At 41.5% G+C, this 57,671-nt stretch carries 57 protein-coding genes and 1 pseudogene (1 of these 58 running past the window's edge); 52 read left to right on the top strand and 6 right to left on the bottom strand.

What is annotated here, in order from left to right; all coding sequences use genetic code 11:
• The 6 genes from WMO43_RS12225 to WMO43_RS12200 all read left to right on the top strand — a co-directional run.
• Positions 1-1,076, top strand: partial view of an AI-2E family transporter gene (locus WMO43_RS12225; protein ID WP_353531400.1) — the 3' portion only. Its footprint begins 262 nt before the window's first position; 1,076 of the gene's 1,338 nt are visible here — the last part of the coding sequence; its start codon lies off the left edge, out of view; the stop codon is at positions 1,074-1,076.
• Between the two features lie 132 nt (positions 1,077-1,208).
• Positions 1,209-3,572, top strand: a complete 2,364-nt coding sequence (locus WMO43_RS12220) for a tetratricopeptide repeat protein (RefSeq protein ID WP_353531399.1) — start codon at positions 1,209-1,211, stop codon at positions 3,570-3,572.
• A gap of 29 nt (positions 3,573-3,601) precedes the next feature.
• Positions 3,602-5,503, top strand: a complete 1,902-nt coding sequence (gene glgB, locus WMO43_RS12215; protein ID WP_353531420.1) for a 1,4-alpha-glucan branching protein GlgB — start codon at positions 3,602-3,604, stop codon at positions 5,501-5,503.
• A 111-nt stretch (positions 5,504-5,614) separates the two neighbouring features.
• Positions 5,615-8,485 carry a DUF6240 domain-containing protein gene (locus WMO43_RS12210; RefSeq protein WP_353531398.1) on the top strand — a complete coding sequence of 957 codons (2,871 nt, stop codon included), beginning with the start codon at positions 5,615-5,617 and terminating at the stop codon, positions 8,483-8,485.
• Positions 8,486-8,628: 143 nt separating this feature from the next.
• Positions 8,629-10,110 carry a flagellin N-terminal helical domain-containing protein gene (locus WMO43_RS12205; protein WP_177963581.1) on the top strand — a complete coding sequence of 494 codons (1,482 nt, stop codon included), beginning with the start codon at positions 8,629-8,631 and terminating at the stop codon, positions 10,108-10,110.
• A gap of 14 nt (positions 10,111-10,124) precedes the next feature.
• Positions 10,125-10,601: a flagellar export chaperone FliS gene (locus WMO43_RS12200; RefSeq protein WP_177963582.1), complete on the top strand. Its 477-nt coding sequence runs from the start codon at positions 10,125-10,127 to the stop codon at positions 10,599-10,601.
• A 10-nt stretch (positions 10,602-10,611) separates the two neighbouring features.
• On the opposite strand, the gene WMO43_RS12195 is transcribed toward WMO43_RS12200, so the two are convergent.
• Positions 10,612-10,830, bottom strand: a complete 219-nt coding sequence (locus WMO43_RS12195; RefSeq protein WP_177963583.1) for a YaaL family protein — start codon at positions 10,828-10,830, stop codon at positions 10,612-10,614.
• A gap of 565 nt (positions 10,831-11,395) precedes the next feature.
• Here WMO43_RS12195 and WMO43_RS12190 point away from each other — a divergent pair.
• Genes WMO43_RS12190 through murG form a run of 12 tightly spaced genes read left to right on the top strand, consistent with a single transcriptional unit; the run spans position 11,396 to position 21,502 of the window.
• Positions 11,396-11,803 carry a prepilin peptidase gene (locus tag WMO43_RS12190; RefSeq protein ID WP_353531397.1) on the top strand — a complete coding sequence of 136 codons (408 nt, stop codon included), beginning with the start codon at positions 11,396-11,398 and terminating at the stop codon, positions 11,801-11,803.
• Positions 11,800-12,807 carry a P-loop NTPase family protein gene (locus WMO43_RS12185; protein WP_353531396.1) on the top strand — a complete coding sequence of 336 codons (1,008 nt, stop codon included), beginning with the start codon at positions 11,800-11,802 and terminating at the stop codon, positions 12,805-12,807. The genes WMO43_RS12190 and WMO43_RS12185 overlap by 4 nt, the downstream gene beginning before the upstream one ends.
• Positions 12,797-14,038: a TadA family conjugal transfer-associated ATPase gene (locus WMO43_RS12180; protein WP_353531395.1), complete on the top strand. Its 1,242-nt coding sequence runs from the start codon at positions 12,797-12,799 to the stop codon at positions 14,036-14,038. Before WMO43_RS12185 ends, WMO43_RS12180 begins: the two co-directional genes overlap by 11 nt.
• Entirely contained in the window at positions 13,990-14,697 is a 708-nt protein-coding gene (locus WMO43_RS12175; RefSeq protein WP_177962209.1) for a type II secretion system F family protein, read from the top strand. The genes WMO43_RS12180 and WMO43_RS12175 overlap by 49 nt, the downstream gene beginning before the upstream one ends.
• Positions 14,687-15,886, top strand: coding sequence for a type II secretion system F family protein (locus tag WMO43_RS12170; RefSeq protein WP_177962210.1), 1,200 nt, complete (start codon positions 14,687-14,689; stop codon positions 15,884-15,886). Before WMO43_RS12175 ends, WMO43_RS12170 begins: the two co-directional genes overlap by 11 nt.
• A gap of 30 nt (positions 15,887-15,916) precedes the next feature.
• Positions 15,917-16,087 (top strand): Flp1 family type IVb pilin, encoded by a 171-nt coding sequence (locus tag WMO43_RS12165; protein WP_177962211.1) that lies wholly within the window; start codon positions 15,917-15,919, stop codon positions 16,085-16,087.
• A complete protein-coding gene (locus WMO43_RS12160) occupies positions 16,071-17,609 on the top strand; it encodes a DUF5702 domain-containing protein (protein ID WP_177962212.1) in 1,539 nt (512 codons plus the stop codon). Before WMO43_RS12165 ends, WMO43_RS12160 begins: the two co-directional genes overlap by 17 nt.
• Positions 17,610-17,635: 26 nt before the next feature.
• The gene (locus WMO43_RS12155; protein WP_353531394.1) at positions 17,636-18,493 is read left to right on the top strand and encodes a TadE/TadG family type IV pilus assembly protein; all 858 of its coding nucleotides are present in this window, start codon (positions 17,636-17,638) and stop codon (positions 18,491-18,493) included.
• Between the two features lie 42 nt (positions 18,494-18,535).
• Positions 18,536-18,961, top strand: a complete 426-nt coding sequence (locus WMO43_RS12150; protein WP_353531393.1) for a prepilin peptidase — start codon at positions 18,536-18,538, stop codon at positions 18,959-18,961.
• The gene (locus WMO43_RS12145) at positions 18,958-19,176 is read left to right on the top strand and encodes a hypothetical protein (RefSeq protein ID WP_353531392.1); all 219 of its coding nucleotides are present in this window, start codon (positions 18,958-18,960) and stop codon (positions 19,174-19,176) included. The genes WMO43_RS12150 and WMO43_RS12145 overlap by 4 nt, the downstream gene beginning before the upstream one ends.
• Positions 19,167-20,396, top strand: a complete 1,230-nt coding sequence (locus WMO43_RS12140) for a DUF6382 domain-containing protein (RefSeq protein WP_353531391.1) — start codon at positions 19,167-19,169, stop codon at positions 20,394-20,396. Before WMO43_RS12145 ends, WMO43_RS12140 begins: the two co-directional genes overlap by 10 nt.
• 38 nt (positions 20,397-20,434) lie before the next feature.
• Positions 20,435-21,502, top strand: coding sequence for an undecaprenyldiphospho-muramoylpentapeptide beta-N-acetylglucosaminyltransferase (gene murG, locus WMO43_RS12135; protein WP_353531390.1), 1,068 nt, complete (start codon positions 20,435-20,437; stop codon positions 21,500-21,502).
• Between the two features lie 92 nt (positions 21,503-21,594).
• On the opposite strand, the gene WMO43_RS12130 is transcribed toward murG, so the two are convergent.
• Entirely contained in the window at positions 21,595-22,011 is a 417-nt protein-coding gene (locus WMO43_RS12130; RefSeq protein ID WP_294665614.1) for an HIT family protein, read from the bottom strand.
• Between the two features lie 17 nt (positions 22,012-22,028).
• Positions 22,029-23,021, bottom strand: a complete 993-nt coding sequence (locus WMO43_RS12125) for an SCP2 sterol-binding domain-containing protein (protein ID WP_294665612.1) — start codon at positions 23,019-23,021, stop codon at positions 22,029-22,031.
• Positions 23,022-23,135: 114 nt separating this feature from the next.
• Between WMO43_RS12125 and WMO43_RS12120 the strand changes: the two genes are divergently transcribed.
• From WMO43_RS12120 to WMO43_RS12030, 20 genes and pseudogenes are all read left to right on the top strand, one after another.
• Positions 23,136-24,290, top strand: a complete 1,155-nt coding sequence (locus WMO43_RS12120; RefSeq protein ID WP_353531388.1) for a hypothetical protein — start codon at positions 23,136-23,138, stop codon at positions 24,288-24,290.
• A gap of 103 nt (positions 24,291-24,393) precedes the next feature.
• Positions 24,394-24,696 (top strand): hypothetical protein, encoded by a 303-nt coding sequence (locus WMO43_RS12115; protein ID WP_294665606.1) that lies wholly within the window; start codon positions 24,394-24,396, stop codon positions 24,694-24,696.
• A gap of 55 nt (positions 24,697-24,751) precedes the next feature.
• Positions 24,752-26,098 carry a glucose-6-phosphate isomerase gene (locus WMO43_RS12110; protein ID WP_177962784.1) on the top strand — a complete coding sequence of 449 codons (1,347 nt, stop codon included), beginning with the start codon at positions 24,752-24,754 and terminating at the stop codon, positions 26,096-26,098.
• Between the two features lie 138 nt (positions 26,099-26,236).
• Positions 26,237-27,379: a cell wall hydrolase gene (locus tag WMO43_RS12105; protein WP_353531386.1), complete on the top strand. Its 1,143-nt coding sequence runs from the start codon at positions 26,237-26,239 to the stop codon at positions 27,377-27,379.
• 125 nt (positions 27,380-27,504) lie between these two features.
• Positions 27,505-28,437, top strand: coding sequence for an SPFH domain-containing protein (locus WMO43_RS12100; protein WP_353531385.1), 933 nt, complete (start codon positions 27,505-27,507; stop codon positions 28,435-28,437).
• A 109-nt stretch (positions 28,438-28,546) separates the two neighbouring features.
• Positions 28,547-29,536: an ornithine carbamoyltransferase gene (argF, locus tag WMO43_RS12095; RefSeq protein WP_353531384.1), complete on the top strand. Its 990-nt coding sequence runs from the start codon at positions 28,547-28,549 to the stop codon at positions 29,534-29,536.
• Between the two features lie 2 nt (positions 29,537-29,538).
• The gene (locus WMO43_RS12090; protein WP_353531383.1) at positions 29,539-30,516 is read left to right on the top strand and encodes a biotin--[acetyl-CoA-carboxylase] ligase; all 978 of its coding nucleotides are present in this window, start codon (positions 29,539-29,541) and stop codon (positions 30,514-30,516) included.
• 12 nt (positions 30,517-30,528) lie between these two features.
• Complete coding sequence (locus WMO43_RS12085; RefSeq protein WP_177962789.1) at positions 30,529-30,867, top strand: DUF6145 family protein; 339 nt, start codon at positions 30,529-30,531, stop codon at positions 30,865-30,867.
• Between the two features lies 1 nt (position 30,868).
• Positions 30,869-31,645 (top strand): type III pantothenate kinase, encoded by a 777-nt coding sequence (locus tag WMO43_RS12080; protein ID WP_177962790.1) that lies wholly within the window; start codon positions 30,869-30,871, stop codon positions 31,643-31,645.
• A 42-nt stretch (positions 31,646-31,687) separates the two neighbouring features.
• Complete coding sequence (gene dusB, locus WMO43_RS12075) at positions 31,688-32,656, top strand: tRNA dihydrouridine synthase DusB (protein ID WP_353531382.1); 969 nt, start codon at positions 31,688-31,690, stop codon at positions 32,654-32,656.
• 117 nt (positions 32,657-32,773) lie between these two features.
• Positions 32,774-33,253, top strand: a complete 480-nt coding sequence (gene greA, locus WMO43_RS12070) for a transcription elongation factor GreA (RefSeq protein WP_177962792.1) — start codon at positions 32,774-32,776, stop codon at positions 33,251-33,253.
• An 11-nt stretch (positions 33,254-33,264) separates the two neighbouring features.
• Positions 33,265-34,743, top strand: a pseudogene (gene lysS / locus WMO43_RS12065) (lysine--tRNA ligase); the annotation flags it as partial.
• A 286-nt stretch (positions 34,744-35,029) separates the two neighbouring features.
• Entirely contained in the window at positions 35,030-35,473 is a 444-nt protein-coding gene (locus WMO43_RS12060; protein WP_353531381.1) for a DUF6075 family protein, read from the top strand.
• Positions 35,474-35,526: 53 nt separating this feature from the next.
• Positions 35,527-35,895, top strand: coding sequence for a DUF6017 domain-containing protein (locus WMO43_RS12055; protein ID WP_353531380.1), 369 nt, complete (start codon positions 35,527-35,529; stop codon positions 35,893-35,895).
• 57 nt (positions 35,896-35,952) lie between these two features.
• Entirely contained in the window at positions 35,953-36,402 is a 450-nt protein-coding gene (locus WMO43_RS12050; protein WP_353531379.1) for a hypothetical protein, read from the top strand.
• Positions 36,403-36,538: 136 nt separating this feature from the next.
• Positions 36,539-37,474, top strand: a complete 936-nt coding sequence (locus WMO43_RS12045; RefSeq protein ID WP_353531378.1) for a DUF6788 family protein — start codon at positions 36,539-36,541, stop codon at positions 37,472-37,474.
• Between the two features lie 140 nt (positions 37,475-37,614).
• Positions 37,615-37,755, top strand: coding sequence for an AlkZ-related protein (locus tag WMO43_RS14210; RefSeq protein WP_434784186.1), 141 nt, complete (start codon positions 37,615-37,617; stop codon positions 37,753-37,755).
• A 32-nt stretch (positions 37,756-37,787) separates the two neighbouring features.
• A complete protein-coding gene (locus WMO43_RS12040; protein ID WP_353531376.1) occupies positions 37,788-38,537 on the top strand; it encodes a hypothetical protein in 750 nt (249 codons plus the stop codon).
• Positions 38,538-38,549: 12 nt separating this feature from the next.
• Positions 38,550-38,771, top strand: coding sequence for a hypothetical protein (locus WMO43_RS12035; RefSeq protein WP_353531374.1), 222 nt, complete (start codon positions 38,550-38,552; stop codon positions 38,769-38,771).
• 53 nt (positions 38,772-38,824) lie between these two features.
• Positions 38,825-39,325, top strand: a complete 501-nt coding sequence (locus WMO43_RS12030) for a hypothetical protein (RefSeq protein WP_353531373.1) — start codon at positions 38,825-38,827, stop codon at positions 39,323-39,325.
• 188 nt (positions 39,326-39,513) lie between these two features.
• Here the strand turns inward: WMO43_RS12030 and WMO43_RS12025 are convergent, their stop codons facing one another.
• Positions 39,514-40,977 carry a relaxase/mobilization nuclease domain-containing protein gene (locus WMO43_RS12025; RefSeq protein ID WP_353531372.1) on the bottom strand — a complete coding sequence of 488 codons (1,464 nt, stop codon included), beginning with the start codon at positions 40,975-40,977 and terminating at the stop codon, positions 39,514-39,516.
• Positions 40,978-41,268: 291 nt separating this feature from the next.
• Here WMO43_RS12025 and WMO43_RS12020 point away from each other — a divergent pair, with 291 nt between their 5' ends.
• From WMO43_RS12020 to WMO43_RS11995, 6 genes are all read left to right on the top strand, one after another.
• On the top strand, positions 41,269-42,315 hold the full coding sequence (locus WMO43_RS12020) for a Fic family protein (RefSeq protein WP_353531371.1): 1,047 nt from the start codon (positions 41,269-41,271) through the stop codon (positions 42,313-42,315).
• A gap of 296 nt (positions 42,316-42,611) precedes the next feature.
• Complete coding sequence (locus WMO43_RS12015) at positions 42,612-43,112, top strand: hypothetical protein (protein ID WP_353531370.1); 501 nt, start codon at positions 42,612-42,614, stop codon at positions 43,110-43,112.
• 126 nt (positions 43,113-43,238) lie between these two features.
• On the top strand, positions 43,239-44,036 hold the full coding sequence (locus WMO43_RS12010) for a DUF4097 family beta strand repeat-containing protein (protein WP_353531369.1): 798 nt from the start codon (positions 43,239-43,241) through the stop codon (positions 44,034-44,036).
• Positions 44,037-44,065: 29 nt separating this feature from the next.
• Positions 44,066-44,896, top strand: a complete 831-nt coding sequence (locus WMO43_RS12005) for an ABC transporter permease (RefSeq protein ID WP_353531368.1) — start codon at positions 44,066-44,068, stop codon at positions 44,894-44,896.
• Positions 44,897-44,938: 42 nt separating this feature from the next.
• Positions 44,939-45,349, top strand: coding sequence for a hypothetical protein (locus WMO43_RS12000; protein WP_177962619.1), 411 nt, complete (start codon positions 44,939-44,941; stop codon positions 45,347-45,349).
• A 15-nt stretch (positions 45,350-45,364) separates the two neighbouring features.
• Positions 45,365-45,541: a chorismate--pyruvate lyase gene (locus WMO43_RS11995; RefSeq protein WP_177962620.1), complete on the top strand. Its 177-nt coding sequence runs from the start codon at positions 45,365-45,367 to the stop codon at positions 45,539-45,541.
• A gap of 75 nt (positions 45,542-45,616) precedes the next feature.
• On the opposite strand, the gene WMO43_RS11990 is transcribed toward WMO43_RS11995, so the two are convergent.
• Both WMO43_RS11990 and WMO43_RS11985 read right to left on the bottom strand, forming a co-directional pair.
• Complete coding sequence (locus WMO43_RS11990) at positions 45,617-47,458, bottom strand: methyl-accepting chemotaxis protein (RefSeq protein ID WP_353531366.1); 1,842 nt, start codon at positions 47,456-47,458, stop codon at positions 45,617-45,619.
• 14 nt (positions 47,459-47,472) lie between these two features.
• Positions 47,473-47,631: a hypothetical protein gene (locus tag WMO43_RS11985; protein ID WP_353531365.1), complete on the bottom strand. Its 159-nt coding sequence runs from the start codon at positions 47,629-47,631 to the stop codon at positions 47,473-47,475.
• Positions 47,632-47,848: 217 nt separating this feature from the next.
• On the opposite strand from WMO43_RS11985, the gene metF reads away from it, so the two are divergent.
• From metF to WMO43_RS11945, 8 genes are all read left to right on the top strand, one after another.
• A complete protein-coding gene (gene metF, locus WMO43_RS11980) occupies positions 47,849-48,718 on the top strand; it encodes a methylenetetrahydrofolate reductase [NAD(P)H] (RefSeq protein WP_353531364.1) in 870 nt (289 codons plus the stop codon).
• A complete protein-coding gene (locus WMO43_RS11975; RefSeq protein WP_353531362.1) occupies positions 48,711-49,352 on the top strand; it encodes a vitamin B12 dependent-methionine synthase activation domain-containing protein in 642 nt (213 codons plus the stop codon). The genes metF and WMO43_RS11975 overlap by 8 nt, the downstream gene beginning before the upstream one ends.
• A 9-nt stretch (positions 49,353-49,361) precedes the next feature.
• A complete protein-coding gene (locus WMO43_RS11970) occupies positions 49,362-51,734 on the top strand; it encodes a homocysteine S-methyltransferase family protein (RefSeq protein ID WP_353531361.1) in 2,373 nt (790 codons plus the stop codon).
• A 62-nt stretch (positions 51,735-51,796) separates the two neighbouring features.
• On the top strand, positions 51,797-52,819 hold the full coding sequence (locus WMO43_RS11965) for a helix-turn-helix transcriptional regulator (protein WP_353531360.1): 1,023 nt from the start codon (positions 51,797-51,799) through the stop codon (positions 52,817-52,819).
• Between the two features lie 32 nt (positions 52,820-52,851).
• The gene (locus tag WMO43_RS11960) at positions 52,852-53,523 is read left to right on the top strand and encodes a response regulator transcription factor (RefSeq protein WP_353531359.1); all 672 of its coding nucleotides are present in this window, start codon (positions 52,852-52,854) and stop codon (positions 53,521-53,523) included.
• Complete coding sequence (locus WMO43_RS11955; protein WP_353531358.1) at positions 53,520-54,509, top strand: sensor histidine kinase; 990 nt, start codon at positions 53,520-53,522, stop codon at positions 54,507-54,509. The genes WMO43_RS11960 and WMO43_RS11955 overlap by 4 nt, the downstream gene beginning before the upstream one ends.
• Positions 54,510-54,631: 122 nt before the next feature.
• Positions 54,632-55,399: an ABC transporter ATP-binding protein gene (locus WMO43_RS11950; RefSeq protein WP_353531357.1), complete on the top strand. Its 768-nt coding sequence runs from the start codon at positions 54,632-54,634 to the stop codon at positions 55,397-55,399.
• Positions 55,392-57,398, top strand: a complete 2,007-nt coding sequence (locus tag WMO43_RS11945) for an FtsX-like permease family protein (RefSeq protein ID WP_353531356.1) — start codon at positions 55,392-55,394, stop codon at positions 57,396-57,398. The genes WMO43_RS11950 and WMO43_RS11945 overlap by 8 nt, the downstream gene beginning before the upstream one ends.
• Positions 57,399-57,671: the final 273 nt, after the last annotated feature.

Below are 57,671 nucleotides of genomic sequence, written 5' to 3'. Positions count from 1 at the left end.
TCGAGCCAAAGATACAGAAAAAAGACAAGGCAAAAAAATTATGCCGAAGTCTTGCGACATTTGGCGCATTAGCAGTTTTCATTATGATCATTGCAATTTTGCTGATACTCTTAATACCACAGCTTGCAGAGAGTATTCAGGGCTTAGTGGTCACATTGCCGGGTGAGGTGCAGGAGTTGATAGACAAGGTCAATGGAATTTTGAAGAACGATTCAGAAATCGCAGACATGTTTGAGAATACGCTGCTGCATGCAACGGATTATCTGCGTAACTGGGCAATGAACGATCTGTTACCAAAGAGCAACCAGTATCTGACCTCTATTACTTCAGGACTGATCAGTATTTTTAAAGTTCTGTTAAATATTGTAGTCGGATTGATCGTATCAGTATATCTGCTGTTCAGTAAAGAGACTTTTGTCGGACAGTTTAAAAAGCTGACCTATGCACTGTTTAAACCGAAACGGGCAAACATTATCATAGAGACAGCTAGAAAGAGCAACGAGATCTTTGGCGGATTTATCAGCGGAAAGATATTGGATTCTACCATTATCGGAATTATCTGCTATATCGTTCTTTTGATCATGAAGATGCCATATGCCGTATTGGTCAGTGTGATCGTCGGTGTTACGAATGTGATTCCGTTCTTTGGACCGTTTATCGGTGCAGTACCGGGATTTATCATTATCGTACTTGCCAATCCGTTGCAGGGACTTTATTTCCTGATCGTTATTTTTATCCTGCAGCAGGTAGATGGAAATATCATCGGACCAACGATCTTAGGAGATTCCACAGGACTTTCTCCGTTCTGGGTAGTCTTTGCGATCATGGTCGGAGGCGGATTGTTCGGATTTGCGGGAATGCTCCTTGGAGTTCCGGTCTTTGCCGTAATTTATTACATTATACAGAGGGTCATCTATCACTTCCTGCGTAAGAAAAAGCTGCCGGAAGCGACAGAGCAGTATATCGAGCTGGACAAAGTAGATACCCGTACGAATGAACTCTGCTATTTTCAAAAAGAAGAAATTGATGTAAAAAAAGAAGATCAAACAGAGGAAAATACAGAGAATAAAAACTAAGGAAAAGCCGTATTCGACAGGATTTGCCGAATACGGCTTTAAAATAATAAATTTTGACACACAGGGTATCCTATGGTACACTAAAATGGATAAAAATCTGTCTATTATAGGCATATTCAGAGGTGACACAAGTTGGATAAATATGAATATAAATTAAAACTCGATCAGATGAAAAGTGCTTTTGCAGAGGGAAATTATCACATGGCAGAAGAACTTGCAGATTCCATTAACTGGAAACGTGTTCGCAATGCAAATTCCCTGATAAAAGCAGGAGAAGTCTATGAGACGGCAGAAAGATATGATGATGCAAAAGAAATGTTTCTGCTTGCATATGAACGTTCTCCGATTGGAAGAACGATCGTATACCGTCTTGCAGAACTGGCAATCCATGTAGGCAATTACGATGAAGCAATGGAGTATTATGAGGAGTTTGTAGAGATGGCTCCGAATGATAGTCTCAAATTTGTGTTAAAATATAAGATATACAAAGCAAAGGGAGAATCCCTTGCAGAGCAGATACAGATTCTTGAGGATTTAAAGGAACAGGAATATATTGAAGAGTGGGCATATGAGCTGGCATACCTCTATCATCAGGCAGGAATGAGCGAGAAATGTGTGGAAGCATGTGATGAACTGATTCTATGGTTTGGTGATGGTGCATATGTTGAAAAAGCGCTCGAATTAAAGATGCTCTATCAACCGTTGACCAAGCAGCAGGAAGAGAAATACCGCCAGTTCCGCCAGAAACGGGACGGAGTGGTTGAGGTGCGTCCGAATGATATGCTCAATTCCGGTGAGATCGTATCCGAAGTTGTGAAGATCCCGCAGGTTACGATGAATGCGAGCCGTTTTAATACGGTAAATCTTCAGAATGAATTGGCAAAAAATATGCAGCAGATCATGGATGCGACGGAAAAAGAAGAGGTCAACGATTCCATGGATGCCATTAAGAAAATGGTGGAGGAGATTCCTTATTTACAGCTTCCGCATGAGAGTGAGGAGCAGAAGGAAGAAAAATACGGACATATTGAGACGGATGAAGAGATCGACGGTTCTTTAAAGATTAATTTTAAAGAGATGTTGGCAGAGGATTCGGACGGACAGATCAGTCTGTACGTTCCAAAGGATCCGATGGTAGAAAGACAGATTACCGGTCAGATGAGCATCCAGGAAGTGCTGGAAGAATGGGAAAAGACAAAGCGTGCGGCAGAGGCAGCATTGCAGGAAGCAGAGCAGCGCCGGTTAGAATCTGCAAAAGCCAGAGCACTTCAGGAAGCAGAAGAGATCATGGAGCGTTTAGTCGATGTCATTCCTCAGTTGAATGCAGGTCTGTCGCCAAAAGAATTATTGGAACAGGAGTATATGCAGAATATGCCGGAAAAAGACGAAAAAGCAGCCAGATTATTTCAGAATGTCAATGACATTCTTACAAGAGAGATCGAGAAATTATCCAAAGAGAATAACAGCATTGATCAGATGATAGAAGAGAATAAACCAGCAGAGGAATCTTTTGGACAGGAGATGGAAAATGAAATGTCAGAAGAGTTATCAGAGGAGATTCCACAGGAACTGCCGCAGGTTTCCACAGATATCGGAGATTTATTAGTAGAAGAACCGATACCGGAGGAAATTGAAGCAGCAAAAGAACTGATGCCGGAAGAGCCGGCAAAACAGGAAGAACTTCCGCCTATCCAGATACCGGAAGATGTGATTGAGGATGAAGATGTAACGATGCATCTGACAAAGGCACAAAAAGAGATCTTTTCTTATTTTGTTCCGATCCAGGGAATGGAGCAGCAGCTCTGTCAGGTGTTGACCGGAGTGAAACGGAGACTTGGAAGAAGTACGAACTCTACAGAGGGAAATATCATGATCCAGGGAGGACCGGGCAGTGGTAAGACCGTACTTGCAACGGATCTGATCAAAGTCATTCAGGAGGAAACCGGACTGATCGGAGGAAAGATCGGTAAGATCGAAGCCGCTTCTTTAAATCAAAAGGATATTCCGGAATTGATGAAAAAAGTCCGCGGAGGCTGTCTGATCATTGAAAAAGCCGGAGAGATTACGCGTGAGACGGCAGTGAAGATGTCTCTTCAGATGTCACAGGACACCGCAGGAATGTTAGTTATTTTAGAGGATACCAAAGAAGGAATCCGTAAGGCACTTGGACGCGATGAAGAATTTGCAAGGAAGTTTACCGAAAAAGTCAATATACCGATCTTTTCCATTGATGAACTGGTAGAATTTGCAAAATCCTATGCACAGGAGTTAGAGTACGAAATTGATGAAATGGGAGTGTTAGCACTCTATAACCGCATCAGCAGTATTGAAAAACTCGATGAAGCAACAACGCTGTTTGAAGTAAAAGACATTGTGGATGAAGCAGTGGCAAAATCCGAAAAGGGCGGATTCAAAAAAGCGTTCAGCGTATTTGCATCCAAACGTCATGGACAAGGCGATAGAAAAGTACTGCAAGAAAAAGATTTTGAGGAATAGTGAAAGAGGTAAAGACTATGGGGAAAGCTATGGGTAACTTTACAGAACTGGATGCGTACCTCTTTGGACAGGGAACGCATTACGACATCTATAAGAAGTTAGGAGCACATCTGTCTGTAGACGGAAAGAAAAAAGGTGTGCGGTTTGCTGTCTGGGCACCAAATGCAAAGAGAGTATTTGTCATTGGAGAATTCAATGGCTGGGATGAGACAGCGAACGAGATGGAGCGTGTAGAACCGGAGAGTATCGGTGTGTTCGAGACGTTCGTTCCGAATATCGGAACGGGCGTTCTCTACAAATATCTGATAGAGACCGCGGACGGTACCCTGCTGTATAAGGCAGATCCTTATGCAAACGAGGCAGAGCTTCGTCCGGGAACCGCCTCAAAAGTAGCAGATATCGAGCATTTTAAATGGACAGACAGCAAGTGGATGAAAGACCGTGCCGCATGTAAGGATCCATATGAAAAACCGATGGCGATCTATGAAGTACATCCGGGTTCCTGGATGCGTCATCCGGGAAGAGAGGATGAGGGATTTTATACATATCGTCAGCTTGCACATGCGTTAGCGGACTATGTAAAAGAGATGGGATATACGCATGTAGAATTGATGGGAATTTTGGAATATCCGTTTGACGGCTCCTGGGGCTATCAGGTAACCGGCTACTATGCACCAACTTCCCGTTATGGTACACCGGAGGATTTTGCATATTTTGTGGACTATCTGCATAAAAAAGGCATTGGTATTATCTTAGACTGGGTTCCGGCACATTTTCCAAAAGACGCGCATGGGCTGGCAGACTTCGATGGAACACCAATCTATGAGTATGCTGACCCGCGGATGGGAGAACATCCGGATTGGGGAACAAAGATTTTTGACTATGGAAAAAGCGAAGTTAAGAATTTCCTGATCGGAAGTGCACTGCTTTGGATCGAGCACTACCATATTGACGGACTGCGTGTGGACGCGGTAGCTTCCATGCTCTATTTAGATTACGGAAAAAATGACGGAGAATGGATACCGAATAAATACGGCGAGAACAAGAATTTAGAAGCGATCGAATTTTTCCGCCATATCAACACACTGATCTTAGGCAGAAATCCGGGAACCGTGATGATTGCGGAGGAATCTACGGCATGGCCGCAGGTAACCGGCAAGGCGCAGTACGGCGGACTGAATTTTACTTACAAATGGAATATGGGCTGGATGCATGACTTTTTGGATTATATGAAGCTCGACCCGTATTTTAGAAAAGATAACCATCACAAGATGACCTTTGCAATGAGTTACAATGGAAGTGAGCATTATATTTTAGTGCTCTCACATGATGAAGTAGTGCATTTAAAATGCTCTATGATCAACAAGATGCCGGGTGAAGAAGCAGATAAGTTTGCTAATTTAAAAGCAGGCTATGCATTTATGATGGGCCATCCGGGTAAGAAACTCCTATTCATGGGACAGGATATCGGGCAATACCGTGAGTGGAGTGAGGAACGGGAATTAGACTGGTATGTATTAGAAAATCCACATAACAAAGGGTTGCAGGAATTTGTCAAAGAACTTCTTCATATTTACCGTAAGTATCCGTGTATGTATGAGTTAGACGGTGGCGGAGAAGGCTTTGAGTGGATCAATGCGGACGATGCAGAAAAAAGCATTTATACATTTTTAAGAAAAGGAAAAGACGCAAAGAAACGTCTGCTCTTTGTCTTTAATTTTACTCCGGTGGCAAGGGATGATTTCCGTGTCGGTGTACCGGAATTAAAGGATTACAAGCTGATCCTGACAAGTGAGGAAGAGCGTTTTGCGGGCAGCGGCAATGTACCGGCAAAGAAAACCTACAAAGCAGAGAAACGGCCATGGGATAACAGGGAATATTCGATAAGATATCCGCTGCCTCCATATGGTGTCGCAGTATTTGAATATTAGAGGATTCAGAAAAGAGGCATTTGTGAGAATGTCTCTTTTTTGCATTAAGTTTTTGGTCAAATATCCGAAATATATAGCAGAGAATACAAACAGAAGAAACCGGAGGCATCTATGAGAGTCGACTTAGGCAATCTGACAGAGATTACGAAAAAAAGTGCAGCAGTCCAGAATAAAGGGACGCAGGCTGTTTTAAATGAAAATATCACAACAAAAGAGACGGATAAGACAGGACATTCCTATACCGTTAAGAGTGTAACATATGAGACTCTGCTTGCAGAAGATAAAAAGAGTGCAGAGGATATCGCAATGCAGGCGGACGCGGTTGACCCACAGGCAATGCATGATGAGATGGCAGTGCTTGCGAATACGACTACAGAAGAAGACTATGAAAAAATGGAAGAAGACGGATATTCCGTAAATGATACAGAGATACCGGAAATTGTCACCGAAATGGACAAGATCAAGATCCAGCTTGCAAAAGCGGGCGTGGACATCCGTATTTTCGGAGACGATGTGAGCGTCGAGAAAATTGCGGAAGTCTTAGGAAGAGCCGGAGTCGGACAGATTGAGGCAGCATTGCGTATTGCAGATCTTCCGGCAACGGAGCAGAACGTCAGTGAGACGGAAGAAGCACTGGAAATGGCAGAGAATCTAGAGCCGCTTTCGGATGGTGCAAAAAAATACATATTAGACAACGGACTGGATGCTACGATCGACAATCTCTATAAGGCAGAATACAGTGCCGGTGGAACAGGAGAGTCCTATTCCGTGCCGTCCACCGAAGAAAATACAGATTTTTCACAATTGGATAAACAAATTCAAAAAATGCTTCAAGACACCGGATTTGAGATTACGGATGAAAATATCGAGGACAGCCGGTGGCTTTTAGAAAATGAGATCCCTTTAACAGCCGAGAATTTAGAAAGTTATCAGAGCTTAAAAGATTTACGGCTTCCACAGGATAACGAGGTGGTCTTAAAGGCGATTACGGATGCGATCGCACAGGGAAAACGTCCGAAGGATGCCGTTCTTGCGATCACCAGACAGCGTCAGTTAGAAGAAGTGCGTTTAGAAATGAGTGCAAAAGCAAATTATGCACTTGCCGGAAAAGATTTTTCGATTGATACGGATGCGATCGCAGAGACGATCGAGGCTTTAAAAAAAGCGGAAGAAGCATATTACGAGAAATTTTTATCACAGGGAGGCGTTGAACCGACAGAAGAAAATATCAAAATTTACCGGGATATTGAGCAGGTATTTGAAGAGTTAAAAGGCGTTCCGGCATATACACTCGGTGTAGAGGAAGGAAGCATTGAGACACCGCAGGAGCTGCATAAAGCAGGAAAAGTATTGCAGGATACCTTTGAAAAGGCGAATGAATCCTATGAAACACTGATGACAGCCCCAAGGAAGGACATGGGAGATTCGATACAGAAAGCGTTCCGCAATGTCGATGATATTTTAACAGACCTTGGTATGGAAACAAATCCTGCAAACCAGAGAGCAGTCCGTATCCTTGCATATAATCAGATGGAGATTACAAAAGAAGCGGTATTACAGATGAAGGCTGTGGATGAAAAGGTACAGCAGACATTTGAAAACATGAAGCCGCAGGTGGTCCGTGAAATGATAAAGAGCGGCATTAATCCACTGGACATGAATCTGGAAGAGTTGAACCGTACAGCGGTAGAAATTAAGGAACAGCTTGGCATCGACAATGAAGATGTGCGTTTTAGCAAATATTTATATAAATTAGAGCAGAACAGCGAAATTGCCGAAGAAGAGCGGAGTGCCTATATCGGAATCTACCGTCTGATCGCCCGTGTGGAACAGACAGACGGAGCGGCGATCGGCATGCTGGCACAACAGGGAGCGGAATTTACGATGAGAAATCTGTTAACGGCTGTCCGCAGCAGTAAAAAAGAAGGCAGGGAATATGCGGTAGATGATTCTTTCGGAGGACTTGAGGAGCTTGAGACAAGCGGAATCTCCGTAACAGAACAGATCGAAGCCGGATATCAGAATGATTGTATCAAAGATATCATGCGGGAGTTAAGTCCTGAGAAATTAGCAAAGATCCCGGATTGGGAGAACATGACACCGGAGCAGTTCAAACAGGAATTAGAGCAGCTTCCGGAGGATGTAAATCTGCAAAAATCCTATACAGAGCAGGAAATGGCAGAGTACCGGAACAGTGCCGTGGCATCGGAAGAAGTCTATAAGATGTTAGAGCAGTATGATCTGCCAAAGACGGTCAGTACGATCTTAGCGGCACAGGAAATGATCGGAAACCGGAACGGAATGTTCAGAAAGCTGTTTGCAAAAGCGGCAGACACCGAAGATGTGACGCTTGCAGATATTGAGCAGCAGGTCTTAGAGGAATTTGCGGAAGCCGTGAAATCTCCAAAGGATATGGCAAAGGCACAGAAGGTACTTGCTGAGACAGCAGAAAATGTAATGAAGTCCATGAAAAATGAATCCAACGTTACCAGTCTGGATTTAAAAGAGATGCGTATGGTGCAGACGCAGATCGAGTTAGGTACCAAAATGTCCAAAGAGGAGACTTACCAGATCCCGGTATTAGTCGGTGATTCCGTTACAGGCGTGTCATTGAAGATTGTCCGTGGCAAGGAAGAAAAAGGAAGAGTGGACATTTTATTTGAGGGAGACGCTCTTGGAAAGACCGCAGCCCAGATTTCTGTCAAAGACGATAAGATCGAAGGCTATATTGTATCGGACAGTCAGGCAACGTTAAGTGCCATGCGTGAACAGGAGGAAGCCTTAAGCGGTATGTTAAAGACCGAAGAAGAGCAGGAAGTAGAGATCCGTTATGTTCATGCAAAAGATGTGGATTTAGAAAAATTTTCCGCAAAAACCACAGAGACTTTCGATGAGGAACAAAGTCAGACCCAGACAAAGACACTGTATCATATGGCGGAGAGTTTTCTTAAGACATTACGGAGTCTTGAGATTTCACAGTAATTTTACAAAAAAGGCATACAGAAAATAAAGGTTTTACCGATATATAAAGTAACGGGAGGAAATCCCACAGATGACAGGATGGAGAGCAGCGCACGGAAGCGGAAAAGACAACGAGAAAGAAGAAGAAAAGAGAGGAAACAAGTATGAAGATCAATCACAATATGTCAGCAGTTATCACAAATCATCAGCTGTTGAATAATGAAAATTCACTGTCCGTTTCTATGGAGAAACTCTCTTCAGGACTTAGAATTAATCATGCAAAGGACGATGCGGCAGGAATGGCGATTTCTACAAAGATGCGCGCACAGATCCAGGGTCTGAATCAGGCATCCCGGAATGCATCCGATGGAAACAGTATTTTACAGACCGCAGACGGAGCTTTAAATGAAGTAACGAGCATGATCCAGCGTATGCGTGAGTTAGCTGTTCAGGCGGCAAATGAAACCAATACAGACGATGACAAAGACTCCATTCAGGATGAGATCGAATCCTTAAAAAAAGAAATTGACCGTGTATCCACCGATACAGAGTTTAATACAAAGACATTATTTAACGGAAGTCTCGATACCAGAGTGTATGGGGATCATGTTTCAAGAATTTCCGTATCAGATGCCGTAGCAGCAGGAAAATACAATTTTACGATCGATGAGGCTGCAACACAGGCAGTTTACAATGATCCGCTGGGTGCAGCAGTAACAACACCAAGCTATGTCGATGATAATGGAGATACGGCAGCAGATCTGGATGCAATTCCGGACGATGCGGCAGGTGTTGTCGTGATCAATGGCCGTGAGATTAAGATTGAAGCAGGAGATACGGCAACCGAAGTATATGGAAAACTGCGTGAAGGAGCAGAGCTTGGAGAGTGCAGTATCAATCCATTGATCCAGGCAGGCGGTATTTATGTGAAGAAGGATGCCGATTACACATTTGGCGACCCGTTACAGCTTACTTCTGATTTTTATGGAAGCGGTTCACAGGTAAAAATCTCCTGTGATAATGAGAAACTGGCGCAGTTCTTAGGCTTACCGATGAGCAATGCAGATAATATCCCAACCGGAAAGGATGCAAAACTTACGATCGATGCAACCTCTGCATTTGGAAATCACTGTACTTATACAACCGATGGAAATAAGATCACGATCACAAACAGATCCGGCTTTGAGATCAGCTTTTTAGCAGAAGAAGGTTATTCAGATACAACACCGATCCAGTTAGATGTAACAAACATCGGAACACTGACACTGCAGATCGGAGCAAACGAGCATCAGACCATGGATGTACGGATTCCGGAGATTTCTACAGACAGCCTGTATATTGACAATCTGGATGTTACAACCGTTAATGGTGCAGACCGTGCGATCATGCAGTTAGATGATGCATTAGAAAAAGTAAGTTCCGCACGTTCTAAGATCGGTGCATATCAGAACCGTTTAGACCATGCGATCAACAGCTTAGAGCAGGAAGGTCAGGATATGACAGCTGCACTTTCCCGAATCGAAGACGTAGATATGGCGGGCGAGATGACGGAATATACAAAGGATAACGTGCTTACACAGGCAGCAACCAGTGTACTTGCACAGGCAAATGATATCCCGCAGCAGGTACTTCAGCTCTTACAGTAAGCAGGTGAGAAAGTATGGAAAAAGAAAAGATCACAGAGTTTACCAGAAGGATCAGTCAGTGCAACCGAAGCGGGCTGACACTGATCACATATGAAATATGTTTTGTTCACTGTGTAGATGCGAAAAAGGCATATGCACAGAAAGAGCATGAGGTTTTCAAAAAAGAGGTACAGAAAGCCTCCGAGTGTGTAAACCGGTTGATGGAAACTTTGAATTTTGAATATGAGATCGCAAAAGAATTATACCCGGTTTACCGTTTTTGCCGTGATGAACTGGCAATGGCACTGGTGAAAAACGATATCAGCAGGGTAGAGAATGCAGAGAAGATCTTAAAAAATCTCTACGGAGCATTTGAAGAAGTCTCAAAAGAGGATTATTCCCGTCCGTTGATGGAAAACAGTGAGAAAGTCATAGCAGGAATGACCTATCAGAAGAATAATTTAACGGAAAACTATGAAATTGGAAATGAGAGCAGAGGATTCTTGGCATAGAATCCTCTGTTTATGCATTTTCAAATTGTTTTACACAGCCTAAAAGGAATTTGTAACGAAGCTGGACAGCGTTCAACTCATAGATAGAACTGTCGATCAAATCCGGGTCCACAGCATGTTCAAAATTTGCGTAAGCAATATCGAGTTCCTTTTTTGTCTTTCGCAGATCATCTAAAAGTAACATATAATGTGGGTCTTTGTTGCCCGCATCCTTCGTCAGTAGGAACATTCTATCACATCCTTCTGGAATATACATTCCTTTTTAGATTAGGGTGTCAAAAGGCGGTTTCCAGTTTTTTGATTGGCAACTTGCACAAAGCCGAGTCTGTTTTGTTCCGTTGTACGAAAATAAGAAAATCTAAGTCTGCCTGAGTTCGGTTACGATGGAGTGACGTGTACGTCTTAAATACCCCATCCATGGGGCTTAAGACTTTTGCTGCCGTCCATGGCAGCAAAACACTATACATGAACAGCCAGACTAAGATTTACTAATTTTCTCCCAAAGTCACAAAAGCAGTCTCAGTTTTGTGCAAGTTGCCAGCCACTAAGTTGTGAGCCGCCCTTTGACACCCTAATCCTTTTTATAAAGTATAATCAAGAAAAATCCAAAATATACAATATTTAGAAATTCTTTTTTTGACATCAAAAATGTTGAAAAACAAAGGGTTCACAGAATTTTTGTGGAAAATGGCAAAAAATATTTGTAAAAACTATACAATGGACAGTCTGTATGGAATAGGCTAAAATGCAACTACACAAAGGAGGGATGGCTTAGGAAAGTAAAATATATTATATTGCTGGGGATTTTAATTCTGGCAGTATGCTCCGATGTCCGTACTGAAAAGATCAGAAATAAGCTGATTTTAGCAGGACTGGCGACAGGATTTCTGATTCAAATCTATGAAAAGGGAATTTCGTTCATTCCCTTATGGTTCATTCAAATATCAATACCGATATTCTTATTTTATCCGATATTTCGCATAGGCGCTTTAGGTGCCGGCGATATCAAACTTTTTTCCGTAATAGCAGGATTTTTGACATTAAAAACGTGGTGGGTCTGCGTGGAAGCTGCCTTTCTTGTAGGAGCAGCAATGGGACTGTTCAAATTACTATTCAAAAACTATGTGAAGGATGCACATACGATTCATTTTTCTGTGCCGATTCTGGCAGGATATCTCTATTATCTGGGGGTGGTGAGATGAAAAAACAAAAGATCGCAATCTGTGATCAGGATGTAGAATACACAAGACAGCTTGTAAATTATATTGCAGCGAAAGAAAAAGACAGCTTTGAGGTGACTGGATTTTCTGATGAAAGTCTTTACCGGAAAAATGACGAAAACTTTGATCTGTTGCTGTATGAGGAGACCTTTTTTCAAAACAAAGAAGAAGCAGGCAGGGCCAAAAAAGCCATCTGCTTAAGCAATGGAGAAATTTCCACGGAACAGGAAAATATGCGGGTGCTCTTTAAGTACCAGCCGGCAGACCGGATACTGCGGGAAATACATGCCGGGATTGGAAAAGTGGCAGGGAGCATGGATACAAAGAGTATCTGGAGAGGTGAGAAGCAGATATTTGCCGTGTATTCTCCCTGGAATCATCGGCTTCGGACACCATTTGCACTGACAGCGGCAGAACAGTTGTCGGCAGGAAAAAAATTATTGTATTTGAATTTTAGCGTGTGCAGTGGGTTTTGCAAAAGCATGGGCTTAGAGCCGGATATGGATATGGGAGATTTATTTTATCTGTTAAGGGAAGGCGAGGAAGAACTCTTGGCAAAATTAAAGAGTAGTATTTATCCACTGGGAAGCTATCAGGTCATTCCACCGCCGGCAAATCCGGAGCATTACATGGAGTGGAAAAAGGGCGAGGTAAGGCATTTCTTAGAACTTCTTTTAGAAAAGACAGAGTTTGAAGTCTTACTTTTGGATCTGGGATGTGTGATGAGCGGATTTTTTGAAGTGCTGGATCTGTGTCAGAAAATCTGGATATTAAAGGAAAATCGGACAAGTAAAGATCCCGGAATAGAAGAATTAAAAGAACTTTTGGAAAAGTTTAAGGAAGGTTTAACAGGAAGAATGGAAGAAGTATTCCTGCCGGGAGGACAGGCGTGGCGGGAAGACGGAACGATACAGGTAGAGGAATTCTACATGGGTGAAGTAGGAAACTGTGTACGCCATTTATTAGGAGGAGAATATGCATCTTGATAACATGGAACAGATACAAAAACGTGTACTGGAAGATATGGATTTAAGTGAAGAGAATGATGATGCCCGGTTAAAGAAAAAGATAGAAGAAAAAGTCTGGGAATATGGAAAAGAGCATCTGATCTCGTTAGAAGAAGAACAGAGATATGTACAGGAAATCTTCTGTTCCCTTAGAAAACTGGATATCCTTGAGGAATTATTGCAGGATGATTCCGTAACGGAAATCATGGTCAATGGGTATCAGAAGATTTTTTATGAAAAAGCAGGGCGTTTATATGCCTGGGAAAAAAAGTTTACAGGAAGAGAAAAACTAGAGGATGTCATACAGAAGATGGTGGCAAAGAATAACCGGGTTGTAAATGAAGCAATGCCAATTGCGGATGCCCGCTTAGAAGATGGTTCCAGAATCCATATCGTATTAGAACCGACTGCAATAGACGGCTCCTGTATTACCATCCGAAAGTTTCCGAAAGAGCCGATGACGATGGAACGGCTGATAGAATTGCAGACACTCAGTAAAGAGGCAGCCCAATTCTTAGAGATGCTGGTAAAAGCGGGATATAACATTTTTATCTCCGGCGGTACAGGTTCCGGAAAGACAACGTTTTTAAATGCACTTTCCGGCTGTATCCCATCGGGGGAGCGTATCATTACGATTGAGGATTCCGCAGAGCTGCAGCTTCATGGAATAGAGAATCTGATACGTTTAGAGACGCGGTGTGCCAATGTAAAAGGGATGGAAGAGATTACGATCCGGGATCTGATCCGGGCAGCATTGCGAATGCGCCCCGACCGTATTATCGTCGGAGAATGTCGTGGGGCAGAAGCTTTAGATATGCTGCAGGCAATGAATACCGGACATGACGGAAGCCTCAGCACCGGACATGCAAATTCCTGTGAAGATATGCTACACCGTTTAGAAACTATGGTATTGATGGGAATGGAATTGCCGCTAACGGCGATCCGGGGGCAGATTGCATCCGGTGTGGATATTTTAGTCCATGTGGGGCGGATGCGGGATGGTTCAAGAAAACTCCTAAACATTATGGAAGTTGGAGCATATACGGATGGCAGGATAGAGTTATCTCCATTGTGGGAGTTTCAGGAAAAGGGTGAAAAAGGAGGAAAAGTTATTGGGGAATGGAAAAGCAGGGAGAAATTAAAGAATACACGAAAATTAGAGTGGGCAGGTATCGGGAAATCCTCATCGCAGCCGGCATTACGGCTCTGATCGCAAGATTATTCTACCAGAGTGTGAAGGCACTGTTACTGTTCTTTCCGGTATGTTATTTCTATCGAAGGTACAGTGCAAAAAAGGAGCAGGAGAAGAGAAAACGCCAGTTATTGCAGGAATTTAGGGACTGTATGGAAATGATCGAAGGAAATCTGCTTGCCGGATATGCATTAGAAAATGCATTTTTAGTTGCCGGAAAAGAGATGAAAGAACTACATGGGGAGGGGGGACTGATGCAGACAGAATTAGAAATCATCAATCGTAAGGTTTGTATGAACCAGCCGTTAGAAGTCGTATTTGAAGAATTTGCGAAAAAAAGCGGTATAGAAGAAATTGAGAATTTTTCAGAGGTGCTCTCTTTTGCAAAGCGTGGCGGCGGTAATCTGGTGGGGATCATACAGAATACCGTAAGAAATATCAGCAGTAAAATCCGGATTGAAGAAGAGATACAGACGATGATCGCACAGAAGAAATTAGAGCAAAAAGTAATGAATGTTATGCCAGTGTTTTTACTGTTCTATCTGGATATCACCTCTCCGGGCTACCTGGATGTACTATATCACAATATATTAGGAGTTATCTTTATGACAATCTGTCTGCTGGGCTATCTGGCATCTATCCTGCTCTCAGAAAGGATGGGAAGGATTGAAGTCTGAAAAAGGAACGGAAAAAACAAAGATAAAAAAGATTTTAGCAGCAGTCCTCCTTCTGATCGTATTTGTGATGGTCAGACAACAGACAGCGGGATCTTTAGAACATGGCTCTTTGCAAAGAAAAGAACCCGGAGAAGGAAGCAGTCAGAAATCGTTAGAGGCTATTGTTGACGGTGAATCCTATGATATAAATGTCGAGATTGCGGAACGCCGGTTTACCAAAAAAGAAGTGAAAAAAGAGTTAAAAAAGGCGAAAAAGGAAATTGATGCAACTTTCTTAGGAGATAACAAATCCCTGAATTCCGTAAAAAAGCCGGTGGTAATGAAAGATTCTTACCGAAACGGGAATGTAGAAGCAGAGTGGAGACTGGATTCGTATGATGTCATCAATACAGAAGGAGAGTTCGTAAAGAAAGAACTGCCAAAAAAAGGGGTATTATTAGAGGCCTGTGTGTTATTAAGCTGTGGAGAAGAAACAGAAGAGTACAGTTTTGGATTTCATGTATTTTCGCCGGACCTGAGTGTCAAAGAACAGATTGAAACAGCCTTAGAAAAGCAAAATCAGAAAAATAAAACAAAAAAGAATTTTATTCTTCCGAAAAAACTCGGAAAAAAAGAAATTCAATGGAAAGAACAGAATCCACATACAGTAGGAATTTTGTTGTTACTTGGAGTGGTTACAGGCGTACTCCTAAAATTCCGGGGACTGGAGGAAGAGCGAAAGAAAAAGAAAAAACGGGAAGAAGAACTGCTATTATCCTATCCCCAGTTAGTAACTACATTAGCGTTATTGATCGGAGCAGGAATGCCGGTATCCAAGGCATGGGGGAGAATGGCAGGACGTTATAAGAAGAATGGCACAGTAAAAAATGCAGCATATGAGGAGATCTGTTACACCTGGAATGAGATACAGGATGGTGTCGGAGAAAGAAAAGCATATGAGAACTTTGGGAACCGTTGTGCACTCTGGCAATACAAAAGACTGGCATCCCTATTAACACAAAATCTGCGAAAAGGAAGCTCGGAGCTTACGGAATTGTTATCGAAAGAGTCAGAGCTGGCAATGGAACAGCGGAGGAATCTGGCAAAACGGTTAGGAGAAGAAGCAGGAACAAAATTATTATTACCGATGATGCTGATGCTCTGCATGATCGTGGCACTTATCATTGTTCCGGCATTGATAAAGTTTTAGGAAGATTTACAGAAGTAAAGGAGGATATCTATGAAAAAAGGATTGAAAGACTTATTTTTAGAAGAGGATGGAATTGGTACGGTAGAGATGATCTTAATCTTAGTCGTGTTAATTGCCCTGGTAACAATTTTCAAGAGTCAGCTTACGACGCTTGTTGGTGAGCTGTTTACATCACTTTCGGAAAATGCAAAAGGTATATAGCAAGAAGGCAAGTATCACGGTATTTCTTACCCTGTTATTATTGCTGAGTGCATCCTTTTTCTTTGCATTGTTAGAAACGGCACGGCTTAAGGGACTTGGTACAAAAGCGGATATTGTCAGTGATGCTGCCTTAGAATCTGTCTTTGCAGAATACCAGAAAGAAATCTATGAGAATTATGGGCTGTTAATGTTAGATTGTGCGTATGGCAGTGGGAATTTTGCCATAGAAAATGTGGAAAAGCGTTTACAGGAAAAAAATCTTAATAATTTGAAGCAGTCAGAAAAAGAACTCTACGGGATCAATCTGACAGAGTGTAAAATTCCCGGATATCAGCTGCTAACAGATAACGGAGGAAATGTATTTCGCCATCTTGCAGCCCGGACAGCAAAAAGAGAAGCACTGGTACAGGAAGTGGATGATTTTGCAGAGGAGATACAGCAAAAAGAAACCTTAGAGCAGGAAAATGGAACGGTAGAAGAACGTTTAGAAGAGGCAAACAAAACAATAGAGGAAGTGGAACAGGCGAAACAGGCAGAAAATACAGAAAGTGCAGAAAAGCCGGAACAAAAAGAAAGTACAAAAAATACAGGAAATACAGAGGAAAAAGAGAAAGTGTGGGATATTTCCGCTCAGAAACCACAAGAAGAGGTAAAAAACCCCATTGAGGATGCAAATCAGTGGAAAAAGAGTGCTGTTTTATCACTGGTGATAAGGGATGAGAGCCAGCTGTCTAACAAAGCAATAGCATTAGAACATACATTAGAGCATCGACAGAAAGAAACCGGAAATCTTCCGGTACAAGGAGCAATATTAGAAGAATTGTGGTTTGTAAAGTATTTAGAAACCCATATGGGCTCTTACCGACAGATTTCATCCAATCATGCATTAGACTATGAGTGGGAATATATTTTAAATGGAGAGTCTTCGGACCGTGATAATCTAAAGGAAACCGTGAAAAGTTTAATAATGATTAGAGAAATAGCAAATATGGGATATCTGATACAGGATCAGCAGAAGTGTATCGAGGCAGAAGAGCTGGCAGTCGCATTGATGGGCTGGAGTATGAATCCGCCAGTTGTGGATGCTACCAAATGGGGAATCTTAGCTGCATGGGCATATTCTGAAAGTATACTGGATGTACGGGCATTGTTAGAAGGCAGAAGAATTGCGTGGATAAAAAATGCAGAACAGTGGACAACCGGTATCAATCAGACAGGGGAAGCAGTAGATGGATTTGCGATGGCAAAGGACTGTGAGAATGGATGGGATTATTTGAAATACCTGCAATTTTTAATCTGTATGAAAAAAGATAGTGCAGTAAATTACCGTTCCATGGATATCATTGAGGTAAATACAAACGCAATGTATGGAAAGAGCATACAGATGGATCATATGATGACCGGATGTGAGAGCAGGGTAAGTTACGAAGCAGAGCCGTTATTCTGGAATATGATCACGATCCAAAGGCTTGGAATGGAGACTTTCCAGATAGACAGGTGCAATCAATATACATATTTTTAGAAAAAATGGATAGGAGGTGCGTGGATATGTCTCTGTTTATAAAAATTAAATGTAAATATTATTTATTTGGAAAAGTAGTGAATAAAGCTCTCTCAAGAAGAAAAAGAAATAGAAAAATCCTCTGTTTGACAGAGACATATCCACGCACTTTCTATCGTGCATCCCTGACGGTGGAAGCAGCCGTCGCACTTCCGTTGTTTATTGGCTTTATGGTTTTTCTGCTGTTTTATTTTCGGATCATGCAGACAGAGATCACTATGGAGCAGGCAATGATGTATACAGCAAGGGTAGAAGCAGCATGTGTGAGTGAAAGCTCCGATACTGTACATCCGGCAAAGGTACAGTTGCATTTTTTAAAAAGTGCAAAAGAAGAAAACGTACCATTTGAATATATTGATGGGGGAAAAGCGGGGATTTCTTTTAGCAAATCCAATTATGAAGGAAGTGAACTGATACTGCACGCCAGTTACCGGATGACAATACCGGTAGGATTCTTTGGAACGTTGAGATATCCGGCGGAACAGGAGGTATCCGCAAGGAAGTGGACAGGGTATATTCCGCAGGAGGATGATGCAGGAAAAGAGAAGCTTGTCTATGTAACAAAGACCGGAAAGGCCTATCATGGCAGCAGGGATTGTGCCTATCTGGATCTGAGTATCCGTACAGTGTCATTAGAGGAAGTAGAAAGTTCAAGAAATAAAAATGGAAGCAAATATGTGCGGTGTGGAAGTTGTTGCAAAAAGAAGAGTGGAAAAACCTGTTACATTACAGATTACGGAACCTGTTATCATGTGAGTTTGGAATGTCGGGGATTAAAGCGAACGGTGTATGTAATTTCCATGGACAAGGTTGGTAAACGTCATCCATGTAAGAAATGTACATAAAAATTCATGTAAAAATAAAAGTATAGGAAATAGTCAGGAGAAATGTTAAAGAAAAGTATAATTTTTATGATGTTACTGCTGTTTTCAATAGAGGATGTCAGGAAAAAGAGGATTGATATTCTGCCGTTATTGGCATTTTCGGTAATAGGAGCAATATATCAGACAGTGACAAGGGCTTTGACCATACCGGAAATCTGTGGAGGTATGCTGTTGGGAGTGGGATTGCTCGGAATTGCTGAGATGACAGGTGAATCATTAGGTTATGGTGATGGGCTGCTCTTTCTGGTTACCGGTATTTATCTGGGAGGATGGGATAATTGCTCCCTGTTGATGACAAGCCTTGTACTGGCGTTTGTTTTTGCCATAATACAAATATTAGTGCGGAAAAAAAGTGCAAAATCAGAAATTCCGTTTGTACCATTTGTATTATCCGCCTATGTGTTATATTTGGGAGGACAGATCATATGAAAAAATCTTTAAAAGCGAGCTATACGGTAGAAGCATCCATGCTTATGCCATTGGTACTGTTTTTTATCTTTCAGGGATTTGCACTCGGGATCTCCTTATGTCAGGAAGTTCAAAAGGCATCGGTTTACTCTGCACGATTACAGGAATTATCGGGTGCAGATATTTTTAAAAGAAGCGAAATGTTAGAAGAAGCAGGGGAAAATATATGGAAATAGAGTATAGAAGAACGTGGAACCGGAGTTTTATGCTGGTGACAGGTTATGTGGAAGAAGAGAGCTATGAATTAAGAATGTTAAAACACAATGCAGTCATGGGATTGCTGCCGGTGCAGGATGTACAGGAAACAGGAGAAATCCGGTTTTGTTACGATATTACAGGAAAAAAGTCGCTGGAGTGTTATCTTGAAAATAATGCGTTAAATCTTGTGATGATCAAAAAGATTCTTGAAAACCTTATACATCTGTGCCGGGAAATGGAGCATTATCTGCTCAAAGAAGAGAAAATCCTGTTAAAAGAAGATATGATCTTTATGGATAGCAGAGAAGAACAGTTTTATTTCTGTTACTATCCGAATAAAGAAGGAGAACTCAGGGAAGAGTTTGCAAATTTGATCGAGAATATGCTGCCGCAATTAGACCATGAAAATCGTGAGGATACAGAAAAAGTATATGCAATATATGAAAAAACCCGTGAAGAGAACTACAGTCTGTTAAAGCTGCAGGAATTATTTTTTGCGACAGAAGAGGAAAACGACTGGGAAATGTGGCAGGAATACAAAGAAGTGAAAAACGAAACAGCAGGGATAGAGCCGGTAGCTGTAAATCCTCAAAATCCGAAAAAAAGCGATAAAATAATGTCATTAAAAAAATTAATATTACAGGTTTTAGAAAAAGGAATATCCGCACTACATCTGGACAAATTAAATAGAAAGAAAAAGGAACTTTCCATGCCTGCAATTCCGGTTCCTTTTATTAAGAAGAAACAAAAGGAATCTTCGCCGGAACGTAATAAGATCCATTTATCAGAGCATAGAAAAATAGGTGCGTCAGAAAAAGATCCGGCATATCCAATGGAACAGGATAGAACATATCTATCGGGGCAGAGAGAAGAAGCCGTAACCGGTGCCAGACTGATCTACCTTGGCGGAGGAGAAGAGCGGGATTTTGTAGTAGATAAAGATATTTTTCTGATCGGAACGGATGCATCAGCAGTCGATGGAGTACTGAAATCAAGAGCAGCAGGAGAAATACAGGCGAAAATTACAAGAGCAGAAAATACTTATTATATAGAAGATATGAATTCGGCAAATGGAACACTTGTAAATGGTGAAATCCTGATCTATAAAGAGGTTCGTAGATTAGAAGAAGGTGACAGGATTACCTTTGCAGATATATCGTATAGATTCTTGACTTTTTGCAATAACAGTATAATATAAATAAAGTAGAAAACAGATAGTAGCGAGAGGAAACGAGAATGAAGAAAATTGTACTGACGGGCGGAGGAACAGCGGGACATGTAACACCAAATATCGCACTTCTTCCGGGTTTGCAAAAATTAGGTTATCAGATAGATTACATTGGTTCTTATGAAGGGATCGAGAAGAGATTGATCGAATCCTATCATATTCCATATCATGGAATATCTTCCGGTAAACTCAGAAGATATTTTGATGTAAAGAACTTTACAGATCCGTTTAAAGTTCTAAAGGGTTATCATCAGGCAGTCAGACTGTTGGGAAAATTGAAACCGGATATCGTCTTTTCTAAAGGCGGATTTGTCTCTGTTCCGGTAGTATTAGCGGCAAAACACCGCAGAATACCGGTAATTATCCATGAATCAGACATTACACCGGGACTTGCGAACAAACTGGCGATACCATCGGCAACAAAAGTGTGCTGTAATTTCCCGGAGACACTGCAATATCTGCCAAAAGGAAAAGCAATTTTAACAGGTTCTCCGATCCGCAGCGAATTGTTACAGGGCAGTAAGGAAAAGGCACTGGAATTCTGTGGATTTGAAAAAGGAAAACCGGTCATGCTGGTGATTGGTGGCAGCATCGGTTCCGTATTTATCAATCAGGTGGTACGCGAAGCACTGCCACAGTTATTAAAGGAATATCAGGTGATCCATCTGTGTGGAAAAGGCAATTTAGACAACAGCTTGGCACAGACAAAAGGTTATGCACAGTATGAATATATCAAAGATGAGTTAAAAGATTTATTTGCACTTGCAGATATCGTAGTATCAAGAGCAGGAGCAAATGCGATCTGCGAACTTTTGGCATTACATAAGCCAAATATCCTGATCCCGCTGTCAGCAGCAGCAAGCCGCGGAGACCAGATCTTAAATGCCCGCTCCTTTGAAAAACAGGGATTCAGCTATGTAATAGAGGAAGAGACACTGACGGTGGATATTCTGCTTGAGGCAATCCGGAAAGTCTATGCCGACAGGGAAGATTACCGACAGGCGATGGAGAAGAGCAATCAGATGGATTCTGTCGAGACGATCTTACAACTTATCGAGAGTGAAGCCGGTAAATAATAAAAAATGTGAAAAGTCTCTTTTGTGATAATCAAAAGAAACTTTTCACACAATATCATCTATTATATAATTCAAAAAATTCGCAAATCTACTTAATCTTTTATGATCTGGTCGCGGATCGCGTCCATTTCTTCATCACTGAAAGAAACAGAAGTAAATTTTAACATATTATTGTCCGCATCCTTATAGCGTGGAATCAGATGCATATGAAAATGAAACATTGTCTGTCCGGCAGTTTCCCCATTATTCTGTAACAGGTTAAAACCGTCGCAGTTCAACGCAACTGTCATCTTCGTTGCAAGTTTTTTTGCAGTTTTCATGACTTTTGCGGCAATATCTTCATCAATATCGTAGATATTTGTGCAGTGCTCCTTTGGAATGATCAAAGAATGTCCTTTAGAAGTCGGATTCAGATCCATAATAGCGATCAGGTCACTATCTTCATAGATTTTTCTTGAAGGAATCTCGCCTGCAGCTATTTTACAAAAAATACAATCATCTTTTTTCATGTTTATCACTCCTTGTATTACTCAAAAATAAAAATATGGTCTAACATACGCAGTGTTTTAAAATTACCTTTAGCAGTCATCTCTCCGGTCATGAATGCACGCTGGAAGGTCATCTGTCCGGAAATGATCCGCTCCATCACGGAAGCAGTCATTTTTGCATAGATATCAATTGCTTCCTGCTGTCCATAATAGCAGTTTAAGGAATCTCCGGAAACCTCAATGACGAGTGGTTTCTTTTGTCCCTCGATCATAAAGAGATAATTAGCGGAAAAATCATTCTGCGGTACAAAATGAGATTCAAGATCCAGAATATAGGATGGACCTTCCTCTGAGTCGGACTGATCCAGTAAATCCTTAAACATGCTGGCAAGCTCCTGGATATCTTCCTTCTGCTGTTTCACATAGGAATCATCGGAAACATACTTAGAAAGCTGTTCGCTCTCTTGTGGAGTCAGTTCTAAAGCCTGTGTACGCAGAACGGATTGTTTTACAGCCTGATTACTGGTAGGAAGTCCTTTCTGTTTCTGGGAAATCGTACGATAAAGATTTTCAGCTTTTTTTTCGATGATCAGAGAATAATCTTTGTTCATTTCAAAAGCGACCATATCTTCGACATATCCGCAGAATCCGTTACAAGGAAGACCACCGAGCATCTCCCATGCATTTTCTAAGGAAGTCATGCCCTCGCGTTCTCCATAAGTGGTTGACATAACGACGGGCTGCATATAGAGAGACTGAATCTTTTCCTTATCACCATAGAGCCAGCAGGCATCTAGGAACTGATACATAAATCCACCGATACCCAGCCATTCTACAGTAGTTGCAAGGATAATACCATCCGCATCTTTCATTGTCTGTGGAAGAGTAGAGATACTATTTTTATATTCAAAAATATTGTAGCGCTCCACAGTGACACGCAGCTCCGTAAAAACGTTCTGCATCTTTTTTAAAACATACAGAGTCGGGTCATCTAAAAGTCCGCGTCCTCCGTAGTAAATATTAATTTTCATGAAACACCTCTTTCCGGCATAAATATGACGGTTACTGCTCTTATCTTATCATAAGAACGCTAAAATAGAAATATTTTTCTTGTAAAAACGCATAGAGAAACTTACAATATTCTTATGGAAGCGAGATATTTTAGATATCAATACGAAAATACACAAGATGGAATTCTTCAGTCAGGATGTATCTGGGACAGAAGAGTAGATAAGAAAACGACATATCTCTATGCAGCAGGCGAATATGCGGGCATTCCCAGGATAGCGAGGGATCAGGAGAAAAAATGGGGGAGAAAAGCGCCGGAGACAATCTTAGACATCTTTGTTCTCGGTGCATATACCGTTCCATATATCTGCCGTCTGTTAGAAATATTGCAGGAGCAGGGTGTAAGAACCGTAGTCCTTCCTTATATACCGCCGATGATCCGGATGAATATGATGACATATCTCGAAAAAAACGGAACGACAGACAGGGAATTACAAAGATTCTTAGGTGCACCATATTCCTATTTAAAGGAACAGGGAGTAGAAAATATTTATCTGCTCTATGGCAATGGTCAGATGTTACCAAGAGAACAGGATAATTTGTTAGAGGGGCATTATTTTGAAAGAGTAGACAGGCGGATACAGGAAATGGTCACGGAAATGGAAGGAGTATTCATTCCGGTCTATTATGCGGGATATATCGTAGAAAACCAGTGGCTGTATTATTTTGGTACTTATGGCGTGGAAATGCAGATGAATACCGGGGTGAAATTAGAATTAGACACCATCACGATGTTTACAGGGCCGCAGTATGCAAGAAACAGGGAAATGGAATGTATGTTCACCACCAAAGTTTTTACCAGGGAACAGCATTGTAACATCCAGATAAAAGAAGAGTATGAGACCTGTGCGCTCAAATGCCTTTACCGGAATGATTATGATATGCTAAAAAAGCATATGGATTCCAAGCACGAGATGCTCCGGGTCGGACTGCTGAACCTTGGGAATGTCAACCTGAATACCAGCCTAAAAAATGTGATCGCGAGGTATGGTTCCGTGGTAGAACAGGTGCGTGGGATCTCTGTTCCAAACAGCGGAAAAGAGGCATTTTGGAATGAAAAGCTGCTATCGGTATTTACGGGTACGGATTTAGAATATTACATATGTGCCTGTGATAAGAATACCGGTGACAAAGTCATCCGGGATATTGCAATGTCCAGTGCATATAACCGTTTTATCAATGTAAATGAAGAGTTTGCGTACTGTTTTTCCGGATATCTGGTGGAAAAGTAGGAAAAATGGCGAAACTTGCGATGAAAAGTGGGGTTTGTCCTCTTTTCATTGCAGGTTTCTTTTCTTATAATGAAGAAAGAAAAAATAAGAAAAGAGGTAAATTATGCAGGAAGCGATTCTTACAAATGTGATCCATTTCGCACCGATCGGGATCTTGGCATTATTGCTGATCATGGTTCTGATCCTGGTTGCAAATTTACGACAGACAAAAAAAATCAATAAAAAACTGACAGATACGCTGCAAAAAGCAGACGATTATTTCCAATACATATTAGAGGAAGAAGAAGCAGAAGAAGAGGAGGAAATCCCGGAGATCCGACCGGTAGAAAGAAAGCACGAAAAAAGCACGAAAAAAGCCGAAGATGCAGTGCTTTTACAGGACGTTTTGACGGAATATTTCTCTTGAAAATAAAGGGACTGTTTGCTAGAATTTAAGTATATTATACAAAGGAGTGTTGGCAATGGGAAAAATAACATTTGATTACTCAAAAACAGCCGGTTTTATCAGCGAAGAAGAGATCGGTTATATGAGCAGACTCACGGAACAGGCAAAGGATGTATTGGTATCTAAAAACGGAGCGGGAAACGACTTCTTAGGCTGGATCGATCTTCCGGTAGACTATGACAAAGAAGAGTTTTCACGGATTGAGAAGGCGGCAGAAAAGATCAAAAAAGATTCCGACGTATTGATCGTGATCGGTATCGGCGGTTCTTACTTAGGTGCAAGAGCAGCCATTGAATTTTTAAGACATGGATTTTATAACAGTCTTCCGAAAGAAAAACGCGGAACACCGGAAATTTACTATGTCGGAAACAGCATCAGCTCTACATACTTACAGGGTGTCATTGATGTCATCGGTGACAGAGATTTCTCTGTAAATGTTATTTCCAAATCGGGAACAACCACAGAGCCGGCAATTGCTTTCCGTATTTTCAAAAAAATGTTAGAGGACAAATACGGACAGGAGGAAGCAGCAAAGCGAATTTATGCAACAACCGACAAGGCAAGAGGAGCATTAAAAGACCTCGCAACCAAAGAGGGTTATGAGAGTTTTGTAGTGCCGGATGATGTCGGCGGACGTTTCTCCGTACTGACCGCAGTAGGACTTCTTCCGATCGCAGTCAGCGGTGCAGATATCAAGGCATTGATGGATGGTGCGGCAAGCGGAAGAGAACTGGCATTAAATGAAAAATTTGAAGATAATGAAGCAATGAAATATGCGGCAATCCGCAACATTCTGCTCAGAAAAGGAAAATCCGTGGAAGTGCTTGCAAATTATGAGCCTGCATTACACTACATTGGTGAGTGGTGGAAACAGTTATACGGTGAATCCGAAGGAAAAGACCAGAAGGGAATTTTCCCGGCAGCAGTTGATTTTACAACCGATCTGCACTCCATGGGACAGTTCATCCAGGACGGTGCAAGAATTATGTTTGAGACCGTCATGAATGTCGAAGAAGCCCGTGAGACGATCACCATTGAAAAAGAGGCAGAGGACTTAGACGGACTCAATTATCTTGCCGGAAAAACCATGGATTTTGTCAACAAGAGTGCCATGAACGGAACCATCCTCGCACATACAGACGGAAATGTGCCGAACCTGATGATCAAGATCCCGAAGATGGACGAGTTCCATTTAGGACAGTTGTTCTATTTCTTCGAGTTTGCATGCGGTGTGAGCGGCTACATCCTTGGCGTAAATCCATTCAACCAGCCGGGTGTGGAAAGCTATAAGAGAAACATGTTTGCACTCCTTGGAAAACCTGGTTATGAGGAAGAAAGAGAAGCCTTATTAAAACGTCTGTAAAAACTAAAACTTGACAAATATAAAAAATGCTGATATAATCCCGTAATATATTCGTAACATTTGTAACAAATATGAATAAAAACATACGGTATTGCGTAACATTTATGATAACAAATATCGTGTGCTACGGAGGATTATATGATACTGAAAAAGAAAGTGTTTGGAAGTGCAATGTTAGCAGCAGCAATTATGTCTGCCGGAACGTGTACTGCAATGGCAGCTCCACAGCAGGAAAATACAGCAATCGAGGCAGAGAGTGAGAACTCCACCCAGACTGCGGCAGGACTGGCATTGAAAATAACAGAAGGTTTTCAGAACGCGGATGAACAGGCATCCATAGAAAAAAAAGAAGTTGAGGTTGTGAAGGCTTCCGAAGAAGAGCCGCAGGATGAATGGCAGAACCGTCTGATGGCAAACGTGGAGGAATCTTTAAATGTCCGTACAGAGGCAAGCGAAGAGTCAGCACTTGCCGGAAAGCTCCGCAAAGGCGATGTGGCAGAAGTTACAGAGCGTGGAGAGGAATGGAGTAAGATTACATCCGGAAATGTCAGCGGTTATGTAAAAAATGAATTTTGTGTCTTTGGAGACGATGCACATAATTATGCAAATGAGAACTGTACAACCAATGCAAAAGTCTTAGAAGGTGGTCTTCGTTTAAGAGCAGAAGCCAGCGAAGAAGCTCAGATTTGTGACGTAGCAGCGCAGGATGATGTGCTTACCGTTAAAAAAGATGTAGAAGCACCGGAAGGCTGGGTAGCAGTTTCACATGGCGATGGTGTTGCATATGTCAGCAGCCAGTATGTAGAAGTATCGTTAGCAACCGGAACCGGAATCACGGTAGAAGAAGAGCAGGCGATCATCGCAAAGCAGAAGGCAGAGGAAGAAGCCAAAAGAGCTCAGGAAGCAGCGCAGGCACAGGCGGCAGTACAGAATGCACCGGCAGCCGCAAGCTATGATGAGACAACGATCTTAGCAGCAACCATTCAGCTTGAAGCAGGAAATGAACCATACGAAGGTCAGGTAGCGGTTGGAGCAGTTATCATGAACCGTGTCAGAAGCGGCGGATATCCGAACAGCATCAGCGGCGTTGTATATCAGGCAGGACAGTTTTCTGTAAGTGGTCGGATCGCAGCAACCGCAGCATCAGGAGTAAAATCTTCCTGTATGCAGGCAGCACAGGCAGCGATTGGTGGCATGGACAATACAGGCGGAGCACTTTCCTTCGCACCGGTAAGCAGCGGAAGAGGCGGCTTAGTCATCGGAAATCATTCATTTTACTAAAAGTATAATAAGACAATCATCTGGAGATTATATCAAAGATGATTGTCTTTTTTCTTGTAATCATAGGGAAAATATAGTAAGATGTAGAGGAATTGAACATATTTATATCAAGGGAGGAGTTCTATATGGGCGGATTTATGATATTTATTATTGTACTTGTAATTATATTAGTGCTTCTTGCACTTTGCGTTGTAAGAATCGTACCACAGGCGTATGCAATGGTTATTGAGCGTCTTGGTGGCTATCTGACAACATGGAATGTGGGAATCCATTTCAAAGTCCCGATTTTAGACCGTGTAGCAAAAAAAGTGCTGTTAAAAGAGCAGGTGGTGGATTTTGCACCGCAGCCGGTTATCACAAAGGATAATGTAACGATGAGAATTGATACGGTCGTATTTTTCCAGATTACAGACCCGAAGCTGTTTGTATACGGTGTAGATAACCCGATTATGGCGATTGAAAATCTGACAGCGACCACACTTCGTAACATCATCGGAGATTTAGAGTTAGATGAGACACTGACATCAAGAGAAACAATCAATACCAAGATGCGAGCGTCTTTAGATGTGGCAACAGACCCATGGGGAATCAAAGTGAACCGTGTGGAATTAAAGAATATCATCCCACCGCAGGCAATTCAGGATGCGATGGAAAAACAGATGAAGGCAGAGCGTGAACGACGTGAAGCCGTTACCAGAGCAGAGGGAGAAAAGACAGCAACAATCCTTGTAGCACAGGGAAAGAAAGAGTCAGCAATTCTCGATGCCGAGGCAGAGAAGCAGGCAGCAATCCTGCGTGCAGAGGCGAAAAAAGAAGCAACTGTGCGTGAGGCAGAAGGTCAGGCAGAGGCAATCTTACGAATCCAGCAGGCAAATGCAGATGGTTTGAAATTTATCAAAGAAGCAGGAGCCGATGATGCCGTACTTCAGTTAAAGAGCCTCGAAGCATTTGCAAAAGCAGCAGACGGCAAGGCAACCAAGATTATTATTCCATCGGAGATACAGGGAATTGCCGGACTGGTGAAGTCTGTCACCGAAGTAGCATCTGATGCAGAGTAGAAGAGCAATCCGACAGGAGAGCGTATTATAAAGAATCTTACGGGCTGTTGGGTTATATCTGACAGCCCCTTTGATATTCGTGGAGTATCAGAATACAGGAGGAGATAACATGAACTTAAAAGGACGTAATTTTTTAAAATTAAAGGATTTCACACCGGAAGAAATACTTTACATGATCGATCTGTCAGCAGATTTAAAGGCAAAGAAAAAGCAGGGCATCCGTCATGACAGTTTAGTCGGAAAGAACATCGCACTGATTTTTGAAAAAACCAGTACCAGAACCCGCTGCTCCTTTGAAGTAGCAGCACATGACTTAGGTATGCATGTTACATACTTAGACCCATCCGGTTCCCAGATAGGAAAAAAAGAGAGTATTGCTGATACGGCAAGAGTGCTTGGAAGAATGTTTGACGGAATCGAATATCGTGGTTTTGGACAGGACATCGTAGAAGAGCTTGCGGAATATGCAGGTGTGCCGGTCTGGAACGGACTGACAAATGAATTTCATCCGACACAGATGTTAGCAGATATGCTGACCATCCGTGAGCATTTAGGCAGATTAAAGGGTGTGAAGCTGGTTTATATGGGTGATGCACGTTATAACATGGGAAATTCCCTGATGGTAACCTGTGCAAAGCTGGGAATGCATTTTGTAGCATGTACTTCTGAGAATTATTTCCCGGAAAAAGAACTGGTAGACTATTGCGTAGAAGTTGCAAAACAGACAGGAGGCAGCGTAACGCTGACAGAGGATGTAGCAGCAGGAACCAAAGATGCAGACGTAATCTATACCGATGTCTGGGTATCCATGGGAGAGCCGGACGAAGTCTGGGAAGAGCGTATCCGCGAACTGATGCCATATCAGGTGAACGCAAAGGCAATGGCAAATGCAAAAGACAGCGCAATCTTCATGCATTGTCTCCCGGCATTCCATGACTTAAAGACAAAAATCGGAAAAGAAATCCATGAAAAATTCGGTATCAGTGAGATGGAAGTAACGGATGAAGTATTTGAAAGTCCGCAGTCCGTAGTATTTGATGAAGCAGAGAACCGTATGCATACGATCAAGGCAGTGATGCTTGCGACATTAGGAGAGTAACCGTGAAATCAGAAATATTAGCGGCACTGCGAAGTGCTGACGGCTATGTTTCCGGACAGGAATTATGTGAAAAATTCGGTGTGTCCAGAACAGCCGTCTGGAAAGCCATCAATCAGCTCAAACAGGCGGGATATGAAATAGAAGCTGTCCAGAATAAAGGATATCACATCGTTTCCTCCCCGGATATTTTGAGTAAAACTGAATTAGAGAGCAACCGGAAAACCGCATGGGTCGGAGAAGAAATCTACTATTTTGACAGTACGGATTCTACCAATACCAGAGCAAAGCGGCTGGCGGAAGATGGTTCTGTCCACGGAACCTTAGTGGTTGCAGATGAGCAGACAGGTGGACGCGGCAGAAGAGGCAGGGCGTGGGAATCCCAAAAAGGAGTATCCATCTATATGTCCCTCGTTTTAAAACCGGAGATAGATCCAAACAATGCCTCCATGCTGACCTTGATCACTGCCATGGCAGTAGCAGGAGGAATCGAAAAGACGACCGGTTTAGAGTGTAAGATCAAATGGCCGAACGATATTGTTGTCCATGGAAAAAAAGTCTGCGGGATTTTAACAGAGATGAGTACCCAGATGGATTACATTAATTATATCGTTATCGGGATTGGCATCAATGTACAGAATGAATCTTTCCCGGAGGAAATCAGAGAGGTTGCAACCTCACTTCGGATCGAGAGCGGAAAAAAACAGAAGCGCGCGGCGATCATAGAAGCTGTCTGGGAAGAATTTGAAAAATATTATGATATTTATTTAAAAACAGAGGACATGCAGGGACTGGTCGGTGAGTACGATCAAAAACTGGCAAACATGAACAAACAGGTGCGGGTATTAGACCCGAAAGACCCATATGAGGGAACCGCAAGAGGAATTACGCCAAAAGGAGAGCTGATCGTGGACACATGGGAAGCGAGAAAGCTCGTTTCTTCAGGCGAGGTATCTGTGCGTGGACTCTATGGTTATGTGTAAGGAGAACCTATTATGTATCAGGAAGAAGTCGTACTTTGCGGGGCAAGTGCGTATAATAAAAAATTTTATCTGAGCGAAGATTTTGAGGGACTGCCACAGGGCATCCAGGATGAACTGAAGATCCTTTGTGTACTCTACACGGAAGATGTGGGAGGAACCTTAGAGCTGGTATTTGACGAAGAGGGAAACCTGCATTTTCGTACCGATGCCGATGAAGGAGATCTGTTATATGACGAGATAGGAAGTATTCTCAAGATCAAGCAGATACAGAAGGAAAAAAGAGAATTACTCGAATCGTTAGAAATGTATTTTAAGGTATTTTTCTTAGGGGAAGATTTTAAGGAGGACTAACATGTTATTAGCGATTGATGTAGGAAATACAAATATCACAGTGGGAGTGTTTAAAGGCAAGGAGATTGTAAATACCTTCCGCCTGACCACCAAGCAGTCAAGAACATCAGATGAATATGCGATTCATCTTTCCGGCATGCTGTTACAGAACGGAATCCGTTTTCAGGACATCAAAGATGTCATTATCTCTTCCGTTGTACCGAATGTTATGCATTCCTTAGGAAGTGCGATCATCAAATATTTTAATCTGGTACCGATCGTGGTGGAAGCAGGTATCAAAACCGGTATTAAGGTCGTAACGGAGAATCCAAGACAGATCGGAGCCGATCGTATCGTGGATGCGGCAGGAGCCTGTGGAATTTATGGTGGACCGGTAATTGTAATTGACTTCGGTACAGCCACAACCTATGATCTGATTGATAAAGACGGAGCATTTTTAGCGGGGATCACGGCACCGGGAATCCGCATCTCAGCAAAAGCGTTATGGGAGGATGCCGCAAAACTTCCGGAGATCGAAATTAAGAAGCCGGAAAGCATTCTTGCAAAAGAGACGATCAGCAGTATGCAGGCAGGACTGGTATACGGACAGATCGGTCAGACCGAGTATATCATCCGGAAAATCAAAGAAGAAGCAAACATGGATGAGCCGATCAAAGTAGTTGCAACCGGAGGACTCGGCAGCATTATCGCGCCGGAAACAGATGCGATCGATGTCTATGATCCGAATCTGACACTGTCAGGAATGAGACTGATCTACGAAAAACAGAACCGGAAGTAGCAGAATTTTGTAAAAAAGTACAGGAATTGGGAGAGCATGAATATGCCCGAATTACAGATAGGAAATGTAAAATTAGAGAATGATCTGATCTTAGGACCGATGGCAGGAGTAACCGACCTGCCATTTCGTCTGCTTTGCAAAGAGCAGGGAGCAGGGTTGCTCTGCATGGAGATGGTCAGCGCGAAAGGAATTATGTATAACAACAAAAATACGAAATTCCTTCTGACGATCGATGAGCGCGAAAGACCGGTGTCCCTGCAATTATTTGGTTCGGATCCAGACATCATCAGCGAACAGGCAAAACGGATCGAGGAGCTGCCGTTTGATATCTTAGATATCAATATGGGATGCCCGGTACCTAAGATCGTAAACAACGGAGACGGCTCCGCCCTGATGAAAAATCCACTCTTAGCAGGAGAGATCATTGAAAAAACAGCCCGTGCCATCCAAAAACCGGTAACGGTCAAAATCCGAAAGGGATTTGATGAGGAACATATCAATGCAGTGGAAATGGCACACATCGCACAGGAGTCGGGGGCAGCAGCCATTGCCGTTCACGGGCGGACCAGAGAACAGTATTATTCCGGCAAGGCAGATTGGGAGATCATCCGAAAGGTGAAAGAAGCCGTTAAGATCCCGGTTATAGGAAACGGTGACGTATGGACACCGCAGGATGCGATCGATATGAGAAAACAGACAGGCTGTGATGGTGTAATGATCGGGCGCGGCGCACAGGGAAATCCGTGGATTTTTAAACAGATACTCCACTATGAACAGACCGGAGAGCTGTTAGAAAAGCCATCTCCGCAGGAGGTAACGGAAATGATCCTGCGCCATGCAAAAATGCAGATGGAATTCAAAGGCGAGTACACCGGTATGCGTGAGATCCGCAAACATGCCGCATGGTATACAGCCGGTTATAAAAATTCTGCAAAGCTGCGTGGAAAAATCAACGAAACGGAAACCTATGAAGAGTTGAAAGAACTGTTAAGCCATCTCGGAAACGCTTGAAAACCTTGACACAGGGCATGTTTCACGAGTATAATACTATGAATGTAAATAGGTGAAGGCAAAACGGACAGCTCAGGTCCGTTTTACTATGATAAATCATAAAGAAGGGTAGAAATCATGGACAAAAAGAATCTATTAACTTACGAAGGATTACAGAAGTTAGAGAGCGAATTACACAATTTAAAAGTCGTAAAACGTAAAGAAGTTGCACAGAAGATCAAAGAGGCAAGAGAGCAGGGAGACTTATCCGAGAATGCAGAGTATGATGCAGCAAAGGACGAGCAGCGTGATATCGAGGCCCGTATCGATGAGATTGAAAAAATCTTAAAAAATGCGGAAGTCGTAGTAGAAGAAGAAGTAGACTTAGACAAGATCAGCGTTGGCTGCCGTGTGAAGATATTAGATATGGAATATGACGAAGAGTTAGACTATAAAATTGTCGGTTCCACCGAGGCAAACAGCCTGAAAGGTAAAATTTCTAACGAATCACCGGTCGGAAAAGCACTTTTAGGAGCAAAAGTCGGTGAGGTTGTAACCGTTGAAACACAGGCAGGAGACCTGAATTACAAAGTATTAGAGATCCAGAGATCAAATTAAAGGAGAGTATAATGGCGGAACAAAAGAACGTACAGGAACAGGACATTAACCAATTACTCAAGGTACGCCGTGAAAAGCTTGCAGATCTGCAGGAAAATGGCAAAGACCCTTTTGTAATCACAAAATTTGATGTGACAAACCACAGCACAGATATAAAAGAAAACTATGAGCAGATGGAAGGACAGACCGTTACCGTTGCAGGACGTATGATGCAGAAACGTGTCATGGGCAAGGCTTCTTTCTGCAATGTGCAGGACTTAAAAGGCAACATCCAGTCTTATGTTGCAAGAGATGAGATCGGCGAAGATTCCTATAAAGATTTCAAAAAAATGGATGTCGGCGATCTGATCGGAATTACCGGATTTGTATTTAAGACAAAGACAGGCGAAATTTCCATCCACGCAAAGGAAGTAACTTTACTTTCTAAGAGTCTGCAGATTTTACCGGAAAAATTCCACGGACTGACCAACACAGATATCCGTTACAGACAGCGTTATGTAGACCTGATCATGAACCAGGAAGTAAAGGATACTTTTGTAAAACGTTCTAAGATCATCAGCAGCATCCGTCATTATTTAGACGGTGAAGGTTTCATGGAGGTTGAGACACCGATGTTGGTATCAAATGCCGGTGGAGCTGCTGCAAGACCGTTTGAAACGCATTTTAATGCATTATCCGAGGACTTAAAACTCAGAATTTCCTTGGAATTATATCTGAAACGTCTGATCGTCGGCGGTTTAGAAAGAGTATACGAAATCGGACGTGTATTCAGAAATGAAGGTTTAGACACCCGTCACAACCCGGAGTTTACCCTGATGGAGCTGTATCAGGCATACACCGATTACCACGGCATGATGGACTTAACCGAGAATCTCTACCGTCATGTGGCACAGGAGGTTACCGGAGGACTTCAGCTTCCTTACGGTGAGCATGTCATTGACTTATCTAAGCCATTTGAGCGTATCACCATGGTAGATGCCGTTAAAAAATATGCAAACGTAGACTTCAATGAGATCAAAGACCTTGAAGAAGCAAGAGCAGTTGCAAGAGAACATCATATTGAATTTGAGGAGCGTCACAAAAAAGGCGATATCCTGAACTTATTCTTTGAAGAATATGTAGAGGAGCATTTGATCCAGCCTACCTTTGTTATGGATCATCCGATCGAGATTTCTCCATTAACCAAGAAAAAACCGGACAACCCGGAGTATGTAGAGCGTTTTGAGTTCTTCATCAACGGCTGGGAGATGGCAAATGCTTATTCCGAGCTGAATGACCCGATCGACCAGAGAGAGCGTTTCAAAGCACAGGAAGAACTGTTAGCACAGGGCGATGACGAAGCAAACACCACCGACGAGGACTTTATGAATGCCTTAGAGCTTGGTATGCCGCCAACAGGTGGAATCGGCTTTGGAATTGACCGTATGGTTATGATCATGACAAACTCCGCAGCGATCCGAGACGTGTTGCTGTTCCCGACAATGAAGTCGTTGGATAAATAAAGTCAGTAAAATCAAGGGCTTCAGAGGGTAAGAGGTAGGTTTACTACAACGCTTACTACAACAAATTCGTAAGTTGATATGAAGAATTATAGGCTCAACTGACGGATAGCTTTGAACAATTCCAGATAGAAAACGATTAAAAATGAGGACTTTTCTTCAGAAATTATTCTGAGGAAAGGTCCTTTTTCGTTTTCGTATATTCAGATTCATATACGAATTCCTGCGATATGGTATACGAAATTTATACGAATTAAGAAAGAGGAGAGAAAGTAGTATGAACAACACAGCGATAAGTGCAAATAAAGAAAAACTTATTTTTAAAAATGAGAGTCACCGGAAATTTTACGAGGAATGGTTGCCGAAATGCCGGTACCAGGATGTATATCACAAGGCATTAGCTTATTGCCTTGGAATCAATGAGGATACCAGAAATCATATCAACGAAATATATGATTTCAAGAACGGATGTGTGCAGACGGAGTGTTTGCAACAAGGATGGAACACAAGTGGTTCTGTGAAAGTGATACGAATGGCCTTTAATCTGTATTGTAACGGAAGGCCAAGTGTGGATGATTACAAGGAACATGAGAAACAGATGATGGAGAGTCGCCAGTATTCGGTAGAGAAACTGTTCTGTAGCGGATATGCAAGGTTTTTCTGGGAGGCAATTAAGCTTAGATATCCGGAGTATTGTTTTTATGTTGATATACGGCATTAACAAAGGAGGTTATCTTATCAATCACAGAAGAGAAGGATGATGCGATTGATGGGATGGAGGAATACCAGGCATATTCGGAAATTATCAAAGAGAATATTGAGTATGATGCCTTATTACAGCGCAATCCGTACGAGAAGGATGCTATACAAGGAATCTTTGACTTGATTTTGGAGACTGTGATTTCCAACAAGGCATCCATGACGATTTCGGGACAGGAGTATCCAATGAATCTCGTAAAATCTAAGTTTTTGAAACTGAATAGTTCGCATATTGAGTATGTACTGGGCTGTCTTGGGAAGAATACTACTAAAGTGTATAACATCAAAAGTTATTTGCTGGCTAGCTTGTTTAATGCGGTAAGTACTATGAACAGTTATTACAAGGCAGAGGTGAATCATGACATGCCACAGTTTGCTGGGTAGATAGTTTTTAAATGCATCATAAACGCACGAATCGCGCTATTACGAAGGAGGGTAAATATGGCAAGAGTATGGAAAGAAGGAATAGCACCTAAGTATTTACATGATAATTTTGGCGCATATCACGGAATATGGATGCCACAAATGGATCGTTGTTGGTTTAGTGATGATGGATATCAAGTGACAAGTCGGATTTTAATAACAGACTGGGGAAAGGTTGAACATGCTGCAATTACATACAATGGGGATGAAGAAAATCTGTTTTCGTTTGATGGTAGTAGGGATATTCTTTGGTCAGTAAAACAGGAAATCAAAAATGAAGTATTTGGAATTCATCCAACCAAGGATAAACAGTGTAGAGTTGTAAATCGCGGATGTCCCAAGGATCCAACACAATTAGCACTAAATTCACAGGGGATGCTTTCGAATACAAAAGATAGAAACGAATCTAAAACATTTTTATCTCATCGGAGAAGACTCCCACCTCTACAGGTGGCGAGTAAGAAATAAACCTGTCCGATATGATTTAGGGTGAATTTGAAAAAAATATAATAAAAAATCACCCTAAATTTAAAAAATATATTGAATTTAGGGTGAAAAAGTGCCAATATATAATCATAAAATCACCCTAAAAGGAGATGGATGAATGAGTAATATAACAGAAATCCAAAGATTACTAAATGAAAAAGCTGATTTGCAGGCTCAAATTAATATCTCTGCATTTGATGGAAGTATTGAAGTCAAGACTGTAAATGATCAGAAATATATTTATGTTAGAAAAAGAGAAGCTGGAAAATACAAATCAAATTATATAGATAAATATTCTGAGGAGCTCTACGCACTTGCAGTTAATCAATCGCAGCAAATAAGAGCGGTTAAAAAGCAACTTAGAAAAATCGAAAAGGACTTAGCAAAGCTTGGATATACAGAAAGCGAACTGTCACCAAGAGTAAAGCTTAATATTGACTTTGCTAGAGCTAATGTCAAAAGTCTGATTTATGATCAGGCTGTATTGGAAGGTGTTTCCACTACATTTCCACAGACAGAAACTATTTTGGAAAATGGCGAAGTTAACGGAGTAAAAGCAACTGATGTTCAAAAAATCTTAAATTTGAAGCATGCGTGGGAGTTTATTGTGGATCCGGATGTAGTGGCTTCTCCTTGCAATTATTATATGGTAAGTCATATAGCACGCCTGGTAAATGAAGGGTTCTTCGAAAATGGTGGTTCCGTTAGAGCTGTTCCTGTTACGATTGGTGGTTCAAGCTATGTGCCTCCAATTCCAAATGAGTTGGATGCAAAAGAGAAAATAGATGAAATTATAAACTCAGGACTTGAGGACGTTGATATTGCAATTGAGCTTACGCTTTATTGTATGAAGACACAGATTTTTATTGATGGTAATAAGAGAGCTTCTATTATCTTTGCTAATCATTTTATGATTGGAAAAGGTATTGGATTGTTAGTTGTGCCGGAGAATATTGTGTCTGAATTCAAGAGTCTTCTTGTAGCTTATTATGAAGGTCGAAATGAAGATGAGATTAAGGCATTTTTGAAAGAGAAGTGTTGGCGTAAGTTTTAGTAGATAAGTATTTATATCCTAAACGAACGAATCGTGTCATTAATTGGAGAAGTGGCAGAGAAATGGGATATTAAGCAAAGGCGTATTAGAGTTCTGTGCAGCGAGGGAAGAATTCCAGGCGCATATAAAGTTATTCATCTATTGAGCATATCTATGGATACGATTATGTGACTTCCTGTTATAAGGATAGTCCGCAGGATTCATGGAAGCAGATTGTAGATTATATGCATGAGATGTATCCAGAGGCAACGGATAAGCAGATAAGGAAAGTGTTAAAATAAAACAGTGAATTTTTGAGGTGAATATACATAAAATGAATGAAAAAAAATCCGCAGCTTATTGCAAGCTGATAGAAAATGTAAAAAACAAATATCGTAAAAATCCTATATACACAAAGAACCTGACACTTGGCTGGTGCGATTTACGTCAGGGAGAAGATTTGTGTCAGGAAATTAACCTATGGACATATTGGCAAGGGAGAGATTACGCCAAGAAGACACCACATATTAAGTATATGCTGATAGGTCAGGATTTCGGACCACCTGAAAAGGAAGAACTAAAGGGTACGATTGCAAATGTCCGTAAAATGAATGATGGCGTAGAAGTGATGTTCCATAAAAATGTAGATTTGGAAGCAAGGGATTCACAGACGGATAAAAATATTGTCAGATACTTTGAACTGCTTGGTAAAAATGAAATTGACAAGAAAAAATATCCAGATTTGTTTTTCTGCAATTGTAATTTGGGCTATCGCAGAGATAAGTATTCTGGAAATATGACCAGAAAGATATTGGCAAATGATGCAGCCGAAATAAAATCACTGATTGACATTATAGAGCCGGAAAACATAATCTGTCTGGGTCTTGATACATCCGTGGTTGTAATACGAACTCTGCTTGATAAAAAGTTTTCCTGCAATAGAGTATCTGAACTTATAGGAACTGGAGAACCTTATACTTATGGAGAAACATATATATACCCTGTAGCACATCCGGGGTATTGGGGTACAAGTACAAGAGGGGAGGATAATGTTATTGCAGATTGGAGGAGGATTAGAAAATAAAGAGGTGCCACAATGCCATTTAAGATTGTTCGCAACGATATAACAAGATGTGAAAGATATGATGCAATTACATGTGGAGTATATGGATGTATGATGCATACAGCTTTTTGTAATAAAAGTCATAGTCAGGAAGTATTTGATAATATGAAAAAAGACTTGCAGGAATTCATAGATAAGGATACAACAGCGGATGAAGAAAGTATTTTCTATGAAGAGTTTACAAGTAAATATTGATTAGTAAATGTTACGTCGGTAAGGTTTAATGTGTATTAAGGAGGAGTTGCGCTATGCAGATTAGTTCTAGTTATTCCATGAGTGGTGTGCCATATGATATTAAGCATAGGAATGGTAATGTTCCTCAATTTAATGCTGAACAGGCTGTCAAAGAAAGCGAAAACACAAATAGGTATATGCCAGAAGCAGACTTTGATGAAAAAGCATTTGCTATGATTGGTCCGAATGCTCCGCAAGATGTAAAAGACGCATGGATGGAAGCGGCTAAAGAAGTAAATGCGAATGGCTTAGGAATAAAGGGGAACGGAATGTTGAGCCACATATCGCAAATGATGGTGCAAAGGCTTAACAAACAGCTTAAGGGAGAAGGAGATGTGGATAATCTGGATATTTTGGGTAATACAACAGAATCTGCAATCCAGGCAACGAAACAAGCACTTTATAATTTGGATCACCCGGTAGTATACACTCCCAAAAGTATAGAGGTTCAGCAAGCTTGTATTAAAGAACGGGAATTTTATGTTGCGTTTTTGGAAAAGTTAGAAAAGTTATAATCTTTTAGGCTGTTTGCAAGAAAAGTAAAAAAGAGAAAATCCTCTTGGACTGGATAAAAATTCAGTTCAAGAGGGTTTTTATATTCCAGGTCATTGGCATCAGGATGAGACAATGCACAGTCAAAATTCTGGATCAATACATCAAGATTTGCCGGATGATCAGGATTATGTGCAACCTCTTTAAAAAACTAAATCTCATCATTCATCCGTCCAAAATAAAGGTCAATTTCCTTTTGATAATCGGAAAGTTCTTTTAAATCCCGTTCATTTTGTCGCTTGATATCTTCCTGCCGTTTGATTTCAGTTTCTGCTTCTGTAACTTTTTGCTGCATGATTTTGATACCTTCGTAGGTGATGGAATCAAGATCAATGTTTCGGCGTTCTAGAGCAAAGACTGCATCATGGAAAGCATCTAGCTGACTGTCGTGTGCTTCATAATATTTTTCCTTGTCAGAGGCTTTTTCTTCATTGATGGAATGGATTTTATACCGCTTATAAGCGACGCAATTTTCGACAAAAGAACGCAGTTCTTCTAAGTCTTTTTTGGATTTTGTAATCTGTGTGGATAAGCGATTGTTGTCTGCTCGTAGTGAAGAAATGTGCCCTTTAATGTCACTATATGCAATTCCGTATTTTTCTTTAACCTCTAAGGAAATCTGTTCAAAGCGCATAGCATTTTGCTTGTTTGTCCAGCGAAGTTTCCCGATGGAATCTTTGGAAATGTTGTCAAAGGACTGCTCACGAATAGATCTGATTTTCACTTTTGATTTATCCAATTTCCTTTCTGCAGGAGAGAGTAATGCTTTTCGTAAAGCAGCCTGTTCTTTTCTAAGCTGCTTTTTTTCTTCCTGTGATTTCATAAAGGCAATGTGTCTTTCGATTCGTTTCTTGATGGATTCATCCCCATAAAAAGTACCAAGGGAATAGCCCCGGTGAAAATGTTTTTCTTCCGGAAATTTGTATTTGGTAACAGGACCATATTTTTTGGATGTGCCGGTGTCGGTTTCAATTCCCTGTGCTTTTATCAGAGAAAGAAAATGGTCAAAATCATTTGCCTCCATCACAGTCCTATCAATGATTTTTCGAATCTTTGTCTTGTTAGAACCAGTAGGATTTTCTTTTTCAGCAAGCCATTCTTTGTAGGTTTGTGATTTCCCCTTTTCCTTTTCGATGACAGAAAGGCCATGTTCCTTGCAAAGAATATCATTGTTTTTTCGCAGTGAGAGAAGAAGGGATAAGTTGTCATCTAACTTTCTTCCTAATATATCACGTGAGGCAGAACACATAACAAAATGGTTGTGAATATGGTTTTTGCCAACGTGTGTGGAACAGAGAAAAGCGTATCGGTCATCAAATGTTTTTTTCATAAAATCCATTCCAATTTGATGCGCTTCTTCTGGTGTTACCTCATCAGTAGGAGCGAAGGATTGAATGAAATGGTAGGCTTTTATGACTTGTTCATCCAGTGCTTTTTGACTATTCCCCATGAGTGCTAATTGGAAAACTCCAGGAGCATTTTTTTCTGTGCATCCGATAGAAGATACTAATAGTTTTTCATTGGTTTTATCCGGATTTGTGATGTATTGATAACAAATTAGTACGTGATAAAATTCCAGAAATAATTGAAGCAGACGGTAAGGTGTGTAGGACACATATTTTACCAAATGAGGAATGGGGTTTTTGTCTGAGGAGAAGGTTTTTATAGAAGTTGAATTTCCGTAAATGCAGGAAAATGAGGAGATAAAAATGATTAAGAGAAAAGCAACATTTTAATTTTATCGAAACGCCAGAGAAAAGGAAGATAGATTGAAATAGTCTTGAATAAGCAAGATTAAATTGGTTACCCTTAAATGTATACAACTTTTAAGGGAAAATACACATAATACAATTGATTTTTCCTTAAAACATGGTAATATTTAAGGGAAAGGAGCGTAATTAAGGGAATGAGAGACTTCAATTATAGTAAAATAAAAGAGCAAAAATGGGATTCTGAGGTACTAAGTCTTATTGCTGCAATATATAAATATGCAGGTAAGCAGGAACTATATTTAAAACAAAGACCGGATGAACTAGGGAAACTTGTAGAAATTGCTAAGATTCAGAGTACCGAAAGTTCTAATGCGATTGAGGGTATTGTGACAACAAATACAAGAATAAAGCAGTTAGTCGAAGAGAGCACGACTCCTAAAAGCAGCGACGAAGAAGAGATAGCGGGATATAGAGACGTATTAAATATTATCCATGAAAGTTTTGATGCAATTCCCATAACAAAGAATTATATTCTTCAGCTCCATAAGATACTTTACAGTCATATGAATAATCCGATCGCCGGACAAACAAAAACTGTGCAGAATTATATCAGTGCAACATATCCGGATGGTCACACAGAGGTGTTTTTTACTCCCATGGCTCCGTTTGAAACACCAGAGGCACTTGAAAAAATCTGTGAGGAATACAATAGAGTTATTGGTAATCTTGAGGTTGAACCACTGATTGCTATTCCTGTATTTATATATGATTTTCTTTGTATTCATCCCTTTAATGATGGAAATGGACGAATGAGTAGATTGCTTACAACGCTTCTTCTATATAGAAGTGGATTTTATGTAGGAAAATATATTTCACTTGAGGCTAAAATTGCTAAGAATAAAGATTTATATTATGAAGTGCTGGGGAAAGCTCAGAATGGCTGGCATGAAGGAGAGGAGGATGTAGTTCCTTTTATAAAGTATCTTTTAGGAACAATACTTGCAGCATATAAAGATTTTGAAGATCGTTTTGAGATCATCGGGGAGAAGCTCCCAGCATTAGAAATGGTGCGGAAAGCGACTAAGAATAAAATTGGCAAGTTCTCCAAACAAGATATCAGAGAACTTTGTCCATCGCTTAGTATTAGCTCTATAGAGGGTTCATTAAGAACGCTTGTAAAAGAAGGAGAATTGATGAGAGGCGGTTCTGGAAAAGCTACTTATTATGTGCGATTAATGTAGATTAAGAACAAACATTCGAAGTGCAAGGGAAGATTTATGGACTTGTAATCTGGCATAATAGAATCATCTTAAGAAAGCAATAGCTTTTTAGATGGCTCTATTTTATTGACAGGTTTGTTTTTACAGGTATATATGAATTACGTCGTGATTGATTTAGAAATGTGTAAAGTGCCAAAACTTTATCGTCGCAATTATAAACATGCAAATGAAACAATTCGGATTGGAGCTGTCCTATTAGATAGTGAGTTCAAAAAAATTGCAACACTTAGAATATTTTAAAAAGGAAGGTGTTTTATATGAAAAAGAATACGGCAGGTAAAAATTTTATAACAGCGCTTATCATCATAGGAGTTTTTTGTTTTGCCGGGTGGATCGCCAGTATGTTTGACAGTGGACCAAGGTGTATCGAGACAGGTTGCTACAGACGTCAGGAACCTGATAGCGATTACTGTTATGATCACGAGTTATATAGGGAGGAATCCTCTACAGATGACGAATCATCATCCGATGACAAATCGTCAACGGACAGTTCCACTGATAGTGGCTCGTCCAAAAAAACATATAGTAATATCAACAACGATCGTAACAGTGATTCTGATTCATCTTACAGCAATAATACAAGAAAAAATACATATGGAACATCTAGTTCCCCAACAATCAGTACATACGATTCTTATGATGAGGGGTATGATGACATCTATATGGATGGTGATTATGATGATAACAGATATGACAATGACAGTGACTATGCAAATGGTGTAGATGATGCAATGGATGATGACGAGGAAGATTGGTAAAGGAGTTGCAGAGTTCACCTACAAAATAAGCACATTCCCCCCAAAAAACCCTCTATCCGATTTCTCCAAAATTCTGTATAATAAAACCATATAATACAGACAAATACGGATAGAGGAGGGACACCGATGTTAAAGACATTCCACACATCATACATAAGAAAAAAGAAATCACGGGCAGTCACAGCTCTGAGCCTGCTTTTTCTGATGCTGTGTCTGACAGGATGCAGCATGGAAGGAGTACCGTTTGCAAACTGGGACTTATATCACAGCGAAACATACGAAAATGCAGAATCTTACCAAACCGGAGATTTTTCAGGTAATGCAGATGAAGTACAAACGTTAGCTGTATACTGGCGCTCCGGAGAGATAAAGATCACGGAATCAGAGGGCGATTCTATTGAGATCCGTGAGAGTGGAAAAAATCTGACAGAGGATGCAAAAATGCATTATTATCTCAAAGACGGTCAGTTAGAAGTCCGTTTTTGCGCATCAGGAGCAACCATTCAAGTAAAACCGAAGGAGAAGCACTTGCAGATAGAAGTGCCAAAAAACATGCAGTTGTCCATTCACAGTACATCCGCGGATGTGAAAGCAAAACATTTAGAGCAGGAGCAAATATTAGTGGCAACCATGTCGGGTGATATAGAGATCGGAGAGTTTGTGGCAGAGGAAGGAGATCTCAGCAGCGGTTCCGGAGATATTACATTGGACAATATGCAGGTTCAAGAGGCAGCGATCACGACTGCAAGCGGAGATGTAGAGCTTTCCTTACCGGAAAAAGGTGCTAAGATCAAATACACCACAACAGGCGGAGATTTGGAGACAGATCTGGACCACAAAAAAACCGGAAACATCTATGTATTTGGTGATGGAAAAACCAATCTGACCATACAAAGCACGAATGGAGATCTGATGATCAGATAGGAGAAGGCATATGATAAGAATGGAAAAAAATGTTTTTTTCCTCATTGATCACACCGGTCATATTGATCGTGTTATATGGAACATTTCTCTCAAATGTATACAAGGATTCCTTTCAGTCCTCCTTGCCGGAGTTTCTAAGCGTTTCAGATAAACTGATCAACGGAACCGTAGCCGCACAGTTAGCGGCAGCATTACTCGCAGTGAGCTGCGTTACCGTTACCTTTTGTGTCAATCTGACCATGATCCAGGATAAAGCGAATGGAGCAAGAAAAGATTTTAATGTATCACCGACAGGAAAACCGGTTATCTATTTAGGGTACTTTTTCTCGACAGTTTTTAATTCGCTTATCGTAAATGGGTTAGCATTCCTTTTATGTATGGGGTATATCCGTAAGATGGGGTGGTATCTGAACACATCGGATATCCTGTATCTGATCTTAGATGTTATCGTACTTGTACTGTTTGGCAGTGTGCTTTCGAGCATCGTGTGTTATCCGTTAAAAACACAGGGACAGATGTCGGCGGTAGGAACGATCGTCAGTGCCGGATATGGATTCATCTGTGGAGCCTATATGCCAATCTCTAATTTTGGCAAAGGACTTCAGAAAGGATTGTCCTATGTTCCAAGCACTTATGGAACCTCCATGCTTAAAAACCATATGCTTCGCGGAGTATTTGAAGAGATGAAATCCAAGGGATTTCCGGACGATGTAGTGACAGGCATTGCAGATTCGCTGGGCTGCAATCCGGTATTTCGGGGACATGTTGTAAGCAGTGCAGAAATGCTGGCGTTCATGGTAGGAACCATCGTTGTATTAGGGATCATTTATCTGATCATAACGGCACTTCCTGAAAAATAAACAAAATAAATCCGGTTGTAACCGCAAATCTATCATGCTATAATGGGCGTAAACATCAACCTCGGAAAAAACAAAAAACTATTAGAGCAGTGCCAGACCTTAAAAGAATATGCCATCTATGTAAAGAAAGTACGAACCTATGCAAAGAGCATGAAAGTAGAAGAAGCGGTAGACCGTGCAGTGACAGAATGTATCAATGAAGGAATCCTGCGGGAGTTTCTGCTTCAAAACAGAAAAGAGGCGGTGGAAATGAGTATTTTTGAATATGATGAAGAGGCGGTCTTTGAAGTTGTCCGGAAAGATGAATATGAGAAAGGCATCCAAGAAGGCGAAAAACAGTTTGCCCTTCTGACCGAAAGACTCTTAGAAGCCGGGAGAACACAAGACCTGCTGCGTGCTACACAGGATCAAGAATATCGCAAGCTGTTATATAAAGAGTATCAGATTTCATAAAGAGGAGGAGCACCAATGGAAACATGGTTTTATGAAGTAGTCAGCATTGACGGAGACTATGCAAATTTAAAACGTACCGATATCGAATCGGATGACTTAAAGTTAGTTGCAAGAGCATTACTGCCACCGGAAATCATGGAAGGAAGTAAGCTGAAATACGAGTTAATGCAATATGAACTTCTTCCGTTATAAATAACTTTAGAATCAAATACAGGTAAAAAGTAAAGGGCAGAGACCGGAAAACGGTTCTGCCCTTTTGTAACAGGATTAAATTTTGAAATAATGCATTTCATTTGCGAGTTTCTCAGCCTGTGTGGCTACATTCTGTGCAGCTTGTGCTACATTTTCACTGTTGTCGGTTACGCTTAAGGCTTCCTGTGCAAGACCTTCAGAGGTTGCAAGGATTTCTTCGGCACTGGCGGATTGTTCTTCTGTAATAGCAGCTACAGAGGTTGCAACTTCATCCACTTTGTTGACATTCGTAATCATTTCCTGTAACAGCTCGCTTGTCTCTCCGATCGTCTGGTAAATATCGTGGAATGTGTGATGCGCGGTAGAAACCAGCTCCTCACTGTCATGGATGTGTTTGGCACTTATCTGGGTCTTGTCCACGGCATCGCTGACGAGAGTATTAATATCTGCCGTAATAGAGGATATTTTGTCCACGGCCTGCGAACTTGTTTCGGCAAGGTTGCGGATTTCTTCGGCAACAACAGCAAATCCTTTTCCGGCTTCACCGGCTCTTGCTGCCTCAATGGCTGCATTTAAGGAAAGCAGGTTCGTCTGGGAGGCAATATCTCCGATAATTTCCACAAATTTTGTAATCTCTTCCGTCGATTCACCGACATGACCGACAGCGGTTTCTAATTGGGTAACGGAGGCCTGAACGGTTTCCATGGCATGTTTTACCTTATCCATGTCATCCCGTCCCTTGCCGGAAATTACAACGGTATCATTCATCTTTTCACTGGCGTTATGTCCGATCTGATCTGTTTCAGAAACGATCATCGCCAGAGAGGTTGTATTTTCTGCTACTTCTGTTACGGAGTTTGCCAATTCCTCAACAGTGGAATTTAACTCTTTCATAGAGGTAGATTGAGTTATCGCGGAGCGATATAATATTTCGGAAACGGAACTGCTGTTTTCAGCCTGTTGATTCAATTGTCCGGATATGGAAAAAATAGTACCGATCGTATTTCGCATAGTACCAATAAATTTCTGCATACCATTTCCCATAGCAGCGACTTCATCCTGGCCTTTGGTCTGTACATTTACCGTAAAATCACCGTCAGTAATCTTTCCGATATCCTTTGTCAGGGTTTTGATCGGTTCAACAACAATGTGTACAATTCGTTCGATCAAAAATCCGATAATCACCATTGCCAGGACTAAAATAAGGATAATTCTGGTCTGCAAACCTTTTAAATCTTCAAGGACAGTACTTTCTTTTACATTAGAGACCAGAACCCAGTCAGTTCCTGTGATCGGTTCGACCTCTACATAATAGACTGTATTACCAACGGTAACATTTTGAACTTTTCCATTCTTTTTATCAATCTTATCAGCAACCGCTTTCACATAAGAATCTTTGCTGTCAGAAGAGATTGTTTGTGCCACTAATTTCTGGTCTTTGTGTGCTAAAATGGTATGGCTGTTTTTATCAACCAGAAATGCGTAACCATCATCCATAACTTTGATATCGGATACCATCTTAGAAGCATAATTTAGAAAAACATCTGCTGCAGCAACCGTTTTAGCACCATTAGAGGTTTTAAGTAACGTTGTGGCACTTACAATAAATTCGCCGGTATCTGCATCGCGATATGGTGTGCCAAAGGCAAAAGATTTATGGGTTAATCCCTCTTTATACCAGTCGCGCTCTGTGATCCCATAGTCCGCATCCGGAACCCAGCCGGACATATCAATATATTTCCCATGGTCATCACCGATGTAGACTCCGTTTGGAAAATCCTGATTCATATTTACAGTCGTAGCCAGATAAGTTTTTTCGGTTTCTTCATCCATTGGAACGGTTTCTAAAGTGTTTTGTAACATATCCAACGTATTAAGAATACCGGTGGTCCAGGTCTCTAACTCTTTGGCATTCATTTTAGATTCTGCCCTTAACAGATTTTTGCCTCTTGGACAATGATCTTTTTAGAAGCCATATAAGAAATCACAATAATGGATATAATAGCGATAGCGATACAAGGAAGTAGAATTTTCAGCAGCTTAGCTTTTATACCTTTTAACATTTTCGTATTTTGTCGATCGTTTTTCATTCGCACGTCTCCTTTCTGCATAAGTATATATAAAAGTATAATACGGATATATGCGTTTTTCAAGGATTTTCTTAGGAAACACGTCTGTTATAGCTTTTCCCTATACCCCAATATAGAAATGTCATATGAAAGCAAATCTTGAATTGCCTCCAAAATCATAGTACACTTTTAATGATCAGAAAAAAGACATCCTTAAGATGTCTAAGGAGGCAGTCACATGAAATTAAGCCAGATTCTTGGTAAAGATAAAATCACATTGTCATTTGAAGTATTTCCACCCAAAACAGAGGCGAATTACGAAGCCGTGAAAAAAGCAGCATTGGATGTTGCGGCGTTAAATCCAAGTTATATGAGTGTTACCTACGGTGCGGGCGGAAGCACCAGAGCGAATACAGTACAGATCGCATCGGCAATACAGCAGCAGTATGGGATCACTGCAATTTCCCATCTTACCTGCGTCGGAGCAACGAAAGAAGACATCGACCATACACTGGATTCTATGAAAGAAGCAGGAATAGAAAATGTACTGGCACTTCGGGGCGACCGGCCAAAGGATTTTGAAGGAGAACCGTTTACAGATTTTCACTATGCATCCGAGTTAGTAGAGCATATCAAAGCAAGAGGAGATTTTTGCGTAGGAGGTGCCTGCTATCCGGAAGGGCATGTAGATGCCCATAATAAAAAAGAAGACATTACATATCTAAAGAAAAAAGTAGATGCGGGATGTGACTACCTCACAACCCAGATGTTTTTTGACAACAACATCTATTATAATTTCCTCTACCGGGTCAGGGAAAAAGGGATCACGGTACCGATCATACCGGGAATCATGCCGATCACAAGAGCGTCACAGGTAAAGACAGCCTGTACGTTAGCGGGAACGAACATGCCGGAAAGATTCCGAAATCTGGTGGACTGCTTCGGGGACAATCCAAAAGCGATGCAGCAGGCAGGAATTGCTTATGCGACCGATCAGATCATCGATTTGATCGCAAATGGAATCCATAACATCCATGTGTATTCGATGAATAAACCGGAAGTAGCGGCAGGAATCCAAAAGAACCTGTCGGAGATCATCCATGATTAATAAAAAAGAGGTAGAGCGGTACTTAGGATATGGGAAAAATAATCCGGATGAGCGGACAACAGAACTGATAGAGGAATGTATCCGACAGATAGAAAAAATAGCACAGCCCCGGTCGATATACAGGATCTTCGATTTAAAATTAAAAGAAGATCAGATAGAAGCGGCGGGAATGAAGATGCAGAGCAGAAATCTGGCAAAAAACTTAAGAGGCTGTGAAAAAATCGTATTTTTTGCAGCAACCTTAGGAAACGAGCCGGACATATTAATGAACCGGTATTCCAGACTGCAGATCAGCAAGGCAGCAGTATTGCAGGCAGTCGGGGCAGCGGCGATCGAGGACTATTGTAACCAATGCCAGAAAAAAATCGAAGAACAGGCAGCGGCAGAAGGTTTTTATGTAAGATCCAGATACAGTCCGGGATATGGAGATCTGTCCTTAACCTATCAGGCAGAATTTTTAAGAGTGTTAGAAGCAACTAAAAAAATCGGGATCGTACTCTCGGAGGGCGGAGTTATGATACCGGAAAAATCGGTAACAGCGGTTATGGGACTGAGCAGGGAGCAGACTAAATGCCATATCGAGGGCTGCGAGTCCTGTAGAAATAAAAACTGTGCATACAGACGGCAAGACTAAGAGGTAACTATGACGATCAGAGAAGAAATAGGAAAAAGAATACTGTTTTTTGATGGAGGAATGGGAACACTTCTTCAGGAACAGGGATTACAGGCAGGAGAACTTCCGGAAACATGGAATCTGAAGAATCCGGAGCCGATCATACAGATACATAAAGCGTATTTAGCGGCAGGGGCAGACATCATATTGGCGAACACTTTTGGCGCCAACCGCTTTAAATACGGAGAAGATTTAGAAAAAATCGTAACGGCGGGAGTAGCAAATGCAAAAAAAGCCGTAGCAGAGAGTGGAAAAAAAGCATATGTAGCCTTAGACATCGGCTCCACCGGAAAACTCTTAAAGCCGATGGGAACCCTGGATTTTGAAGAGGCAGTCGGGGTATTTGCAGAGATCATCCGAGTGGGAGAAAAAGCAGGAGCGGATCTCATACTGATAGAGACCATGAGCGATACCTATGAACTGAAAGCAGCAGTATTAGCGGCAAAAGAGAATTCCACATTGCCGATCATGGCAACGGTCATCTTTGACGAAAGCAAAAAGATGTTGACGGGAGCCAGTCCGCAGGTAGTAGTGTCACTGTTAGAAGGACTTGGGGTAGACGCACTGGGGATCAACTGCGGCCTTGGACCAAAACAGATGAAAGAGATCGTAAAAGAACTGCTGAAATATGCCTCCATACCGGTGATCGTCAATCCAAATGCGGGACTTCCGCGTTCGGAAAACGGAAAGACCGTCTTCGACGTAGGAGCAGAGGAATTTGCCGAAGACATGGAAGAGATCGTAACCATGGGAGCCTGGTTCGCCGGAGGCTGTTGCGGAACCACGCCTGCGCATATACAGGCAATGGTAGAAAAATGCAAAGAAATCACACCGGTGCCGATCGCACCGAAGAACTATACCTTTGTTACCTCCTACTCTACGGCAGTTGAATTAGGCGGCAGACCGGTCATCATCGGAGAGCGTATCAATCCTACCGGAAAGTCCAAATTTAAACAGGCACTCAGGGATCACAACATCGACTACATCTTAGAAGAAGGGGTCAAACAGGAAGACTCCGGTGCACATATCTTAGATGTCAACGTAGGACTGCCGGAAATTGACGAAGCAGCCATGATGGAAACGATCGTTTACGAACTGCAGAGCATCATGCCGATCCCGCTTCAGATCGATACCACGAATATGGAAGCAATGGAACGGGCGCTCAGGATCTATAACGGAAAACCGATGATCAACTCCGTCAATGGAAAAGCAGAGATCATGGAACAGGTATTTCCGCTTGTAAAAAAATATGGAGGAGTCGTAGTCGGACTGGCGTTAGATGAAGATGGCATTCCGGACACCACCGAGGGCAGACTTGCGATAGCCGAAAAAATATATCAGACAGGTGAAAAATACGGGATCAGCAGAAAAGATATCGTCATCGATGCCTTGGTTATGACCATGAGTACAAATAACGAGTCCGCAAAGATTACGTTAGATACCGTAAAAGAGATCACGGCAAGAGGTGGAAAAACCGTGCTTGGCGTGTCGAATATATCCTTTGGACTGCCGCAGCGTGAGCTGATCAATGCAGCATTTTTTACAATGGCAATGAACAACGGACTCTCGGCAGGGATCATCAATCCGAATGCAAAAGCCATGCGGCAGGCATACGATACCTTCTGCGTACTCGGCGGATATGATGCCCAGTGCATGAATTATATTGAAAACTATGCCGTAACCGATGCCCCGAATGCAGCGGCAAAACCGGCCGCAGCGAAGCTCAACCTGACCGACAGCATCATCAAAGGCTTAAAAGATCAGGCGTATCGGGCAACGGAAGAAGAACTAAAGACAAAAGAACCGATGGAGATCATCAATGGGGAACTGGTTCCGGCACTGGATGTAGTCGGACAGGGATTTGAAAAAGGAACCATGTTCCTGCCACAGCTTTTAATGAGTGCAGAAGCAGCCAAGGCAGGGTTCGAGGCGATCCGGCAGTATGTGCAGAGTCACGGAGAAGCACAGGAGAAAAAAGCAACGATCGTCATTGCTACCGTCAAAGGAGACATCCACGATATCGGAAAAAATATCGTAAAAGTCCTGTTAGAGAACTATGGATATGAAGTCATAGACCTCGGAAAAGACGTGCCGCCGGAAAAAATCGTAGAAACCGTCGTGGATAAACATGCGCCGCTGGTTGGACTGAGTGCATTAATGACAACCACGGTAGTTAATATGGAAGAAAGTATCAAAGAACTGCACAAAGAAGCACCATGGTGCAAGATCATGGTTGGCGGAGCGGTGCTGACACAGGAATATGCAGACATGATAGGGGCAGATTTTTATGGAAAAGATGCCATGCAGTCTGTATATTATGCCGAAAGACTTCTAAATAGCTGACAGAACGCATGATTTTGTGATATTCTGTAAGAAAGGATTAGCAGATCATGCGGGAGGAAGTCATGGCAGAACGGTCAAAACAGAAATTAAAACTCATCTATTTGATGCAGATCTTAATGGAAAAGACAGATGAAACGCACAGTATCACTATGGCGGAGATGATAACTGCCTTAAAGGCATATGGGATTACGGCAGAGCGGAAGAGTCTGTATGACGATATTGAATGCCTGCGTACCTATGGACTGGAAATTATCGGAACGCAGGAAGGCAGAACTTATTGTTATCAGGTAGTTAACCGGCAGTTTGAATTGGCAGAATTGAAACTGCTGGTTGACTCTGTGCAGTCTGCAAGATTTATTACAGCCAAAAAGACAAATGAGCTGATCAAAAAAATAGAAGGATTAGCAAGTAAGTATGAGGCATCCAAACTGCATCGTCAGGTCTATGTAACACAGCGGGTAAAAACCATAAACGAAAGCATCTATTATAATGTAGATGCCATTCATACGGCAATCGCCGAAAATTCCCAGATCACGTTCCGGTATTTCCAATGGAATGTCAAAAAAGAAATGGAGCTTCGCAAAGGCGGAGCACTCTATAGAGTTAGTCCGTGGGCGCTATCCTGTGATGATGAAAATTATTACATGATCGCTTATGATGACGTAGAAGAAAAAATCAAACACTTCCGTGTAGACAAAATGCTCCATATCGAAATGAACGGAAAAAAACGCGAAGGAAAACAGGTATTCCAATGCTTTGACATAGCCGTGTACTCCAGAAAAATGTTCGGAATGTATGGCGGTGAAGAGCAGTTGGTAAAAATACAATGTGTCAATGAATTAGCCGGAGTCATCATAGACCGCTTTGGAAAAGAAATATCCATGATACCGGTAGACGGGAAGCATTTTACTGCAAGCGTCCGGGTAGCGGTCAGCCGCCAGTTCCTGTCATGGGTCATGGCATTGGGTGAGGGGGCGAAAATCGTAGGGCCGGAGCCGGTAGTAGAGCAGGTCCGGGAAGAAACAAAACGCCTGATGCAGCAATATGACATAAAAACAGATTCATATAAAAATAAAACAACGTGAAAACAAATTAAAATATATAGCGAGGAAGAATCATGTACAAAATCTTTATGGTAGAAGATGATGAGATCATAGCAAGAAGCATACGGGAACATCTGCAGGCATGGAATTATGACGTATGCTGCGTAGAAGATTTTTCCAATGTAGTAGCAGAATTTGTCCGTTTTGACCCACAACTGGTGCTTATGGACATCACGCTGCCATTTTTTAACGGATACCATTGGTGCAGTGAAATCCGAAAAATATCGAAAGTACCGGTCATCTTTCTGTCCTCAGCGGCAGATAACATGAACATCGTCATGGCGGTCAATATGGGAGCGGATGATTTTATACCAAAACCGTTTGATCTCGAAGTGCTCACGGTTAAGATCCAGGCAATGCTGCGCCGCAGCTACGATTTTGCCGGAACAGGCAGTATGTTAGAGCATAAAGGAGCGATCCTGAATCTGAACGAGACAACGCTGACCTATCAGGAGCAAAAGATAGAATTGACGAAAAACGAATTTCGTATCTTAGAGATATTAATGGAAAATAAAGAAAAAGTCGTATCCAGGGAAACGCTGATGACAAAGCTATGGGAAAGTGATAACTATGTAGATGAAAATACACTTTCCGTCAATGTGAACCGGTTGAGAAAAAAATTAGAAGCCTTGGGATTGGAAGAATTTATACTTACAAAGAAAGGAATAGGGTATCGTCTGGGATGAAACTTTGGAGTTCATATCTGAAAAGAAATTTAGGATGGATAGCGGTCATATTGCTGACGATTTTTTCCATGTCCGTGATCGTAGAACTGAATGGCGTTCATATATCAGAGTGGATATATGGAACAATTCTCTGCATCTTCTTTTTACTGGTGATCGGAGGGGTGGATTTTTACCTCTATTATAGAAGACATCAGAATCTGCAAAAAATACAGGAAATCGTAAAAATTTCCGTCAATGCATTGGACATGCCCAAAGATCAGATCGAAGAAGATTACCAGAAGCTGTTACAGATCGTGCATGAAGATAAAGTAAAGGCAGTCAATGATTTAGAATCCGGAAAAAAAGATATGGCAGAGTATTACACCATGTGGGTGCATCAGATCAAGACACCCATCGCGGCAATGCGTCTGCTGTTGCAGTCGGAGGACACGCCAAAGAGTAGAGAATGTGCGGAAGAGCTGTTCCATATTGAACAGTATGTAGAAATGGCACTGCATTACAGCCGCTTAGATTCAGACACGACCGATTTTGTGATCCGAAAGACTTCCTTAGATGAGATTGTGCGGGAAGCAGTCCGAAAATATGCCAAACTGTTTATCCGTAAAAAAATCCGCTTAGATTACCAGCCGTTAAATATTGAAGTGCTGACGGATGAAAAGTGGTTAGAGTTCGTGATCGAACAGATACTTTCTAATGCCGTAAAATACACACCGAAAGGCACCGTTTCTATTTATATGGAAAATGAAGACACACTTATAATAGAAGATACTGGGATCGGGATACGGGCAGAAGACTTACCGAGAGTCTGCGAGCGGGGCTACACCGGCTATAACGGGCATAGCGATAAACGCTCAACCGGGATCGGACTGTATCTTTGCCGCAGAGTATTAGAGCAAATGTCCCACAGTATAGAAATAGAATCGGAAATGGGAAAAGGAACGCGGGTGAAGATCGGATTGATCACAAAAGAACGCATTCATGAGTAATCTTACAGGAATGTAAGAAACAAAGGGAAAATGTAAGCCGGATGAATGGCAGACATTTTCCCTTCTTGTTATACTGGGAACATAAAAGAGCGCGCGAAGAAAATCAGGAGGAAAAAGAGAATATGTCAATATTAGAGGTCAATCACTTAAAAAAAATATACACCACACGTTTTTCAGGAAATCAGGTACAGGCATTAAGCAACTTAAGTTTTTCCGTAGAGGAAGGTGAGTATGTAGCGATCATGGGAGAATCCGGTTCCGGAAAAACAACCTTATTAAACATCTTAGCAGCACTGGATAAACCGACCGGTGGAGAAGTCCTGTTAAATGGAAAGAACATCGTAGAGATCAACGAAAAAGAAATCTCTGCATTTCGAAGAGAAAATTTAGGATTTGTCTTTCAGGACTTTAACTTATTAGATAACTTCTCCTTAAAAGATAACATCCTGCTGCCGCTGGTCTTATCCGGTGTCCGGTATCCGGAAATGGAAAAAAGACTGCATCCGATCACAAAACGGTTAGGGATTGAAGAACTCTTAGAAAAATATCCGTATGAAGTTTCGGGAGGACAAAAACAGAGAACTGCCGTGGCAAGAGCCTTGATCAGCCGACCACAGTTAGTTCTTGCAGATGAACCGACCGGAGCGCTTGACTCAAAAGCAGCCGACGAATTGCTGCAGTTATTCAATGCGGTCAATCAGGAGGGACAGACCATTTTGATGGTAACACATAGTACCAAAGCAGCCAGCCATGCAAAAAGAGTCCTGTTTATCAAAGACGGCGAAGTGTTCCATCAGTTATACCGTGGAAACATGAACAACGAAGAACTTTATGCAAAAATTTCAGATACACTGACAATGTTAACGACGGGCGGTGAACAAAATGAATAAAGGAATGTATACAAAACTTGCGATCACCAATATCAAAAATAACAGGCAGTTTTATTTCCCATATCTGCTGACCGGGATCATAACCGTAGCCATGTTTTACATCATGTGCGCATTAGAAAGCAATCCGGGGATACAGAGCATGCCGGGAGCAAAGGATTTGGGACTGATCCTCCGTCTGGGAATCGGTGTGATCGGAATCTTTGCAGTCATCTTCCTGTTTTATACAAACAGTTTCATCATAAAACGCAGGAAAAAAGAACTCGGGATCTATAACATTCTGGGAATGGAAAAAAGACATATTGCAAAAATTTTATCAAAAGAAGCATTTTTTACAGCAATAATAGCAATTGGCGGAGGACTGGTAACAGGCGTATTATTTCATAAGTTAGCGTGTATGCTCCTCTACCGCATGATAGGATTTAACGGAGGCATCACATTTTCCTTTTCAAAAAAAGGTGTTATGATAACAGCCATTCTGTTTGCGATCGTCTATCTGTTAACGTACATCTATGATCTGTTTCAGGTGCAGCTTGCCAATCCGATAGAGCTTTTACAGTCAGGAAATAAAGGTGAGCGGGAGCCAAAGACCAAAGCGATCATGGCAGTGCTTGGAGTTCTCTGCCTTGGCACGGGATATTTCATAGCAATTACAACTAAGAATCCGGTCAAAGCACTGACCCTGTTTTTTGTAGCAGTCATCCTTGTAATTATCGGAACCTATCTGCTGTTTACGGCAGGAAGCATCGCTTTGTTAAAAATTTTACGCCGCAACAAAGGATACTATTATCAGACCAAGCATTTTACATCCGTATCGGGAATGATCTACCGGATGAAACAAAACGCAGTGGGACTTGCAAACATCTGCATCTTATCCACCATGGTATTGGTAGCCGTATCGACAACAGTCAGTCTCTATGTAGGTGTTGAGGATATCATGAAAGAACGATATCCAAATGAGATCAATATCAGAGCCTATTATGATACAGGAGCACCGTCAGAAGATAGTATCGCACCGATCGTGGAAAAAAGTGTCAAAGAGAGTGGAAGAAAGATCCGACATGAGGAAGACTATCTTGAATTATATTTTGCGGCGATCAAAGACCAGGGACAGTATTCTTTAGATAAAGAAAAAGTAAAAACAGCCGGCGACCGCGTCAGCGGATTTGTGGTATTGACCAGAGAAGATTGTAAAAAAAAGTATAACGAAGAAATACCGGAACTGGCAGAAAACGAAGTTGCTCTGTTCACGATCAAGAAGACAAACATGGACACACTCGTATTAGAAAACAGAAGTTACCATGTAAAAGAGATCAAACAGTTTCAAAACACAGAAGATTTCGAGACCATAGCAGATATAATGGATGAGTATTACTATGTTATTGTAAATGATGTGCAGGACATGGAACTCCTGTGGCAGTTACAAAAAGAGATCTATCAGGAAAATTCCAGCTCCATCTCAAGACAAGTCCGACTGGATATAGATGGAGACAGCGAGCAGAAAAAAGAATGTTTTGAAAACATCAAGACCGCACTGGGACCGGAACAGGCAAAAGCAAGGATATTGATCGACAGCCGCCAGTCAAATCTGGATGAGTTTTATCAGATATATGGAGGTTTCCTCTTCTTAGGACTGTTCCTTGGAATTCTGTTTTTAATGATCACCGTATTGATCATCTTCTACAAACAGATATCAGAAGGATATGATGATAAAGAAAGATTCTCCATTATGGAAAAAGTAGGAATGAGCAATAACGAAGTCAAGGCAACCATCCGCTCCCAGGTAAGGACGGTGTTCTTCTTACCGATTCTCATGGCAGCAGTCCATGTGGGAATGGCATTCCCGATGATAAAAAGATTACTATCCCTGTTTGGCTTGAGCAACACGGCACTTTTTGCCGGCTGTATGGCAGGAACGATTCTTGTATTTGCACTGATTTATCTGTTGGTATTTTTAAAGACATCCAAAACCTACTATAAAATTGTAGGCGAGCAGGTATAAAAACCGGTGAAAAGATAAAAACTTACTTTCACCATAACGCACCAGTAGCAGAGCTGTTGAAACAGTTCTGCTACTGCAATATATCCGGCAATGTGGATAGCCTTGTCGATATAAATAAAAAAAGTGAAAAAAAGAGTTGACAGGCATAAAGTTTGGTGCTATTATAAAAGTCCACCGCGCAATGGTGCGGTGCGAAAGAAATAAAAAAATGAAAAAACCTGTTGACAAACGCAGAAAGCTGTGATAGGATATAGAAGTTGTCGCGTAAGACAG

It is taken from the genome of Maccoyibacter intestinihominis, assembly GCF_040096355.1.
In the GTDB taxonomy this organism is placed as follows: Bacteria; Bacillota; Clostridia; order Lachnospirales; family Lachnospiraceae; genus Maccoyibacter; species Maccoyibacter intestinihominis.
The sequence above is the reverse complement of the archived record's forward strand: the minus strand, read 5'-3'. Positions and strand labels throughout refer to the sequence as shown.

Bases quoted from the DNA above. Each gene is read 5' to 3' on its own strand.
- WMO43_RS12165 (WP_177962211.1), top strand. From the start codon at position 15,917: ATGAAAAAAGGATTGAAAGACTTATTTTTAGAAGAGGATGGAATTGGT.
- WMO43_RS12205 (WP_177963581.1), top strand. From the start codon at position 8,629: ATGAAGATCAATCACAATATGTCAGCAGTTATCACAAATCATCAGCTG.
- WMO43_RS12110 (WP_177962784.1), top strand. From the start codon at position 24,752: ATGGGAAAAATAACATTTGATTACTCAAAAACAGCCGGTTTTATCAGC.
- WMO43_RS12045 (WP_353531378.1), top strand. From the start codon at position 36,539: ATGAGTAATATAACAGAAATCCAAAGATTACTAAATGAAAAAGCTGAT.
- WMO43_RS12185 (WP_353531396.1), top strand. From the start codon at position 11,800: ATGAAAAAACAAAAGATCGCAATCTGTGATCAGGATGTAGAATACACA.
- WMO43_RS12155 (WP_353531394.1), top strand. From the start codon at position 17,636: ATGTCTCTGTTTATAAAAATTAAATGTAAATATTATTTATTTGGAAAA.
- dusB (WP_353531382.1), top strand. From the start codon at position 31,688: ATGCCCGAATTACAGATAGGAAATGTAAAATTAGAGAATGATCTGATC.
- murG (WP_353531390.1), top strand. From the start codon at position 20,435: ATGAAGAAAATTGTACTGACGGGCGGAGGAACAGCGGGACATGTAACA.
- WMO43_RS11950 (WP_353531357.1), top strand. From the start codon at position 54,632: ATGTCAATATTAGAGGTCAATCACTTAAAAAAAATATACACCACACGT.
- WMO43_RS12085 (WP_177962789.1), top strand. From the start codon at position 30,529: ATGTATCAGGAAGAAGTCGTACTTTGCGGGGCAAGTGCGTATAATAAA.
- WMO43_RS12000 (WP_177962619.1), top strand. From the start codon at position 44,939: ATGGGCGTAAACATCAACCTCGGAAAAAACAAAAAACTATTAGAGCAG.
- WMO43_RS12150 (WP_353531393.1), top strand. From the start codon at position 18,536: ATGTTAAAGAAAAGTATAATTTTTATGATGTTACTGCTGTTTTCAATA.
- WMO43_RS11960 (WP_353531359.1), top strand. From the start codon at position 52,852: ATGTACAAAATCTTTATGGTAGAAGATGATGAGATCATAGCAAGAAGC.
- WMO43_RS12005 (WP_353531368.1), top strand. From the start codon at position 44,066: ATGTTTTTTTCCTCATTGATCACACCGGTCATATTGATCGTGTTATAT.
- WMO43_RS11985 (WP_353531365.1), bottom strand. From the start codon at position 47,631: ATGAAAAACGATCGACAAAATACGAAAATGTTAAAAGGTATAAAAGCT.
- WMO43_RS12115 (WP_294665606.1), top strand. From the start codon at position 24,394: ATGCAGGAAGCGATTCTTACAAATGTGATCCATTTCGCACCGATCGGG.
- WMO43_RS12015 (WP_353531370.1), top strand. From the start codon at position 42,612: ATGAAAAAGAATACGGCAGGTAAAAATTTTATAACAGCGCTTATCATC.
- WMO43_RS12180 (WP_353531395.1), top strand. From the start codon at position 12,797: ATGCATCTTGATAACATGGAACAGATACAAAAACGTGTACTGGAAGAT.
- WMO43_RS12060 (WP_353531381.1), top strand. From the start codon at position 35,030: ATGAACAACACAGCGATAAGTGCAAATAAAGAAAAACTTATTTTTAAA.
- WMO43_RS12145 (WP_353531392.1), top strand. From the start codon at position 18,958: ATGAAAAAATCTTTAAAAGCGAGCTATACGGTAGAAGCATCCATGCTT.
- argF (WP_353531384.1), top strand. From the start codon at position 28,547: ATGAACTTAAAAGGACGTAATTTTTTAAAATTAAAGGATTTCACACCG.
- WMO43_RS12140 (WP_353531391.1), top strand. From the start codon at position 19,167: ATGGAAATAGAGTATAGAAGAACGTGGAACCGGAGTTTTATGCTGGTG.
- WMO43_RS12200 (WP_177963582.1), top strand. From the start codon at position 10,125: ATGGAAAAAGAAAAGATCACAGAGTTTACCAGAAGGATCAGTCAGTGC.
- WMO43_RS12160 (WP_177962212.1), top strand. From the start codon at position 16,071: ATGCAAAAGGTATATAGCAAGAAGGCAAGTATCACGGTATTTCTTACC.
- WMO43_RS12050 (WP_353531379.1), top strand. From the start codon at position 35,953: ATGGCAAGAGTATGGAAAGAAGGAATAGCACCTAAGTATTTACATGAT.
- WMO43_RS11955 (WP_353531358.1), top strand. From the start codon at position 53,520: ATGAAACTTTGGAGTTCATATCTGAAAAGAAATTTAGGATGGATAGCG.
- glgB (WP_353531420.1), top strand. From the start codon at position 3,602: ATGGGTAACTTTACAGAACTGGATGCGTACCTCTTTGGACAGGGAACG.
- WMO43_RS12195 (WP_177963583.1), bottom strand. From the start codon at position 10,830: ATGTTCCTACTGACGAAGGATGCGGGCAACAAAGACCCACATTATATG.
- greA (WP_177962792.1), top strand. From the start codon at position 32,774: ATGGACAAAAAGAATCTATTAACTTACGAAGGATTACAGAAGTTAGAG.
- WMO43_RS12120 (WP_353531388.1), top strand. From the start codon at position 23,136: ATGGAAGCGAGATATTTTAGATATCAATACGAAAATACACAAGATGGA.
- WMO43_RS11945 (WP_353531356.1), top strand. From the start codon at position 55,392: ATGAATAAAGGAATGTATACAAAACTTGCGATCACCAATATCAAAAAT.
- metF (WP_353531364.1), top strand. From the start codon at position 47,849: ATGAAATTAAGCCAGATTCTTGGTAAAGATAAAATCACATTGTCATTT.
- WMO43_RS12010 (WP_353531369.1), top strand. From the start codon at position 43,239: ATGTTAAAGACATTCCACACATCATACATAAGAAAAAAGAAATCACGG.
- WMO43_RS12210 (WP_353531398.1), top strand. From the start codon at position 5,615: ATGAGAGTCGACTTAGGCAATCTGACAGAGATTACGAAAAAAAGTGCA.
- WMO43_RS12130 (WP_294665614.1), bottom strand. From the start codon at position 22,011: ATGAAAAAAGATGATTGTATTTTTTGTAAAATAGCTGCAGGCGAGATT.
- WMO43_RS11975 (WP_353531362.1), top strand. From the start codon at position 48,711: ATGATTAATAAAAAAGAGGTAGAGCGGTACTTAGGATATGGGAAAAAT.
- WMO43_RS12125 (WP_294665612.1), bottom strand. From the start codon at position 23,021: ATGAAAATTAATATTTACTACGGAGGACGCGGACTTTTAGATGACCCG.
- WMO43_RS12055 (WP_353531380.1), top strand. From the start codon at position 35,527: ATGGAGGAATACCAGGCATATTCGGAAATTATCAAAGAGAATATTGAG.
- WMO43_RS12105 (WP_353531386.1), top strand. From the start codon at position 26,237: ATGATACTGAAAAAGAAAGTGTTTGGAAGTGCAATGTTAGCAGCAGCA.
- WMO43_RS11970 (WP_353531361.1), top strand. From the start codon at position 49,362: ATGACGATCAGAGAAGAAATAGGAAAAAGAATACTGTTTTTTGATGGA.
- WMO43_RS11965 (WP_353531360.1), top strand. From the start codon at position 51,797: ATGGCAGAACGGTCAAAACAGAAATTAAAACTCATCTATTTGATGCAG.
- WMO43_RS11995 (WP_177962620.1), top strand. From the start codon at position 45,365: ATGGAAACATGGTTTTATGAAGTAGTCAGCATTGACGGAGACTATGCA.
- WMO43_RS12020 (WP_353531371.1), top strand. From the start codon at position 41,269: ATGAGAGACTTCAATTATAGTAAAATAAAAGAGCAAAAATGGGATTCT.
- WMO43_RS12030 (WP_353531373.1), top strand. From the start codon at position 38,825: ATGCAGATTAGTTCTAGTTATTCCATGAGTGGTGTGCCATATGATATT.
- WMO43_RS11990 (WP_353531366.1), bottom strand. From the start codon at position 47,458: ATGAATGCCAAAGAGTTAGAGACCTGGACCACCGGTATTCTTAATACG.
- WMO43_RS12035 (WP_353531374.1), top strand. From the start codon at position 38,550: ATGCCATTTAAGATTGTTCGCAACGATATAACAAGATGTGAAAGATAT.
- WMO43_RS12100 (WP_353531385.1), top strand. From the start codon at position 27,505: ATGGGCGGATTTATGATATTTATTATTGTACTTGTAATTATATTAGTG.
- WMO43_RS12040 (WP_353531376.1), top strand. From the start codon at position 37,788: ATGAATGAAAAAAAATCCGCAGCTTATTGCAAGCTGATAGAAAATGTA.
- WMO43_RS12080 (WP_177962790.1), top strand. From the start codon at position 30,869: ATGTTATTAGCGATTGATGTAGGAAATACAAATATCACAGTGGGAGTG.